Origin of the sequence: Nostoc sp. (assembly GCF_036919675.1) — a bacterium.
GTDB lineage: Bacteria > Cyanobacteriota > Cyanobacteriia > Cyanobacteriales > Nostocaceae > Nostoc.
The window spans coordinates 1-43,772 of the sequence record NZ_JBALCP010000019.1 but is presented as its reverse complement, the minus strand read 5'-3'; the positions used below and the strand labels follow the sequence as shown (position 1 = coordinate 43,772).

Sequence of the window (43,772 nt, the reverse complement as noted above, 5' to 3'; positions counted from 1 at the left end):
CTTGCTAATATTCTGGGATTAAAAATTCCTAGTAATGGCGATTTGAAAGGTCGTGCCATAACAGAAGCACTGGTGGGAGGCCCGGATGCAGTTCCGCTTTGGTCGAGGTGACACCTTCAATAACATGGAGGCTATTGGCCCTGACTTTAAACAAGGCTATGTAGACTATGCACCCGTCAGTAATGCTGATGTAACGCCTACACTTGCTAATATTCTGGGATTAAAAATTCCTAGTAATGGCGATTTGAAAGGTCGTGCCATAACAGAAGCACTGGTGGGAGGCCCGGATGCAGTTCCCTCCACAAAAGAAGTCTTAACTTCGGAAAAAACTACTAATGGTCAAGCAACTATTCTGGATTCTCAAAGTGTAGGTAATACTCAGTACTTTACAGCAGCAGGGTTTGCTGGTCGCACTGTTGGACTAACAACACTAGATATTCAATTTGGTTCTACCACTAGTGAGGATGTTACCCTCAAGCCAAATCAAACTTTATTCACAGGTGACGGAGCAGACTTTGTAGAAGGTAATAAGGGTAACACAATCCAGACTGGAAGGGGTGAAGATACGGTGCTGGTTGGCAGTGACTCTTCAGTGTCCACAGGGGATGGTGATGATAATATCTTTGTTGGTCAAAATGGTGCTGTTAGCAACACGAGTGTCGATGGTGGCAATGGTGATGACCAAGTTACCGTAGTTGAAGCCAGTGGTAGTAATAATTTGTTCGGAGGCGCAGGTGCTGATACTCTCACAGTAGTTGAAGGTTCTCGTCAATCATTATTCGGTGGCTCAGGCAATGATACCCTCAAAAGTCAAGGTAGCAATAACCGTCTCTACGGTGGTGATGGTGATGACAAACTCTTCTCCGGTGTCAATGACTCCCTGTTTGGTGGTGATGGTGATGATGTGCTATTTGCTGGTCAAGGGGGTGGCGATCGCCTCAGTGGTGGTACTGGTGCTGACCAGTTTTGGATTGCTAACGCCAGTTTGCCAACTAGCAAGAACATTATTACTGACTTTACAGTCGGGATTGATAAAATCGGGCTTGGCGGTGTTGACGTCACTCAGTTTAGTGCTTTAACCTTATTGCAACAGGGTAGTACGACTCTAGTGAAAACCGGAAATACAGAGTTGGTTTCATTGCTGGGAATTACCTCAACTAGCCTGACTGCAAATGACTTCGTTTTCTCTGCTAGCATCGTACCTTAGTCTATTCGCCTAGTGCAGCGTAGCAGCTTAACTATCTAGTTGAAACAACGGTTTTCAATTGCGTGGACTACAGCAAATAGTTCGTGATTGTAGGGTGGACATTGCAATGCCCACCCTACAATCATTTCGCTGGTCATACAGTCCAACCTACCTCCGAAGAGATGCGATTACTTACTTATCGACCAATACGCTTGGATTAGCGCTAAAAAACTTCACTACTTACACAAAAATTCTCTAAAACTCTTAATACTCCCATTGCAAACCATCTCTAAAGTTTTAATTTTCAATGAAGATGTATTGAAAATAACTATGATTTTGAGGAAATAGGTCAGAATGAGAGAACTAAATCTTGGAGTCAGTACCCTTTCATGCAAACATTGTAAGATTGCAGCATAATTTGTTGTGAAATTAGTCTTTAAATATAATTTTAAAGCTAACAACGTCACTATAAACACTAAGTAAAGATACTAAGGATTAAACATACAAAAGCTTTAACATCCTTGCCTGGTGTTGCAGCTATATTAATTGTCATACATCATTATGTTGGTTACCTCATATTTAATTTAGGAAAATAACAATATCATCTTAAATACACTAAATTTTTCGTTACTCATTTATCCGGAACAAGCTCATACCCTATTTTACATGGTTCACTGGTTTATCCCAAAATCTATATCGTTAATATACAAAAGTATCTTTCATGTTAATTTTGGAACAAACTTTAATATTTATCAAGAATTACTCATTCTTCTTTTGGAGATTTTAGAATTTTAATTATATCCCTAACCCAAAAATTTATTGAGTTAAAAATGTAGGACTAATTAAAAAACACACGTTTTGCAAAAAGATATATTTTTTGCGTAAACTAACTATGAAATCAATAACTAATTCATTAGCTCAAAATGAAAATGAATTGTTGGGAAATGAGTATCAAGCCTCATTGCCAGGAAATAACTTAGAACGAGATAATTTAATATTACCTATCTTGAAATACTTTGACAAAGACCTGCTAATCGAGTCGAATCACGCTCAAACTGATTATCCTCAGCAAGCGTGTATTCATCAATTGTTTGAAGCACAAGTAGAGAAAACACCTAATGCTGTAGCACTAATCTTTAATAATCAGCATCTCACCTATAGAGATTTGAATAGTCGTGCTAATCAACTAGCACACTATCTCCAAACAGTAGGGGTAGGAACAGAAACTCTTGTAGGAATCTGCATAGAGCGCTCTTTAGAAATGGTTGTAGCACTTTTAGCTATCCTCAAAGCAGGTGGGGCTTATGTGCCGTTAGAACCAGGGTATCCCCAAGAACGTTTAGCTTTCATGCTGTCAGATACTCAGGTATCAGTACTATTAACTCAAAAAGAACTAGTTGCCAAATTACCTACTCATACAGCATTTGTAATTTGCCTAGATGCAGATTGGAATGCGTTGGCAAAGCCCACCCTACCCCTATGGGAAAGCAAGCTACGCGTAGCGGACGCACCAGAAGGTATCGCCCAAAATAAAAATGAGAACCTAAGCACTAGCATTACTGCTGACAACTTGGCTTATGTCATGTATACCTCAGGTTCTACAGGTACACCCAAAGGTGTTAGCATTATCCATCGTGGTGTAGTTAGGTTAGTTAAAGAAACTAATTATGTTCAACTAACGGCTGAAGAAATAATTCTCCAACTTGCTCCTATTTCCTTCGACGCTTCAACTTTTGAAATTTGGGGTTGCTTACTTAACGGTGGGCGACTAGTAATTTGCCCTCCTAATATACCATCTTTAGAAGAATTAGGGCAGATTATTCAACAATATCAAGTTACTACTCTTTGGCTGACAGCCGGCTTATTCCATCTCATAGTAGATGAAAAAATTGATGCTTTAAAATCCTTGCATCAACTTTTAGCGGGTGGTGATGTTTTATCTGTTCCCCATGTACAGAAGTTTCTCCAAACAGTAGAGAATTGTCAGCTAATTAATGGTTATGGGCCAACTGAGAATACAACTTTTACCTGCTGCCATACTATAACAGCACCACTGGATCCAGGTGTCTCTATTCCTATTGGTCGTCCAATTGCTAATACCCAAGTTTATATATTAGATCACAACCTCCAACCAGTATCAATTGGAGAAACTGGCGAATTGTACATTGGTGGTGATGGATTAGCCAGAGGCTATTTGAACCGTCCCGACTTGACTGCCGAAAAATTTATTTCTCACTTTTTTGATAGGAATTTAGCAACGCGCCTTTACAATACTGGAGATTTAGCTCGTTATCTTCCAGATGGCAAAATAGAGTTCTTAGGTCGAATTGACAATCAAGTAAAAATTCGCGGTTTCCGAATTGAACTAGGGGAAATTGAGCGGGAGATTGCACAACATCCTGACGTTCGGGAAATTATCGTTTTAGCCCGTCAGGATAAAACAGGTGAAAAGCAGTTGACAGCTTATATTGTTGCTCACTACAACAGTAGTTATACACATAATAAATTACGTAGTTTTTTACAACAGCGACTACCTAATTACATGGTGCCATCAGCGTTTGTGATCTTAGAATCATTGCCTTTAACTGCAAATGGCAAAGTAGATAGACATAAATTGCCAGCACCCAGTAGAGAACGTCCGCAACTGGAACAAGCCTACATTGCTCCCCAAACCGATTTAGAGCATTTGCTTGCAGGTATTTTGTCTGAACTGCTCAAAATCGATCGCGTTGGAATTGATGATAATTTCTTTGATTTAGGAGGAACTTCAATCTCAATTCTGCAAGTTACTGTACGCGTGCAACAGGAGCTTGGTATTGAGCTACCTACTGTGAAGCTATTTCAGTATTCAACGATTGGCTCTTTAGCAAACTATTTGCATTCAAACCAGAACAGCCAACCGTCTCATGACAAGCTGCAAAATCGTGCCCAACGCCAACAAGCAGCTCGGACTCGTCGCCGTAATCATCAACAAGGTGTTTAAGCAATGGTAAATATGCAAGCATCCGACAACCAAGATCCTATTGATGGTGTTGCCATTATTGGCATGGTAGGAAGATTTCCTGGCGCCAAGAATGTCGATGAGTTGTGGCACAATCTGTGTCAGGGATTAGAGTCAACGACTTTTTTTAAGGATGAGGAGCTAGATCCTAGTATTGACCCGAACCTTTGCAAAGATCCTAGTTACGTGAAAGCTAGAGGAATCATTCTTGGGGGAGAAACCTTTGATGCTGCCTTCTTTGGCATCAATCCACTGGAAGCTGTGGTTATGGACCCACAGGCTAGAGTTTTCCTAGAGTTGGTTCATGAAGCTCTAGAAAATGCTGGTTATGAATCAGAGTCTTTTGATGGTTTGATTGGTTTGTACGCTGGTTGTGGTCAAAATACTTATTTTGCTAACCATATTTCTGGTCGTATGGAAATTGTTGATCGCATTGGCGAGTTCCAGACGATGTTAGCAAATGAAAAAGACTTTTTGACCACTCGTGCTGCTTACAAGCTCAACCTCAAGGGCCCCGCTGTCAGCGTTAATACGGCTTGCTCTACTTCTTTAGTAGCAATTATTCAGGCTTGTCAAGCCTTAAACAGCTATCAGTGCGATATGGCTTTAGCTGGTGGTGTATCTATGACTACACCCCAAAACAGCGGTTATGTAGCTCAAGAAGGCAGTATGCTGTCTGAGGATGGACATTGTCGTCCCTTTGATGCCAGCGCTCAGGGCACAATGTTCAACAATGGCGCAGGATTGGTTGTCCTCAAGCGTTTAGAAGATGCCCTTAATGAAGGCGATCGCATCTATGCCGTAATTCGGGGTTCTGGTATCAATAATGACGGCGCTCATAAGGTGAGCTTTACGGCTCCCAGTGTAGACGGACAAGCAGAGGCGATTGCAATGGCGCAAGCTGATGCCAACTTTCACCCGGAAACCATCTCTTATATTGAAGCTCACGGTACAGCTACACCTTTAGGCGACCCTATTGAAATTGAAGCGCTGACGCAAGCATTTCGTCTGCATACAAACGCGAAACAATTTTGTGCGATTGGCTCTGTTAAAGGCAATGTCGGACATTTAGTTGCTGCGGCTGGGGTAGCAGGGTTAATTAAAACCGCTCTTGCCCTGCATTATAAAAAGATTCCACCTAGCTTAAATTTTGAGGCTCCAAACCCCAAGATTGACTTTGCCAACAGCCCTTTCTATGTCAATACCAAGCTAGCTGAATGGTCAGAGGGTGAAACTTTGCGACGAGCCGGTGTGAGTTCTTTTGGTGTCGGCGGGACTAATGCTCATATTGTGCTAGAAGAAGCGCCACAAATCCAAAATTCGGGATCTTCTCGCCCACAGCAGCTATTGTTGCTTTCGGCAAAAACTAGTAAAGCTTTGGAGGTTGCAACAGCAAATTTGCAGCAACATTTACAACACAATGCTGAAATTAACTTAGCCGATGTAGCTTATACCCTACAGCGAGGGCGCAAAGCCTTAAACTATCGACGCAGTGTAGTTTGTCACGATATAACAGATGCGATCGCAGCCCTACAATCTTTAGATCCAAATCAAGTAAATACCCGTCATCCAGAAATCCGCAATCCAGCCGTTGTCTTCATGTTCCCCGGACAAGGATCGCAATATGTGAACATGGGACTGAATCTCTACAACCGCGAACCTGTGTTTCAGGAGATAGTAGATGAATGTGCCCAAATCCTTAAACCCTTGTTGGGCAGGGATTTACGAGAAATCATCTATCCTGCACCGAGCGATTGCGAAACTGCGGCTATCTTCCTGCGGCAAACCTGTTTTACCCAACCAGCATTATTCATCATTGAATACGCTTTAGCGCAACTGTGGCAAAGTTGGGGAGTCAAGCCCCAAGCCATGATTGGTCACAGTATTGGCGAATTTGTCGCCGCCTGTATTGCGGGTGTATTTACCTTAGAAGATGCGCTGATGTTGGTTGCAAATCGCGGTCGTTTAATGTGGGAGTTACCAGAAGGGGCTATGCTCTCAGTGCGCCTACCAGCCAAAGAAGTAGAGCCACGATTGAGCACAGAACTAGCGATCGCAGCAATTAACGGCCCTTCCCTGTGTGTCGTTTCTGGGCCAACAGAGGCGATCGCGGCTCTGCAAAAACAACTTGAAAGCGAAGAAGTTGTCTGTCGCCATTTACACACTTCCCACGCTTTTCACTCTCCAATGATGGATAGCATCATTGCCCCCTTTGCTGAGGTAGTTGGGAAGGTTAAATTATCACCTCCCCAAATTCCCTTTGTTTCCACAGTCACCGCCGACTGGATTACAGCCCAGCAAGCAACTGATCCGATGTATTGGGCTACACATCTACGCCAGACTGTGCGATTTGCGGAGGGCGTACAAACCCTATGGCAGCAGCCAGAACGCATACTGTTAGAGGTGGGGCCGCGAATCACAACTACGACTCTAGCCCGCCAACAAGCAAAAAATATTAAACAACAGATAGCGATGCCTACGGCGGGCAAAGCCTACGCTTCTCTGGGTGATAACGCCCAGAACGAAGCCGAATGGACGGCATTACTTAAGGCAGTAGGACAACTGTGGTTAGCAGGAGTATCTATTGACTGGAGCAACTTCTATCAAAGGGAAACACGACAACGAATTTCTCTGCCTACCTATCCCTTTGAACGCCAACACTTCTGGATTGATCCTCCACCTCATCCCAATTGTGCATCAACTCCTAAACTTCCAAATCGCCTATTAGAAAAGACCCAAACTATGAAAACATACCCTCAGCAAAAGCTCATTCCTCTGCTAAAAGAAATTATCGAAGAAACCTCAGGATTGGAAATCGCTAGTGTTGACGACTCGACAACATTTTTAGAAATGGGATTAGATTCTTTATCCCTGACTCAAGTGGCGCTAGCGTTAAAGAAAAAATTTAAAGTCAAGGTAACACTTAGGCAGTTATTAGAAATTTATCCCAATTTAGGAACACTGGCTGACTTTATCAATCCAGCCTTGTCTGCCGAAACTCTATCCGCATTAGGATTAATAGAAACCGTTGCAGAACCCACTCCAGAAGTACAATTACCAGCACCTGCAAACACATCACCCACTTTGATAGTCCATGAAGTTCATCCAAATGGATCTGCACCTCAGATTTCTGCCCAACCTGCTGCATCCAGTTTCCTCGAAAATGTGATTAATCAGCAGCTGCAAATTATGACTCAGCAATTAGCGCTATTGGCTAACAACAGTCAACCTGTAACAATCCCAGTTGTATCCGGGGCGACACCTCAAAATAATGGTGTCAAGCTACAAAACGCTGTATCTATCCCAGCTACTCAAACGAGCAAAGAATCACTTCCATCGGTAGACACTGAGACGAATGGTGCTAAAAAGGCATTTGGTGCGGCAGCTCGAATTGAAAAGACCCAGACTAAAACTCTGACAGCGCACCAACGAACTCATCTAGACAAAATTATCCAAAGATATACACAACGGACTAAAAAATCCAAAGAATATACTCAATCCCATCGCCCTTATCTGGCAGACCCAAGAACTGTTTCTGGGTTTAACCCGACTATGAAAGAGATGGTTTACCCCATCGTAGCGTCTCGTTCATCGGGTTCTAAACTTTGGGACGTTGATGGTAATGAATATGTTGATTTAAGCAATGGCTTTGGCTTGAATTTGTTTGGTTGGTCGCCACCTTTCATTACCGAAGCAATTGAAGCACAACTGAAACTCGGTATGGAAATTGGCCCCCAGACTCCCTTAGTTGGAGAAGTGGCGCGGCTGATGTGTGAGTTGACCAACTTTGACCGAGCAGCCTTTTGTAACACAGGTTCGGAAGCGGTTCTGGGAGCGATGCGGATGGCACGCACAATCACAGGGCGTAACTTAATCGCCATCTTTTCTGGAGCTTATCACGGCATTTTGGATGAAGTAATTGTTCGGGGGACAAAGAAACTCCGGTCAATTCCTGCTGCTCCCGGTATCCCACCAGAAATGGTAGAGAACATCTTGGTACTAGACTATGATTCGCCTGAGTCTCTAGAAATCCTCAAAAATCGGGCTGATGAGTTAGCAGCAGTAATGGTTGAATCTGTGCAAAGCCGTCGCCCTGAATACCAGCCCAAGGAATTCCTCCAGCAACTGCGTGATTTCACTGAGCAAGCTGGTATTGCCCTGATTTTTGATGAAATTGTTACCGGATTTAGAATTCATCCAGGTGGCGCTCAGGCGCATTTTGGTATCAAAGCTGATATAGCAACCTACGGCAAGATTGTGGGCGGTGGACTACCAATTGGAGTCATTGCTGGCAAATCGCAATATATGGATGCTTTAGATGGTGGGTTTTGGCAGTTTGGGGATGACTCAGTTCCAGAGGTAGGCGTTACTTACTTTGCTGGTACCTTCGTCCGCCATCCTTTAGCACTAGCAGCAGCCAAAGCAGTGCTTCAGCATTTGCTCCATTGTGGCCCTAGCTTGCAGCAAAATCTTAATGCAAGAACCGATAAGTTTGTAGCGGAACTTATGGGCTATTTCCAGCAAGTTCAGGCTCCGTTTACAGCCTATAATTTCGGCTCCCTGTTCATGGTGAAGTCTGCACCAGAATTTCCCTACGGAGATTTGCTGTTTTACTTGCTGCGGGATAAGGGAGTACATACTTGGGATCATCGTCCTTGCTTCTTGACGACAGCCCATTCCGAAGCCGATCTGGCTTTCGTAATGGCAGCCTTTAAAGAAAGTATTACCGAAATGCAGTCTGCTGGCTTCTTGTCTGCACCGCCCATAGAAGTAACAAATTGCGATCGCCACAATGGAGTAGAACGCAATCGTCCTCCACAAACTGATGCCAGATTAGGACGAGATCCGCAAGGGAACCCCGCTTGGTATATCCCCGATACCGAGCGACCTGGGAAATATTTACAAGTCGCAAGTGTTTCCTGAAATAGGTTTTTGAGCTAAGTAGACAAGTAGAAATAATAGTAATTTGAAGGTATTTTATGAGTTCATATCCGATAATTTTGCAGCCCAGTTTGACGTTTCCTGAACGTATTATTGAGGTAGATACGCCAGGCTTTCAAGAGAAGTTTAACCATTCTCCATTTATGTTCTCCCATAATCTCGTAGGGCATCCTTTATTTGAGATTCCTCGTCTAGTTGATCTGGCAAATAATCTCTTTCCTAAAGGACAAATTTTTTGTTGTAAAAACGGTAATTTTCCTGGAATGAAATGGGAGCAATTACCAAGGAAAAAACAAATTGTAGAAGCAATCTTAAATATTCAAGAATCAAATTCTTTTATAATGTTTAAGAGTGCCCATATTGACCCAGACTATAAAGCTTTACTAGATAAAATCTTGATTGAACTTGAAGACCTTACAACTGTTCCTTTACATCGAGAGATTACCTGGTCAATAGCTACCATTATTGTTTCTTCTCCTCACTCAATCACCCCCTACCATATTGACCATGATTGTAATTTCTTATTTCAAATACATGGTGACAAGGATGTCCATCTGTTCGATCAAAATGATCGCTCTGTCTTGACAGAGGAAGAGATTGAGAATTTCTATTTAGGACATATCTCATCAGCGAATTACCGAGAGGAGAACCAGAACAAGGCAAGTGTGAACCACTTAGTTCCAGGAAAAGGAGTTCACCATCCAGTACTAGCCCCACACTGGGTTAAAAATAGAGATAATTACTCTGTTTCGCTGAGTATTAACTTTTGTTTGAAGACGTGCGATTTACACGCCAGAATTTATCAGGTTAATTACTATCTCCGAAAACTAGGTATGCTGCCAACTCCTCCAGGCCAGTCTGCATTACGAGATAGAACCAAAATTCTTGCTGTCGAAATGTTCTCTAAACGAAAGCCAGAAAATCATGATGAAGTGCTTCACTCCGGTATAAAAAGAATTACTGCCCCAGCAAAACTTTTCCAAGAGGCCGTGAGGTCACTAAAACGATAATCATCTGTCGTAATTGTTGAAAACAAAGCATATACCAGATTAAAATTAGGTTTTTCAATATGTCACTAACTAAACCATCTACAAATAACCAGAATTCGATCAAGTCATTAGCCGATAAACATATGAAAATGGTTGATAAGTTTGTATCAGAGCTTCAACAGTTAGATGTAAAGTTATGGATTGAAGGCGATCACTTACGCTATAAAGCTCCTAAAGAAACACTGACTCCTGATTTACTCGCTAAAATGAGAGATCATAAAGAAGAGATTCTAAATTTCTTAAGCCAATCCAATCCTGCTAACGCAAATTCTAATGGAAGCTTAATAGCTCAACCAGAAAAGATGATCGTTGAACAAGTGGCTAACTTATCCTATAAAGAGTTTGTCAGTAGCTATCTAAACCCATTGCATCCTGTTGTCATCACTGATGCAATCCAAGATTGGAAAGCATTGTCAACATGGACTCCTGAATACTTTAAAAAAAACTATGGCTCAAAAGAAGTAACTGTTGATGCTCAACGCTATCAACTGCGAAATTTTATTGATTTAGTTCTTGCTTCAACTGAAGAGAAACCTTGTTCATATCTCAAAGATACTGATATTTCCGGACTATTCCCTGAACTACTTGCAGATATTGAACCTACATTACTTTACTCTCAGTATAATCGGCTCTTGAGTCCGATGCTTTACATGCCAGCAGCCGATCCAGTAAAACAGCGAAATGCTTTCTTGGAGCTTCTAATTGCAGGTCAAGGGACAAAGTTCCCAATCTTACACTTTGATTATTGGCACTTACATGCTTTTATCATGCAGGTGTATGGGGAAAAAGAGTTTACCCTTTACTCGCCCGTTCAAACTGAATATCTCTATCCAGTTGATATGTCATCAAATAGATCCTTGATTCCAGATATCCATCAGTCAGACTTGGAGCAGTTTCCACTGTTTGCAAAGGCAACTCCTCTTAAAGTAATTGTCAAGCCAGGGGAAACTATTTTTGTGCCAAGTGGATGGTGGCATACAACACGGATGCTGACCCCCTCAATTGCAGTCACGATGAATTGCCTAACTAACTCGAACTGGGATAAATTTAGTCAAGATTTGACTCGCGATCTGGTTAATTCGTTAAGTTCTTCCAAAAATCGCCAGAGTAGACTCACTATTCTTGAATCTAATATTTCTTGCTATCTAGATAATCTCGGAAGACTCTTAGCATCCCTAGATCCTAATTGAGTAAGATGGCATTGTGCCGAGATCCTTGTAATTTCTGGCAAGATGGTCTGAAAAGCCTTGTTATGTATAGATTTGATAATTTACTACATCATTGGTAGAAAAGACCCCATCAACAACGAAAAATCAAGCCTTTCCAAGGGAACTTGCAGTTTTTACAGCCATCTCAGTGCAATGCTTACTTGACCCACCAACAGAGATTGGGAAGCAATGCGATTTTATAATATGAGTGCGATTTCTTGGCTATAAATTAAACCCAGCATGATTATGAAGGATTAGTTACCGGGTTGTGAACCCTGAAAATTAATGACAATGTAGGTGCAAAACTTACCATCTAGGTGCAGGATTGAAAGTACTTTTCCATGACTTTCATCAGTGTCATATTTACTTTCCTAAAACACCGATTAATAGGTGATATTTCTATCTTAGAAAACTCCCAAAATCATCCTAAAAATATATATTTCTTGCACTTTTAACATTATTAAACGCAAAAGTATCAATGTATAAACACATCAATTCACTCACTTCTCTGCGCGGTATTGCAGCCTTTATTGTTGTTGTACACCATTTTTCTTACTACGCCTTACCTAAAACTGGCTCAACTTTATCCGCATATAGCGATTTTTTTCGGAATGGATATTTGTGGGTTGATTTTTTCTTTATTTTAAGTGGTTTTATCATGACCCACGTTTATATTGGAAATTTTTTCTTAAGAGTGACTTTATCTAACTATCGCTCATATTTATTCTCGCGTTTTGCCAGAATTTATCCTCTACATATATTTATTTTATCTCTATTTGTTGGATTAGAAATCATCAAAACATTATTAACCAATAATTCTACATTTACTGGTAAATTTAACTTAACTGCCCTTTTTGCGAATATTTTTCTTCTCCAAGCATTCGACCTAAATTGCCCAAATTTATTTTGGTGTAATACTTATTGGAATGAACCAGCTTGGTCAATTAGCGTAGAGTTTGTTATTTACTGTATATTCCCATTTTTATTATTTTTATTATTAAAGAATAGCGAAAAAAATGATTTAATTATTTATATTTATAGTCTCTTTAGTATATTACTATTAATCATCTTTACCCGTGGTAATTTAGATAGTATTATTGGTATACCTTCGATAGCGAGATGCGGTCTAGAGTGCGTACTTGGTATTATAACTTACAAAATCTATCGGAGAGATAATTATAAAAAGTATTTTAATCTTAATTTACTGGCAATTATAGCTATCACTTGGATAATTATAATTATGAATTACTACTGGCATCATTTGCGTAGCCTTCATGATTGGCTAATTTTACCAGCTTTTTCTCTACTGATTTTAGCTGTATCTGTCAACAACAATGGTGTGATATCAAAAATTTTAAATTCTCGGTTAATGCTATATCTCGGTACTATATCTTATTCGATTTATATGGTTCATTGGTTTGTTCAAGAACTGTTAAAAACATTCTGGATTTATAAATTTCACCATGTTTTTGGCAAAAACTTCACAGAATATGAAGCCTTGACATCTTTAGGAGTATTTCTTATGATGATCCTATTGGCTGCATCATTGACATATAAATTTGTAGAAGTTCCTATGCGTAATTATTTAAAATCTACAATCTTCGCTAAACAATGAATTGAACGCCAGTAGTTTGTCAAAAAAAATTTAAATTTAACCAAATTGAATAAACTGAGAAAATAATAGAGTTTTATGAGCTTATTACCTGTAGATTACCAATCCAGATTAACTGCGGTTGATTTTGATCCATTTGCAAATGGAGAATTACTTTTAACCGCCCCTGCTACAGAATCACAAAAAGAAATTTGGGCTTCTGTGAAAATGGGGGATGCTGCCAATTGTGCTTATAACGAGTCCCAATCTCTGCGACTAAGAGGCGAACTTGATGTCAAGGTTTTCCAGTCTGGGGTGGAAGAGTTAGTACAACGTCATGAAGCACTACGGACAACTTTTAGCACAAATGGCAATATACTCTGCATTGTTGCTTCTCGGCAAATTGAAATCCCTATTATTGATCTTTCTAGCCTGGAACTACAGGAGCAACAGGAAAAATTAGCTAGTATCTTGCGACAAGAGGTAGAGCAACCTTTTGATTTGGAACATGGCCCTTTATTTCGGGCAAAAATTGTCAAATTGCAGCTGCAAGAACATCTAGCTATTTTGACAGCCCATCATATTATTTGTGATGGTTGGTCTTGGGCAGTGCTGATGCCAGATTTGGGTAAACTCTATTCTGGCTTGCAACAGGGTATTGTTCCTGAATTAGAAGAACCAGACCACTTAAGTGAATATGCGACTTTGCAGGAAGAAGAGGCGGATAGTCCAGAAGCGATCGCTACAGAAAAATACTGGTTGAAACAATTCGCTGACTCTGTACCTGTAGTGGATTTCCCTAGCGATCGCCCCCGTCCACCACTCAGAACCTTTAACGCCGCCCGCGAAGATTGGCATTTAAACTCCGAACTAGTTGCCAACCTTAAACAACTAGGGACAAAACTCGGTTGTAGCTTTATGACTACTATCCTGGGAGGATTTGAGGTCTGGCTACACCGGATGACAGGACAAAACGACTTGGTTGTAGGTATTCCAGCCGCCGGACAAGCTGCTTTGGGGCAATATAATCTCGTAGGCCACTGTGTAAACTTACTACCATTACGTAGCCAGATTAATGGCGAAAAATCTTTCAGCGACTACTTGCAAACACGGCGATCGGCTGTGTTAGATGCCTATGACCATCAACAATTTACCTTTGGCAGCCTGGTCAAAAAATTAGTATTACCACGGGATTCTAGCCGCATTCCCTTAGTACCAATTATATTTAATGTCGATCAAGCGCTAGACAGCGATCAACTTCCCTTTATGGACTTGGAGGTAGAATTTTTCTCCAATCCCCGCACATTCGAGAATTTTGAACTGTTTATCAATGCTACAGAATTGCATGGTGAACTGATCCTGGAATGTCAGTACAACACTAATTTATTTGACGCTGACACTATCCGCCGCCGGATGGCAGAGTTTGAAACTTTGTTATTGGGCATAGTTGCTAACCCTAATCAAAGTATTGCTAAATTGCCAATTTTGCCAGCAGTTGAGCAACAGTTATTAGCAACATGGAATAATACTCAAATAGCTTATCCCCAAGATATCTGCATTCACCAGCTGTTTGAAACTCAAGTGGAGAAAACTCCAGACGCGATCGCTGTAGTTTTTGAAGAGGAACTTATTAGCTACCGCGAACTGAATCTGCGAGCCAATCAGCTAGCCCATTATCTCCAAAGCTTAGGAGTCGGTTCAGAAGTTCTGGTTGGTCTGTGTGTCGAGCGCAGCTTGGAAATGGTTGTAGGAGTTTTAGGCATTCTCAAAGCCGGAGGAGCCTATGTCCCGTTAGATTATGCTTATCCTCAAGAACGTTTAGCTTTCATGTTGCAAGATGCTCAGGTGTCAGTGCTACTAACGCAGGAGAAGCTAAAGGCGGGGCTACCTAACCATCAAGCAGAGATTATTTGCCTTGATACCAATTGGCAGTCTATAGATTATGGGTTGGATAACCCAACACATAACATCACTTCCAATAACTTAGCCTACGTCATCTATACATCTGGCTCGACAGGTCAACCGAAAGGCGTTCAAATTCAACATCGGGGTGCTGTTAATCTCCTGAATGCCGTCGCTAAAGAACCCGGTTTAACTGCTGAGGATACTCTCCTCTCTGTTACTAGCCTATCCTTTGATATTGCCGTTTCAGAAATTTTTTTACCACTGTCTGTAGGTGCGAAGTTGGTGTTGGTAAGCCGTGAAGTTGCGGCTGATGGCACCCAACTGCTAAAAGCGCTAACCACCTCCGGGGCAACCTTTATGCAACCGACACCAGTTACTTGGCGGCTATTACTGGCAGCCGGATGGCAAGGTAGTCCTCAACTCAAGATGATTTCCACAGGCGAAGCCTTACCTAGAGAGCTTGCAAATCAATTATTACCTAAGGGAGCTTGTCTGTGGAACCTTTACGGGCCTACAGAAACAACGATTTGGTCAACAGGCTACAAGGTGACAACGGGAAATAAAGCAATGAGCATTGGTTGCCCTCTTGCTAATACGCAGCTCTACATTTTAGACTCCCATTTACAACCCGTTCCCATTGGTATATCAGGTGAGTTGTATATTGGTGGCGAAGGACTAGCAAGGGGATATCTTAATCGTCCCGATCTGACTGCTGAGAAATTTATTTCTAATCCCTTCAGCCCAAACCCTAAATCACGCTTATACAAAACTGGAGACCTGGCTCGTTATTTACCAGATGGACATATTGAATACTTGGGTCGGATCGACTATCAAATAAAATTGCGTGGTTTCCGCATAGAATTGGGTGAAATTGAAACTGCACTCCTGCAACATCCAGAAGTAAAAGAAGGCGTTGTAATTGTTCGAGAAGACACTTCTAATGAGAATCATTTAGTAGGTTATATTGTTGCGGAAACTGGTCAAGATAGCTTGCAAGTGATTTCGCAGTTGCGTCGATTCTTGAAACAACAGCTTCCTGATTTTATGGTGCCAACGATCTTTATGGCACTAGAAGCTATGCCGTTAACCCCCAATGGCAAAGTTGATCGCAAAGCATTGCCAGAGGCAGATGCTTCCCGCCCGGAACTGGAGGCAAATTATGTAGCGCCTCGCACTCCCATTGAGCAGCAGATTGCAGATATCTGGATGCAGGTTCTTAATGTCAAGCGGGTTGGGATTTACGACAACTTTTTTGAATTGGGTGGATATTCTCTAGTAGGAATTCAAGTGGTTTCTCGAGTCCGCCAAGCCTTGCAAGTAGAAATCCTGATGTCCAATTTATTTGAATTACCAACGGTAGCAGATTTGGCTGAACGAGTGGAGACTCTGCGTTGGGCAACCCAAGGTATTCAGGCGGCTGAGAGTGAAACAGCTGATGATTACGAGGAAGGTGAGCTATGAAAACATTAGATGAACTACTATCTGAGCTACGTCAGCGCGATGTCAAACTTTGGCTAGAGGGCGAAAGCCTACGCTATCGGGCGGCAAAAGACAGTCTCACGCCGGAATTGCTGACCGAGTTAAAAACTCAAAAAGCCGAAATCATCAACTTTCTGCGACAAATTACTACAGCCGCCAGTTCACAGATTCCCCCAATTGTCGCTTGTGAACGGAATGGCAACTTGCCGCTTTCCTTTGGTCAGCAACGGTTATGGTTCCTCCATCAGTTTGAACCTGATAGTTCCTCAAATAATATGCCCGTCGTGGTGCGTTTTACGGGGAATCTCAATGTTGCTGTCTTAGAAGAAAGTTTGAAAGAAGTCGTCCGCCGCCATGAAATCCTGCGGACAACTTTTCCAGCAGTGAATGGAAAGTCCACTCAAGTCATCGCCACCGATGTTTCCTTGACGCTGCCAATAATTGACTTGCAGCAAGTACCAGATGAACAACGGGAGGCGGAAGCTCACTTACTGGCAACTAAAGAAGCTCATCAACCCTTTGATCTAGGCAAGGGGCCGATTTTGCGGGTGTTACTGCTGGAGTTAAGCGAGCAAGAGCATCTGCTGATCTGGAATATGCACTGCATAATTTGTGATGGAGCTTCGTCCGATCTGTTCTATCAAGACCTCACTACCATCTATAAAGCATTGTCGGCGGGGAAGGCTTCTCCTTTACCTCCCTTAGCTGTGCAGTATGCTGATTTTACCAATTGGCAATATCAATGGCTCCAAGGAGAGGTTTTAGAGTCACAGGTAAACTACTGGAAACAAAAGCTAGAAGGTAATTTACCTATTATTGAGTTACCTTACGATCATCCCCGTCCTTATGGTGTGCAAACCTATCGAGGCGATCGCGCTGCCCTGCTGCTATCAAAGGCGCTGAATCATGCCCTGACAGAGCTGAGTCAAAAGTGGGGAGTTACCCTGTTCATGACTCTACTGACAGTGTTTGAGCTATTGCTCTACCGTTATTCTGGACAAGAAGACCTACTCATTAGCTTTGCAAGTGCAAGTCGGGGACAAGTAGAAACCGAGGGGTTGATTGGATTTTTTTCTAATACTCTTGTACTGCGGAGTAAGTTTGTAGGGAACCCAACTTTCCGAGAATTGTTAGACCGAGTGCGTAAGGATTGCTTACAAGCTTATACCCATCAAGACCTACCCTTTGAGAGACTAATTGAAGAACTTAGACCAGAACAACAAAGTCGGAACAGTTCGCCTTTATTTCAGGTAAAGTTCTCCCTCAATCCTCCTTGGTCGAATGGTCGTGGTATGGCATCAGTAGAACTACCTGATTTGACTATCACTTCTCTATTTGGCTACATCTATCATGGTAAAACCAAATACGATCTGACATTAGTCTTGCGGGAACAGGATAATGGTCTGGGTATGGTATTTGATTACAATGCCGAGATGTTTGATGCCAGTACCATAGAGCGGATGTTGGGACACTTCAAAACATTACTCGAAGGTATTGTCGCTAATCCCGATCAGCCAATTGCTGAATTACCCTTGTTGACAGCAGGTGAACAACATCAATTGTTAGTTAAGTGGAACGGCAATCAGGCTAATTATCCCCAGAATACTTGTATCCATCAGTGGTTTGAAAATCAAGTCAAGCAAACTCCAAATAATATTGCAGTAAGTTTTGAAAATCAGCAATTAACCTATCAGGAACTCAACCAGCGGGCAAATCAACTAGCCCACTATTTGCAAACTCTAGGGGTAGGATCAGGGGTACTCGTCGGTCTTTATGCAGAGCCTTCCCTAGAGATGATTGTGGGGCTATTGGGTATTTTGAAAGTTGGGGGAACTTACGTATCCATAGCTCCGACATCTGGGCAAGATGGTCTGGCTTTCATTTTAGAAGATGCCCAAATATCCTTAGTGTTAACCCAAAGCTCATTAGTTGAGAAGCTCTCTGAGCATCAGGCACAAGTTATCTGTTTGGATAGTGATTGGGAAGTTATCGCCCTACACCCTACTGAAAATACGGAGTATTATACCACAGAGCAGACTCTCGCCTGTGTGATGTATGTGTCCGGTTACAATGGAAAACCCAACGGTATAGGCATTACCCACAGTAATCTTGTCACCCACAGCTTGGCAATTTGCGAAACTTGGGAGTTGACCCAGAGCGATCGCCTACTACTCATATCTAGGATCACAACTGATACTTTCATTGAATCACTGTTCCCTAGTTGGATTACTGGTGCTACCACAATTCTCCAGTCTCAAGAGCTACAAAACTCGGCGGCGCAGTTTTTCCCATTCATTGCTCAACAAAAGATTAGCGTTGTTAATATACCTACTTGCTTTTGGTATGAGTTAGTTAAAGAGCCATCTGTGTCTTTACAAACCTTGCCAGCCATCTTGCGCTTAGTCATGGTTGGTGGTGAAAAAGTTTCACGTAATGGTTATTTAACTTGGATAGAAAAAGTTGGCAAGCAAGTACGCTGGCTTAATGCCTATGGATCACTAGAAACAACTTTAACCGCCACAGTTTACGATCCGGAAACTGCCACTGAAGCCAGTAACACTCGCTCAGAAATTCCTATAGGAAAAGCGATCGCCAATACCCAAATTTACATTCTCGATCGGCGATCGCAACCCTTGCCAATTGGCGTTACTGGCGAAATCTACATCAGCGGTATCGGTGTTACACAAGGCTACTTTAACCGTCCAGACTTAACATCTGAGAAATTTATCCCTAACCCCTTTAGCAGCGAATCTGGGGCATACCTTTACAGAAGTGGCGACTTAGGACGCTACTTAAGTGACGGCAATATTGAGTTTCTGGGCCGCCTAGACAATCAGGTAAAAATTCGTGGTTTTCGGATTGAGTTGGCTGAAATTGAAACAATTTTGGGTCAATATCCAGGCGTGCAAAAAACTGTGGTGATTACCAAAGAAGATGTTCCTGGAGATAAGCAACTAAATGCTTATCTTGTTCCCAAACAAGGAGAGACTTTAGGGAGTGAGCAACTGCTGAGTTTTCTCCAGCCAAAGCTGCCTGAGCATTTGTTGCCTTCTGCCTTTGTCATAGTAGATTCTCTGCCATTGAATGCTAATGGCCAAGTTGATCGCAAAGCCTTATCTGCGCTTAATCCAACTAATTCTAAAATAGAAAAAACATTTGCCACAGCAGAAAATCCATTACAACTTCAATTAACAGAAATCTGGGAAAATATTTTAGGAATTCATCCGATTGGAATAACAGATAATTTTTTTGATTTGGGTGGACACTCACTGCTGGCAGTCCGTCTGTTTTTTTATATTGAAAAGATAGCGGGTAAAAATCTACCTCTATCTATCCTCTTACAAGCCCCAACTATTGAGCAATTAGCTAATATTGTTGAGCAAGAAAGATGCTCAAAACCTGTGGTTGCAGCGACGCCAACAGCTGATGTAAAGTCTGAAACATCAATTCCTTGGTCATCTTTGGTAGCTATTCAACCCAACGGTTCTAAGCCTCCTTTTTTCTGTGTACATGGTTTGGGTGGAGAAGTTCTACGTTTCCGTGAATTGGCATTGCATTTAGGATCAGATCAACCATTTTATGGATTACAGCCACAAGGGTTAGATGGAAAACAGCTTCCTTATACCCGGATTGAAGACATGGCAGCGCACTACATTCAACAAATCCAGACCATTCAGCCCCATGAGCCTTATTTTATCGGTGGATACTCCTCTGGGGGTATAATTGCTTATGAGATAGCTCGGCAATTGGTTATGCAAGGTAAAAAAGTAGCTTTGCTAGTTTTATTTGATACCTACGGTTCTAGAAAAAGCGAATCTGTGCCATTGCAAAAGCCAGCTTCTCGCCATTGGAAGAGTCTTTTAGCAATTGCATCTAACTATGTTATTAAGCAGGTAGAAAGAAATAAAGAGCGGCTTAAGTATCAGATCAAAGAGATGATCTGGCGGTTTGTCTTTCAGTTTCACCTGACCTTTGGACGCCCCTTAGCTTACTCCTACCGGAAATTTATGGTACAAGAGGCCACCATACAAGCGCTAAGAAAATATGTTCTACAAGTTTACTCAGGTCGAGCAACCATATTCCGAACAGAAGATGGTCTTGTAGTTGCCCAACAGGAGACTGATCCCAAAATGGGTTGGAGTGAATTGGCATTAGGGGGAGTAGATATCTATGATATTTCTGGGATTCATAATTCCATTTTTAAAGAACCCCATATACAATCTGTGTCCGAAAAAATCAAAGCTTGCATAGATCAAACTATTGCAAAAACCTAAATCTTTCTAGACTTATAGGAAATGTAATTCAGCACAAAGATTATAACGTTTTGCTTCTCACTTCTGAATCCTGAATTATGCTGTAGTTAAAGCTTTGCAATCTCATCTCGTTTGCGGGATGGGGTTGTTTTATTCGCGAGTAATATAGTGGTTCTCGTTTGCATCAAGTACTACATTTTTAAACCTCATCCCCAACCCTCTCCGTGAGTTAGGAGAGGGGAGTGTTTGCATGCCTCAAATCCAGGGTGAGGTTCAGAATGTATTGCACCGAAATGAGAACCGCTATAATTTCCACTGATACCTTGATACATATGTAAATGCGATCGCTAATCAAGCCTTTGCATAAATCCTAAACTGGATCTTACCTAGTGTATTTACTGAAGTTTTGCTATAACTCAGAGGAAATAATAATATATATGGTAAACCCGATGCACTTCTTGATAGTAATGCCAATAATCATCCGAAGGTTTACTTTGCATTTTTGGGTGCTAACTCAGATCAGGTAGAGCACATTCGACTGTTGGAAAATAATCCCTTTGGTTTTGAGGATTTACCAAATGGTGGTGATAAAGATTACAACAATGTGATTGTGCAGGTAAATTTGAGTGTCAATGTTGTGTAATATTAAAATTGGGTAATTACTTAGCAAGTTTGAACATCCTCATCCCCCTTGCGGGGTGGGGCTATGTTTATGCATAACAATGAAATAGATTTGATATTCATTAAACTAGTAAATTTACTGAAGGCAGTTATTAGCTTTCCTTCATAAATTTAATAGTTAATTCCTCTACGGTGACAAAAATCTTTGCCTTTACTTCTGGAGTTAATTTTTATTAAATTAAGCTAGCAAAAAAGTGATGAAGGATTCTTTTATAATTGGGCATGGCGCTGTTTACCAAGGAAAGCTCACTGTCCTTCGCCATCAGTGATACTGTGAATCTCTATATTTAAGAATTTGTAAAAATAATTCAGAAATTTAAAGTTTTTTTCTTACATAATCTTTAATTAGGGTATTTACTTAGGAAAGCATCTGTGATAATTTCATGTTGATTATCATAAATTAAAATATGCAACACTAGTGTTTAACAACCGTGTTTCTGTGTTTTGGTTTGATGATCAGTATCCATGTTGCATACTTGCAATGCTAAATCTTAATTTTAAGATAGTATAAATTATGTACTGTGAAGGAAGTGAGAAGTTTTCCTCGATCTATTTAAACTTTTGTTTTGAATAACGGATAACAGTTGTAATGTGATCTGAATGCAGGTCTGCAATTAGACGAACCTGCCTTCTGTGCTTCTACATATTTAAGCACACTGAATGCCACAGAAGTATTGCTGCTGCTGGCATAAAACCAAACACTGCCACTGTTAGTAAAAGAAATAGTCCCTAATATTTTCGACTTTATTCCTCACTTTTACCTTCGACTTGTCTTATATGACTTATATTAAGAACGCTTTTCCCGAATTTATCACCACCCTAGAAGGGTTTGACCAATTACCAGATGAGGCGATCGCTAATCTATCAGAACAGCTGCAAGCCTGGCGCTATCGGATAGGTCAGAAAATCATCGGAAAAGAAAGTCTCCCAGAACGCATCACCATAATTTATGAAGGACAAGTGCGCCTGTTGGGATATGACCCCCAGACGCAAATGCCAATCACGCTAAAATTACTCCAACCTGGGGAAATTATCGGCGAAATTGGTTTGTTGCGCGATATCGCCTGTGAGACAGCGATCGCCTCCACCGAAGTAGTATGTTTAACCTTGAATGCATCGGCATATTTTAGTTTTATCGCTTTATACCCAGCTTTTGCCGAAGCCCGCAAGAACCGCAGTTATTTGATGGAAGTTTTCGATATTCTCAGTTCCTATTGGCAAAAGCAAGCGATCGCGACTTTAAATCTCAAAGAACTGGCAGAAAACGCCTTACCACATGCGAAAATTCATTACCTCCCTTCAGGGAAAACTTCATTCAACCAACTGGATAACGAAAGCGTCTGGTTTGTGAGTGGTGGTGGTACAGTAACGAATTTCTCACCTGGCGATCGCCTAGAATCATCCGATGACAGAGACAAGATCCAGGTCATAGGTCAAAACCCCGCCCGGTTGCTTGGTATACATCCGTCAGATTTGATGTTGGAAGATAGTCATCAGATAGTACTTGCGGTAAGTGACACCAAATCAGATAGCCAAGACGAACTGGATATTCCCTACGCATCGGACGAAATAGTTCCACAGACAGCCCCCGATACCTCAAATAGTAATAGTTCGTCAAAACTTAAATACCCGTTTTTTAGTGGTAAGGGAGAATTAAATACAGCCTTCGCCTGCTTCCAAATGATCGCGAAGCATTTAGAAATGCCGTTTCGTCGAGAAGTGGTTCGCCGCATCTTAACTGAGCAAGTCAAACGTCAGGGTATTATATCGTTTCAAGTTACTGCTTACCTAGCAGAGTTAATCGGACTGAAGGCGCAGTTAATAGAGCTACCAATCGCTTCAGTGACGCGCATCCCTACACCGGCATTGATTCGCTATGATGATAGTTTTGCCGTTTTATATGCAGCGGATGCAAATACTATGGTTGTGGGTGTCCCATCCCAAGGAATTGTCCGCTGCAAACCCGCTCAATTGGTTGAACAATTAGATGTTGATCCAACCAACTTTCCGCCCCAAGTCAGGGTATTACTGCTCAGTGCTACCAAAGAAACACCCCAAGAGCGCTTTAGTTTACGGTGGTTTCTGCCCTATTTGTCACGCTACCGTCGAGTCCTTATAGAGGTCTTTGTCGCTTCCTTTTTCGTGCAGTTGGCAGCCTTGGCAAATCCGCTGGTTGTCCAGTTAATTATCGACAAAGTTATCACTCAAAATAGTATTGGGACTCTACATATCTTAGGTGTTTTGCTATTAGTAGTCGGGCTATTTGAAGCAGTGTTGACTACCTTACGAACCTACTTATTTGTCGATACCACTAATCGGATCGATATGGGTTTAGGGTCGGAAATCATCGACCACTTACTACGTCTACCGCTGCGCTACTTTGAACGCCGACCGGTGGGTGAACTTTCCACTCGGATCAACGAATTAGAAAATATCCGTCAATTCTTGACTGGTACTGCTTTAACAGTGGGGTTAGATGCTCTGTTTTCGGTGGTCTATATCGGTGTGATGCTGATTTACAGTTGGCAACTTACCTTGGTAGGCTTAAGCACGATTCCAGTGTTTATCATTGTGATCTTAATCGCTTCTCCCAGCATTAGCAGACAGTTACGTGCCAAAGCCGAACGCAACGCCGAAACTCAATCTTATTTAGTAGAGGTGATGTCAGGCATTCAAACAGTAAAAGCACAAAATATCGAATTGCGATCGCGCTTTTCCTGGCAAGAGCGTTACGCTCGGTTTGTCGCCGCTGGTTTTAAAACCGTTGTGACTTCCACCCTTGCTAACTCCACCAGCAACTTTCTCAACAAACTCAGCAGCTTACTAGTTTTGTGGGTAGGAGCTTATCTAGTACTGCAACAACAATTAACTTTAGGCGAATTAATTGCCTTTAGGATTATATCGGGTTACGTCACCAGCCCAATATTACGCTTGGCTCAACTCTGGCAAAGCTTCCAAGAAACTGCATTATCTTTAGAACGTTTAAGCGATATTGTCGATACACCACAAGAAGGAGAAACAGACCGCTACAATATACCCTTGCCTACGATTAAGGGGGCAGTGAAATACGAAAATGTTTCCTTCCGCTTTGGCACAAGTGGCCCTTTACAACTTTCTAATGTCAACCTCGAATTTGCGCCAGGGAAATTTGTCGGCATTGTCGGACAAAGTGGCTCTGGTAAAAGTACGATGATGAAGTTACTGCTCAGACTTTACGAAACCGAGTCCGGCAGAATTTTGATTGATGGTTATGATATTGCCAAAGTGGAACTTTATTCACTGCGACGGCAAATTGGCGTAGTTCCCCAAGAAACATTATTGTTTGACGGCAGCGTTCAGGAAAATATTGCTCTGACGAATCCCGATGCGACAACCGAAGAAATTATCGAAGCGGCTCAAGTTGCGTGCGCCCACGAATTTGTGATGAACTTGCCCAACGGTTACAACACGCGGGTGGGAGAACGGGGTTCTGCACTTTCAGGTGGACAACGACAAAGAATTGCGATCGCCCGCTCTGTTTTACAACGACCAAAATTATTAGTTTTAGATGAAGCAACTAGCGCATTAGATTATCCCACAGAACGGCAAATATGTCTCAATTTAGCCAAAGCATTCAAGGGTGATACAGTATTTTTTATTACCCACCGACTGAATACTGTGAGTAATGCAGATATGATCGTCGTGATGGATAATAGCAGGGTTATAGAACAAGGCAGCCATCACGAATTAATGGCAACTAAAGGTCATTATTATTACCTATATCAGCAACAAGATGTGAATTTGTAATTAGTCATGGCTGGGGGCATGGCATCAAAGGATTTTCAGTTTGACCAACATTCCATAGATGTAGCAATCAGCGTAGATTAGGCACTGTCACAAATATCAAAATTCTGGTTTTCGGTATCGATAAATAGTGCCCACCCTACAAAAAATCCAAAATCGTTCGACTGAACGCTCACGACAAGTCCAAAATCCAAAATCGTTATGACTCAATTAAATGGGAATCACCTCAACGGCAATCATAAAAACGGTAATCATAAAAACGGAGCAAAGCAAGATTCACGGGTACTTACAAAACAACAGAAAGCTGCTCAAGAGCCATTAATTAACTCAAATAGTCGGGAATTTGAGCAATCAGTTGTCTTGCGCCAATCTCCAATTTGGTCGCGGACAATCATGGTCACCCTAATGGGACTAGCCTGTTTTGCAATTGCTTGGGCTTATTTTGCAAAAATTGAGCAAGTAGTACCAGCAACAGGGCAATTAAAACCGCAAGGAACAGTCAAAGATGTTCAGGCTCCTGTTAGTGGAGTGGTGAAAACGGTTTATGTAAAAGATGGACAAGAGGTAAAGCCAGGAGATCCACTGCTGACTTTTGATTCCATCGCTTCTGTTGCTGAATTAAATTCTTTTTATAAAATTCGCCTTGCATTAATTAAAGAAAACCAGATTTATCGCCGATTGTTGGGTGCAAGTACCGCCACGGGGTCTGAACTGTTATATTTGCGCGGTAATTTGCCACAAGAAACTGCTTTTTTGCTGAAAAGTCGGGCAGCTTTAGTAGGAGAAAATGAATTATTACGGACTCAATTAAAAAATTCTGGTCAAGATTCTGCGCTGGGTATTGATGAACAGCAACGTCTACGAGTTGCCAAAAGAGAATTAGATTCTCGGTCTGCGGCGGCGGAATTAGAAGTAGAAAAAACCAAAAAACAACTTAGTCAAAATCAATTTAAGCTGGAAGATAGTAAAGCAAGTTTAGCTATTCAACAGCACGTTTTAGATAAGCTGAAGATATTAGCAGAAGAAGGTGGCATTTCTCAACTTCAGTATCTCAACCAGCAACAAGAAGTACAAAACCGCACGGCAGAAGTAGCACAACTAGGTGAGGAACACAAACGCCTCCAGTTTGATATAGAAAAAGGACGACAAGAGTTAAGCAATACAGTGGCTCTTTCTGATAAAAGCATTTTGGATAAGATAGCTGAGAACAAACAGCACATTGCCGAAATCGATAGCCAATTCATGAAAGTTGTACTGGATAATGAGCAGCATTTGGCAGATGTCAATAGTAAAATCTCTCAAGCACAGTTAAATGTTAAATATGAAGAACTCCGTGCGCCTGTAGCCGGAACAGTTTTCGATTTACAAGCAAAAAACCCTGGATTTGTAGCGACTCCGACTACAAAACTGCTGCAAATTGTCCCAAATGAAAACTATATAGCTGAAGTTTTCATCACTAACAAAGATATTGGTTTTGTGCGAAAAGGCATGAAGGTAGATGTCAGAATTGACTCCTTTCCTTACAGCGAGTTTGGTGATATCAAAGGGGAAGTGATTGGGATAGGGTCAGACGCATTACCGCCAGACCAAACACATCAGTTTTATAGATTTCCGGCAAAGCTCTCATTGGATAAACAATCCTTAGTAATTAAGGGTAAAAACGTCACCTTGCAATCAGGTATGTCCATCAGTGCCAATATAAAAGTCCGTGAAAACCGGACTGTGCTGAGTTTATTCACTGAGTTGTTTACCAAGCAAATTGATACTCTTAAAGAGGTACGTTAATTGTGCAAGGTTTGTGTATAACCACTTTCTAGCGTTAAAACAAGAGTTATACCAATTACATCAAAATTTTACGATGGTTAATTCTCAACGCATCGAACCCGCTCCCGGACAAGAATCAGTTTGGGATTACCCTCGTCCTCCTCGTCTGGAGGACACAAGTAAACATATCCAAATAATCTTTAACGGAGTAATAATTGCAGATACCCACAACGCCAAACGTGTTTTAGAAACTAGTCATCCTCCTTCTTACTACATTCCCCCTGCGGATATCAAAATGGAATATTTGCAGCTGGCACCGCAGTCTAGCTTTTGCGAGTGGAAGGGAAGTGCTGGTTACTACACAATTCGGGTTGGTGAAAAAGAAGTCCATAATGCTGCCTGGTTCTACCCTAACCCTACACCAGCGTTTGAAACTATGAAGCACTATGTAGCTTTTTACGCTCATATAATGGATAAATGCTACGTGAATGCCGAAGAGGTGCAACCACAACCAGGTAACTTCTACGGCGGTTGGGTTACCAGTGATATTGTTGGGCCATTCAAAGGCGCTTCTGGTACTTGGGGATGGTGAGCCAATTTGAGATTTTGCGTAAAGTCAGAGCGGCGGCTCTCCAAGACAGATTTTGGATTAACCAGATGCGATATTAACCCAAGTTGCTAGTTATTCATTCGAGCGATCGCCGTCTGGAGAAGAATCTTCATCTATCTTTCAGACAACGATCGCTCTGTGGCCCAACATACTCGCCCGATATTTGCTCTACGCTAATGCTGTTATTTTCTCCAGCAAGCCCTGAAACAACCTCAACCCATCGCTACCCCCTAGCATCGCGTCTGATGCCCTTTCAGGGTGCGGCATTATTCCCAACACATTGCCCTGACGATCGCAAATCCCGGCAATGTTGTTCAGTGAACCGTTAGGATTCTCCCCTTCATAGCGAAACACAACTTGCCCGTGATCTTCAATTTCTGCGAGAGTGGCTTTATCAGCGTAGAATCGCCCCTCTCCGTGGGCAATGGGCAAAGTGATAACTTCACTATTGGTATAAGCCTGCGTCCATGAGAGATTAGTCCGCTCAACTTTCAAGGGAACGCGATCGCAGATAAAATGCAAATCCCGATTTCTAGTCAACACCCCTGGCAAAAGTCCAGCTTCAGTTAATACCTGAAAACCATTGCAAATACCGAGGACAAACTTACCTTTTCGGGCGTGTTCCACAACCTGCTGCATCACAGGTGAAAACCGGGCGATCGCACCGCAGCGCAAATAATCTCCATAACTAAAGCCACCAGGGATGATCACGACATCTAAATCAGCAATGTCCGTTTCTTGATGCCAAACCATGCGAGTCGGTTGTAAGAGCAAATCTCTGGTTACATAAGCAACATCGCGATCGCAATTAGAACCTGGAAAAACAACAACACCAAATTTCATGATTAGTCAAGAGAGTGGGGAGTAGGGGCAGCAAGGGAGGCAGGGGAGGCAGGGGAGGCAGGGGAAGAAGAACTATTGATTCTTGACCAATGCCTCATGCCCAATGACGCCACTTGCTCCACTTGGGGAGACCCCAAGAGCGCAGTGGCTCCCCCATGCCCAATCCCTAAAATACCCCAGTCTGTGTTTCGACCTCAATCAAATCAAAGCGGTAATTTTCAATTACGGGATTTGATAGCATTTGGTCACAAATGCGATCAAGGTCTTGACGGGCTTTCTTCTCATCAGTCGAGGTGATGGTGAGTTCAATGTACTTGCCAATCCGCACCTGGTCAACGTTCTCGTATCCCAGTTGCTTAAGACCGGATTGTACAGCCACACCAGCGGGGTCTAATACTGAAGGACGAAGCGTCACAAAAATTTTGGCTAGATACTTGGTTTGCACGGGCTTTTGCTGAATGCTGCGATCGCTATACTATAACTTTCTGTTCCAACTGAGTGAAAATAAGATTACGAAGCGGTTAAAGTTAATTGATCAATTAGCCCATCTAACAGCTTCAACTACAGTGGCATATTTAAATAATTGTCTATGAGAGCCATACGCACCCGCAGTCAAGAGCGTATTTTCAACCTACTGAAAACCATCAAAAAAGGCATTTCTGCCCAGGATATTTACGTAGAACTACGTAACACAAATCAGAGTATGGGTTTAGCAACAGTTTACCGCTCCCTAGAAGCCTTAAAACTTGAAGGCATGGTACAAGTGCGGAATTTAGCTAACGGTGAAGCCCTCTACAGCCTAGCGCAGCAGGACAAACACCACCTTACTTGCTTGCAATGCGGTGTCTCAATTCCGATTAATCAATGCCCCGTTCATGACCTAGAAGACCAGTTAGAATCCAGCCATAAGTTTAAAGTTTTTTACCACACCCTAGAGTTTTTTGGGTTGTGCAGTCAATGCCAGGTAAATCAATCTACTGCAATTGGTCAATAGTTATACCAATTCTATGTGATGTTGCACTTGATTTTCCCACAGACTAAAATCCGGGGCTACCAGAACAAAGCCTGCTTAAGCAGGCTAATTATGTGCATTTTCATAAATAGGTATCAGTTAGTTGAACTTTTTTTAAACAAAACTCAACCAACTAAATACATCTGCAACTGTTAATTGCCAATTTTCCAAAACACTCAAAACGGGTAAAATATCTTGCTTTTCTTTTAATTCTGGTAATTTATTGGGTTCAAAAATCATGATTGACTCATCATCAGAATCGAGTAACCAACCTAGCTTTGCTCCATTTTGAATAGAAAATGTAATTTTGCGGATAACTCGGTTTGGTGATTGTTCTGGTGAGAGAATTTCAATTATCCAATCTGGGGGAATCTCAAATTTATTCGCAATACTACCTTTTGCATCAAGGGGAATTCTTTGCCATTCAAACACAGCAATATCTGGTACTATCGAAAGTCCGTTAAACGTGCAGCGTAGTTCAGTAAAGGCATAAGCTAATTTTTGTGGTTTTGCAACTTGATTTATGGCAGAAGCTAATTCAATTTGTAAAGTGCTATGTTTTCCCTGTGGCATAGGTTTTTGGGATATTTGCCCGTTTAAATACTCGCTTGCTGGTTTGGTCTTTGGTAGTTTTAAGAACTCTTCTATACTTAATTGTGTAGTTGGCTGAATAGATAATGTCATAATTTACAACTTATTAAAACTTGATTATTCCATCACTAGAAGAATGCGACAATTAGTGCGTAGGCGTAGCCCGTCGTAGACATCGCATTCCCCTGACTAGCCATTATAATTTTATCAAATAGGTCAGATTAAATATAAGGCGATCGCACAACGATAAGATATTTTAAGAAGCATCTAAAATTGCATCAGCTTGTTCTTGTTCGTGAATAACAGCATCAATTTCGTGAGGGAATGCTTCAGCATAAAGCCATGCTGTTACCAACTCAGCTGCGCTAAGTTGAGGCTTGCTCGGCAATAAGCACCAAGAGGATAGCACTATGACAAAACCTTTACGTATCGGAATCATCGGTGCTAGCGCTAATCGCGGCTGGGCGAAGGAGTCGCACGTCCCCGCAGTTCAAAAGCTTGCAGGATTGCATCTCGCGGCTGTCGCCACCCACAGCCAGGAGACAGCCGACGCGGCCGCCAAAGCCTTCGGTGCCAAATCAGCCTATGGCAACGCAGCAGACCTGATCCGAGATCCTGACGTTGACCTCGTGGCGGTTTGCGTCAACGTGCCCAACCATCGCGATCTGGTGTTAGGCGCTCTGGCGGCGGGCAAGCACATCTACTGCGAGTGGCCGCTAGGCCGCAACATCACCGAGACCGAGGAAATTGCGGCAGCCGCCCACACCGCAGGAGTCCACACGGCGATCGGTCTTCAGACGCGGATGAACCCCGCCGCGCATCGCGCACGCGATCTGGTCGCGTCCGGTGCGATCGGGCGTTTACTCAGCGCGCGGGTCTACTCTGGCACCGTAGCTTTCGGGCCGAGAGTGGCGACGGCGGATTCCTATCTGGAGAACGCTGAGAACGGCGCCACCCTCGTGACTATCCACGGCGGTCATGCACTTGATCTCGCCATCACGGTGCTGGGCCCACTAGACGACGTGGCTGCGTTGACCACAATTCAGTACCCCGAAATCCAGACTGGCGACGAGGCGGCGCGGCAGGCACGATCAAGCCCCGACCACCTTCTGGTGCAGGCGCGCCTCGCCGATGGTGGGGCGCTGTCGATCGAAGTGGCTGGGGGTCGCCCCCCTGAGGCGCCGTTTCGCCTGGAAGTAGTTGGGGAAGAGGGCGTCCTCGCGCTGGACGGCGGTGCGCCAAGGGGTTTCCAGTCGGGACGGCTGCGCCTTTGGCTTAACGGCGAGCCTCAGCATGTGGACGACGGCGAGACCGGATTGATGCCGGACACAGCCGCCAACGTCGCGGGATTATACGCAGTCCTTCGCGATGACATCGCTCTGGGAACCTCGACCGCTCCCGACTTTACTCATGCAGTTCGCATGGCGCGGCTGGTTGACGACGTGTTGTTGTCGGCACGGACAGCAACTCGGAGGTCGGCAGCGGACTGGCCATTGCAGTAGTGAGGACTCCACAATTACCAGAAGTGCGTTAGCGCGAGCTTACCGTAAGGTATCGCCTAAAATTTATCCCGATCTTTTTAAGATACAAGGTTGGGTTGAGGAACGAAACCCAACCTTGTATCTTAGAAATAGTAGTAGACCGTCCCAACCTTGGTCATAATAGACCGCTTTGTAGCACGAGTCACTACATTGTCGATTTGGTTGCCAGCCAAATTTATTCCACAATCGCATAGACTCCACTATTTTTTATTTGGTAAGAGTAATAGAAGAGGGTTAACTAGGGCGGTTGTTCACTCCTGGGATTTGCTGAGTAAACAATGGGTTAGAGTTAACCTGACCATCTGAGATAACGGAACGCATACCCTCAAAAGCAGCAGGGATTGTGCGCGGATCTATAAACAAAACCTTGCTGCTATCACTTCTACCAATTGTCGCGCCCATATCCAGATAGCCCAAGGCAAACAGAACTTCCACCGCTTTATTCGCATTGGGGTTAGTGTGGATTTTTTGGGCAATAATTTCTGCCGACTCTGCGATCGCCTGCGCTTTTAGAACCTGCTGCTGACGTTCAGCTTGAGCTTTCAGAACGATCGCCTTTTGTTCAGCTTCTGCTTGCAGAATTGTCGATTTTTGACGAGCTTCGGCATCCAATATTTGCGCCTCAGCTTTACCTCTGGCACTATTAACGGCAGATTCGCGTTCCCCCTCAGAAGTTAAAATTGCTGCCCGTTTGCGTCGTTCTGCCGACATTTGCAATTCCATCGATTCTCGTACTGCTTGAGACGGAATAATATCTCGCAGTTCTACCCGTGTCACTTTCACACCCCAAGGATCGGTAGCAACGTCCAAATCCCGTAACAAAAGTTCACTGATGTGGGAACGAGCAGTAAAGGTTTGATCCAACTCCAATTGCCCCATTTCGGCGCGAATTTGAGTTAGCACCATGTTTACCATTGCCGACTGGAGATTTTCTACCTTATACCAGGCTTTTTCCATATCCACGATGCGCCAGTAAAACACTGCATCCACCTCAATACCAACGTTGTCACGGGTGATGCACTGTTGGGGAGGAATATCTAAGACCTTTTCGCGGATAGTTCCTTGGTAAACAATTCTATCTACAAAAGGAATGACAAAGTTTAGTCCTGGTTCCAGTTTTTTGTTATAACTACCCAATCTTTCCACCAAAGCTTCATTGCCCTGATTGACAACTTTCACAGACCCTGCTACGGCAGAACCACCAAGGGCTAAAAAGACTAGCAAAAAAAACTGTTCCATTGTGAATCTCCTGATTTTTAAGTATTAAATGTCAAAGAAAAGGGGAGTGGGAGATGGGGAGATAAGGGGAATAACCTAATACAACTCTTGGAGAGGCTGCGCCAACGGCAACTCTTAGAGACGCTCTTGCGTTCGCTCAGTACAAGTGCCCAATGCCTAAGAATTCAACAAATTTTCTGGTATCACAATCAAGGTAGTACCTTCTCTCCTGACCACATAAACTCTTTGATGGGGTGGTACGGTGAATTTGTCATCGTCACATCGTGCTTGCCAAGAATTTCCCTCATACAGCACCCGCCCTGTTTTCCCAGGCGGAATTTCTGTTAAGGTTTCAGCTATAACTGCATCCCGAATTTTAGATTTGCGTTGTCGCGGTTGCAAAAACCGCCGGGAAAGCAAAACCAGTGTGGTGGAAAGCAACAGCCAAACTATAACTTGCAACCATACACTTCCCAAACCCACTCCAGACAGCAGCGCCACCACAAAAGCGCTAATTCCCATCATGAAGGCGACAAACGCCGATGGTAAGAACAATTCCATTAAACACAGAACTGCTCCTGCCAGAAGCCAGATTAAGGTAAAACTTGGCATAGCGCCATCCTAAACTCTACATTGACGTAAATGCATTTATACGATTAGATACACCCAGACGTAAGTTATTTACAGAAAGCAAAACTTGGTCTTTTTACCAATAATTTTGATTAATTTCAGTAACAAGGTGTAGCTAGCAGTACACGAATCCAGTCTATTCTAGCCTTCAAGTCATTGCCAGCTAAATGTAATCGAAATTCATGAGTTGATTGGTTTTTTAAATTTATACCTTTATGATTTCTACTCAACTGATAATTTATTGTATAAACCCAGCCTGTAATAGCCCGATTAATCCTATGGGAGATAGTGTTTGTGCCAGTTGCCAAACTCCCTTGGTTCACCGCTATCTTTGGGCTACTGGCTCATTGTCTGCTCAAATTCCACCAGGCACAAAGGTAGCAGATAGGTATGAGGTAATTAGTCCTCAGATTTGGCTGGATACTCAACCGGGACTTTCGCCAGATGCACCTGAAGAATTGCCAAAGGAAGTAATTCCTTATCTACGATTATATCAAGAGCGGTTACACCTGCCTCAGGCTTATGGGTTTGCTAGTTACCTTGAGGAAGATACAAGTGATATCCTCTTATTGGAAAATGTGCCGATAAATGAGATAGGAAATATCTATCCAACTATTCTTGAGGCATGGGAGCAAGCAACGGCAGTACGACAAGTTTATTGGCTGTGGCAAATTCTCCAACTTTGGACACCTTTATCAGAATTGGGACTTAGCGGCAGTTTACTGGTAGTAGACAACTTGAGAGTCCAAGGTTGGTGTGTGCGGCTGTTGGAACTCTACCAAACACCAGCAGATCAGAAGCTGAGTTTACAGAATCTGGGGCAGTGTTGGCAGTTTTGGGTAGCGTCTGCAAAGGCATCAGTAGCCAAAGGTTTACAGAACATAGTCCAGCAGATGTGTGAAACTGAGGTTGAGTTAGAGGCTATTAATATTCAACTCAATAATTTACTACTAGCATCGGCGGCAGAATTGCCATTAGTCTTGAAGGTGGCAGGCTCTACAGATATTGGCCCATTGATGGCGCAAAATGAAGACGCTTGCTACCCCAATACTTTGAGTGACTTAGATCAACCGTTATTGCCCCATTTGTCGATTGTTTGCGATGGCATTGGCGGACACGAAGGCGGCGAGGTTGCCAGTAAGTTGGCAGTGCAGTCTGTAAAGTTGCAAATTCGCGCTTTACTAACGGAGGTAACAGAACAAACCGTACTTGTACCACCAGAGTTGTTGCAGGAACAATTAGAAGCAAGCTTACGGGTGATAAATAATGTGATTTGTGCCCGCAATAACGAACAAAAACGCCAAGGCAGAGAACGCATGGCTACAACCATAGTAATGGCGTTGCAAGTTCCACAACGAGTGCAGACGAGTACCGGGTGGCAATCAAATAATACCCATGAACTTTACTTAGCTAATGTTGGCGATAGCCGTGCCTATTGGATTACTCGCAATTATTGTCAGCTACTCACAGTAGATGATGATGTCACAACGCGGGAAGTCCGCTTTGCTAAAAGCTTGTATCGAAAGGCACTTCTTAGACCAGATGCTAGTGCCCTAACTCAAGCATTGGGGGCAAGAGATGCAGAATCTTTACGTCTCAAGGTTCAGCGATTCATTGTGGAAGAAGATGGCATCTTGCTACTGTGTTCTGATGGTTTAAGTGATAATAACTGCGTGGAACAATCTTGGCAGGATTATGCAAAACCCGTGTTAACTGGTCAACTGACAGTTGAAGATGCTGTTCGCAACTGGATTAACTTGGCAAATGAAAAAAATGGGCGTGATAATACGTCGGTTGTTCTCACTTATTGCCGTGTCTCTCCAGAATACTTAGTACCTGTGACTCCGGCGTTGCCAGAAGAGATTATAGAAGCAGAAATACAAGAAGAACTACAAGAACCAATTTCCTTTACAGAAAGTTCGCGATCGCTGCTAGATTTGGATCTAGATTTGGATCTAGATTTGGATCTAGATTTGGATCTAGATTTGGATCTAGATTTGGATCTAGATTTGGATCTTCCAGAAGAACCACTTATAACCCCAGAAATTCCACCAACGTTAATTACAAAACCTAATCGGGGTAAACGCTTGGTAATGCTGGGGGGGGTGTTGGCTTTGCTTGTGGGGGGTACAAGTCTGGGATTATTTGCCTGGTGGCAATTTAATCCTCAAGGATTCCAGCAAATGTGTCGGCAACTTCCCCAAAGAGGGCAGCAACTTTGTCCGCCTGAAAAGTAGCGAATAGGACTCCAACTCAACACTCCACTTCACTACTCACCGTTGAAGATTACTGATGTGAAAAGACAAATAGTCTGGAGCCAAGAATATATATTGCCAACGTGAACATGAAAAACTTGCAAGTTATGGATAAAGGGTTTTCATCCGTCCCGATTATTGATATCAGCGCCTTGATTTCTGGAAAAGGCGATCTCTGGCGAGAAGCCGCTTTGCGTCTACGCTATTCCGTCGCATCTCAAATCAAACAAGCGTGTCAAGAATCGGGATTTTTCTATATTATCGGGCATGGCGTGGACGAAAGTTTGCAGCAGCGACTCGAAGAACTCAGCCGCCAGTTTTTCGCCCAGGATTTGGAAACTAAACTTAAAATCCGCATGGCTTTGGCAGGTATTGCATGGCGAGGTTATTTCCCCGTTGGTGGCGAACTGACATCCGGTAAACCCGACTTGAAAGAAGGTATTTACTTTGGCGCTGAACTAGGAGAGGAACACCCACTAGTGCAAGCTGGTACTCCTATGCATGGTTCCAACCTTTTCCCCGCCAACATCCCCCAATTTGGCAAAACAGTGCTTGAATATATGGAGGCGATGACAAACTTGGGACACATTCTGATGATTGGCATAGCCCTGAGTTTGGGATTGGAAGAATCCTACTTTGCTGACCGTTACACTTGTGATCCCCTAGTGCTGTTTCGGATCTTCAACTATCCTCCTCATTTATCACCGTCAGATGGTGAACCGATATGGGGCGTTGGCGAACATACTGATTATGGCGTTCTGACCATTCTCAAGCAGGACGACTCAGGCGGATTAGAGGTTAAATCCAAGTCAAGTTGGGTTGCTGCGCCTCCCGTTCCTGGTTCCTTTGTCTGCAACATCGGCGATATGCTAGACAAAATGACAGGAGGTTTGTATCGTTCTACACCTCATCGTGTACAGAACCAGTCCCAAAATCATCGTCTTTCGTTCCCCTTCTTTTTCGATCCCAATTTCGATGTGGAAGTGAAGCCGATTCAATTAGATAAAATAGTAGCGAATAATGATCCAGGCGATCGCTGGGATAAAGCTAACGTTCATGATTTTCGCGGAACTTATGGTGATTATGTGTTGAGTAAGGTGTCTAGGGTTTTTCCAGAGTTGCGGCGATCGGTATTATAGGGTTTCAACCTTTTCTTCTTTAACTCTTGAATTCGGACAGTCGTTGATTGAATTCGGACAGTCGTTTACTGAATTCGCACAGTCGTTGATTGAATTCGCACAGTCGTTGATTGAATTCGCACAGTCGTTGATTGAATTCGGACAACCACCAAGAATTTACCGGAAGACGGCGAGAAAGCCCATTCCTTCTAGGTATGGGATGAATCGCCGAAAGCCCTTCTTGGTCATTCTTACAAAGTTCTGATCGCCAAAGAGCGGCCCTCAGACTTTGTGCTCAGTACAAGTGACTGTCAAGGTAAGATTGAACCATCTTGGCGGCGCGATCAAGATGTGGTTGCAACTGAACGGATTATATGGCGGTGCCATTTGCCCGCAGCACCTGGGCATTGACCCAACCCCCATCAGGACTAGCCAGGAATGACACCACACTGGCGATATCTTCCACCTGACCGATGCGTTCCAGGGGGGCAAGTTTGGTTATGTAGTCGATTTGCGCTTCGGTCTTCCCTTTGAAGAATAAATCCAGAGACGTTCGACATCCCCCACATCCGCCACATTTGCCTGCACTGCGATCGCATGTCCATCGGTAGACTCAATTTCGGTGACAGTATCTTTTGCTTTCTTGGCATTGCCAGAATAGTGTACAACAACTTCAAATCAATCGTGTGCAAGCCGGGTGGCAACAGCGCGTCCAATACCTCCGGATGCTCCCGTGATGATGGCGACTTTCTTCTCCATTGCAATTGCTCCCGATTTTAATAATTCTCAAACGTGTGAACAAAATAAAACACATGCCAGCATTTACTTGACTACTGCTGACGTTTCGAGAGCTACTTTGAAAAAAACGTAGCCAGCTCCTGCGCTACTGCGACTGGTTGCTCCTCCGGTAGAAAGTGTCCGCAATGAGCGACCATACCACCGTGTACATCATCGGCAAAGTTTTTTAGCAAAGAGGACATATCAGGGATCGATCCTTGATCAGCACTCAGAGCCAATATTGGCATTTTAAGCTTCCCTTTGGCGATAAGGACTTGGTTTTGTTTCGCAGACAATGCGGCTGCTCGATAGTAGGCCAGACCAGCACGCAAACCGCCTGGTGCTACTAAAGCGCGTAGATACTCTTCCATATCTGCATCTGAAAAGATCGATGGATCGGCAACTTTTCGGCGCAGGAACCAATTCAGATATTCGCGCTCCCGTCCGGCAATCAGTACTTCCGGCAGATCCGGGATCGCGTGAAATGCGAAATGCCAAGTACGCCACGCTCGATCCGGCGCAGTCGGCAAAGCGTCCGGCAGCGTCACACCGGGAATACCAGCATCGAGGAGAGCCAACCGCCGCACCTCTTTGCCGTAAAGAGCGGCATAGGGGAAGGCGACCCATGCGCCGACATCGTGAGCAGCAAGGAAATAACGCTCAACTCCAATCTGCTGAAGCAAACTATGAAGCTTGGCAGCGAGTGCCTCAGTATCATATCCGTTTTCAGGACGGTCAGAGTCGCCTTGCCCAGGAAGGTCTACAGCGACGACCTCGTATTCTGTGGCGAGGAGCGGCATGACTTTCCGCCAAGCGTACCAGCTCTCCGGGAAGCCAGCCACAAGGATCACTACATCTTTGCCCGTTTTTCCTCCGATGAGGTAGTGCAGCCTGTCGCCATCAACCGTTGCAAAGCGATGCTCAAAACCGGGCAGTGCTGGTTCCGACCGAGAGCCGGGACAAGTCTCAATTACTCTCACTGGAGTTTGTAACGTTAATTCTTTCACTTGGTCTGCCATAGGGGATGTCCTTACGCTGGTGCTTGTCTTTGTGATAGTCGATTACCAAGATTGTGTGGTTGTGGGCCCTGGCTGCATAAGAAGACATTCTTGATTGGCTGGGTCTGTAAGCTAATTCGCTTTTAAGCTGCATAATCCTTAGCCTTAGAAAGACGCTCTGACGCAAAGAAGGGGAGACACGGATATGCAATTTGAATGATTATTAGCTTAACAAGTCGTGCGAGAGACCGTGTTCAATCAGATCAAAAAGCAACAAGCGCTCCGTCACAAACGTCTCAAAAATCTGACAACTTTACATCTGTCTTTAGAGGCTCCTCAGCCCCAATCTTTGCCAAAAGTCATTGTGCCCAGACAAAGTTCAGAAGCACGAGTTCAAAAACGCCGCCCCAAAGCTTACCCTTTCATGACTAAACCCCGGCAATAATTACGCAAACAATTACAGACCGCCTTAAACCACAAGCGTTTCGGCTTTTCTTAGTGCCATTCAGGCTTAAGCCCCAAGTCTTGTTAATTGAGATAGTAGCTGGATTTACGCCGTGTGCTGTACTAGATATAAAGCAGTTTGCAACAAGCGTGAGGTACAGAACCTAGACTTCAAAGCCAGATATGAAGACTGTTTTATTCCAGACTCCTGCTGTAGCTCTCAGCAGATAGCTTGCTTGTTAGGCTTATCCGTGGTTTGATTTAAACACGGTATCTATATCAATCTATTGTATTTTGTTGACGACTCAATTACCTGAATTAACTTGTCAGCCACAAATTAAATATAAAACTTTCCATGCCTATCCAAACTATTGGTATTTTAAGTCCGGGTGATATGGGACAGGCGATCGCAGCTGTTCTCAATCAACATGGATTGAAAACTATTGCTGCTCTAGACAATCGCAGTGAACGAACTCGGCAATTAGCAGCCGCAGCCAACATCCAAGATGTGGGTTCCCTGACGCAACTGGTAATTGAATCTGATCTAATTTTGTCAGTTCTAGTCCCAGCAGCGGCGATTGAAGCAGCAAAGCAAGTAGCTGAGGTGATCAGCAATGTTGGTAAACAGATCCTCTACGTTGACTGTAATGCGATCGCACCCCAAGCCCTGTTGATGATCCGCACAAGCGTAGCCAGGGAAAGCGACAGATAATCTTGCTTTGCTCTGGAATTTATCTCGTGATTGATCAATATACCCTGCAAGAAAACTTAGTTGTAGAAACTGCTCCTGGAAAACCTGGATTTGATTTGGAGTTCAGTTTTATGATTTTGGGTGATAATCACACTGAGCAGACACTTGCAGGACAAAATTTTCTGTGTCTTGGATTTGAACCCGGAATCAGTGGGTTAGTTGACTGGCAAGCAGGACAACGAATTCTGAAATTTGATATTCATATTACAGTTGAGGCATTTGTGAATGCGATCGCCCATTGTTTAGAACTGGTCGATCCGAAGCTGAGGCAGTTTCTTGAACATTCAGATAATATAGATTGTTTCCAAATGGGTGTTAACACACCTGCAATGTGTACAATCATTTACCAAATCCTGAATTAGTCCCTATGAAGGGTTAACACGGCAGTTGTATCTAGAAGGTAAGGTGCTGGAACTGATGGCGCTACGTTTGGATCAGTACATCCAGAGCGAACCACAGCCAAGACAAAGATCATCATCAAAATCACAAGAGCGTGATCGCCTGCACTACGCCAAGGAAATCCTCATCCACAACTTAGAACATCCGCCATCTCTGTTAGAACTTTCTCAAGAAGTGGGACTCAACACTCGCAAACTCAAAGAGGGCTTTCGACGAGAGTTTGATACAACGGTGTTCGGCTATTTGCATAGTCATCGGATGGAACAAGCCAGGAAATTTATGGAAGAAGGGCAAATGACTGTAGCAGAAGTTGCCTACGCGGTGGGCTATGCGAATCGCAGCCATTTTGCAGCAGCGTTTCGCAAACGGTTTGGCATAAATCCGAGTGAGTTTTTCAAGGAAACACAAAAACAGGAGATTTGAATCGTCCCGCTTAGAGTCATGGCGGTTCCGCTAAGAGCCACTTCAATTGTCTAAATCTTCTATTCTCAGTAATGAGGATTTTTCTTGATAATTGTTTGTGGGAATTGTGAAACCATGTGTGAGGTGAAAACTTGAATACGAAGCAACTGTGGCAACTGCTAGCGATCGCAATAGCAGGATGGATTGGATTGGCAATTCCAGCATATGGGAAAGAATTACCCCAACCAGTAAAACGACTGCAAGAAAGCGATCACCAACTCACCAGGGCTATTATGCTAGTGCAATCGCCAGCACCCCAAACAGCGCCCTCAACAGAAGTTGTGCAAGTTACGGGAGTCAAAGCCAATCCCACCGAAAAGGGTATAGAGGTGTTTTTACAAACATCCAAAGCTCAACAGTTGCAAATCATAAATCGTAGTGTTGATAATAGCTTTATTACTGACATTCCTAACGCCCAACTGCGTTTACCTAACGGTAAGGCGTTCACATTCCGCTCTGAAAAATCGCTTGCAGGAATTGCTGAGATAACAGTTACTAACTTGGATACAAATACTATCCGGGTGACAGTGACGGGTGAGGCTCTTGTACCAACAGTCGAGTTGTTTGACAGTCCAGACGAGGGTTTGATTTTTAGTGTAGCGCCTGTTGCGACTTCTGTGCAGTCACAAACGCAACCAACACCGCAACAACCACCTCAAACTAACACCAAACCAAGTCAACCATCAGCTGAAGGCGATCAACCAATTGAACTGGTGGTGACAGGTGAGCAAGACACAGGATATAGCGTACCGGATGCATCAACAGCAACTAAAACTGATACCCCATTACGTGACATTCCCCAATCGATTCAGGTGATTCCCCGCCGAGTGATTGAGGATCAAAAAATCACTCGCCTTTCTGACGCTCTCCGCAACGTACCGGGTGTAGTGACTAGTGGTAATCGTCGGAGTTTGGCACCTGATTACGTCATTCGGGGATTTACTACAGAAAACACTCTGAGAAATGGGTTTACTTTTCCTGGTTCATCCACAACTCCAGCAAACGCATCAGCGGTGTCCAATAATATTGAGCGAGTTGAGGTGAGGTCTTGAAAGGCCCTGCTTCAGTGCTATATGGCAACCTTGAACCGGGAGGAGTGGTGAACTATGTGACAAAACAACCGCTAGAAACACCTTACTACGCAGGCGAATTTATTGTTGGCAGCGACAGCTTCTACAACCCCACACTCGATTTTTCTGGGCCGCTGACAACAGATAAACGATTGTTGTATCGCCTCAATATTGGCTATGAAAATTCTGGTAGCTTTGTTGATTTTGTGAATCGGGAAAACTTTTCAATCGCGCCAACCCTAAGCTACAAAATTGGGGACTCTAGCACATTGAATTTTGGCTATGAGTATATCAGGCAGGATGGAACGCCTTATAATGGTTTTCCACCAAACCCGCTAGTTTTTCAATTACCACGTAACCGTTTTTTGGGAGAACCAGGCGATCGCGAACAGAGTGACACTCATAATATTAATTTTACAATTTCCCATCGCTTTAATGACAATTTAGAAATTCGCAGCGGCTTTTTTACTCAGTTCACCAACTCCAAACGCTCGTCATTTCGGCTAGATTTTGGAGATTTAGACGGTTCATTAGCACCAAGATTCTACGAAACAGGCACAGATGACAATCAACTATACTCCCTGCAAAATGATTTGATCTGGAAGTTTAATACAGGCACTGTGAAGCATCAACTACTGTTTGGACTTGAATGGACTAAATCTAGTGGTAACTTTAATTATGATGATAACTATGCTGATTATTCTATTGATATCTTTGAGCCAGTTTATGGCGCGACTATTCCTAGAGAGTTGAACTATTTATCATCACAAAAGAGAGAACGGAATACCATTGCCCTCTATCTCCAAGATCAAGTCACGTTACTCCCTAATTTAAAGTTGCTAGTTGGGGGTAGATATGATTTCGATAAACAAAGAGACATTTTTCAAGAGTTTAATAATATCAATATTGAGGAGCCGAGTGTCATCAATGCTACTAATTAAGTTGATAGTAATGCCTTCTCCCCACGCATTGGCATTGTCTACCAACCTATTGAACCTGTATCACTCTACGCTAGTTATAGCAGGTCTTTTGTTCCTAATGACTCTCGTACCAGAACTGGAGAAATTATTGAACCCACTCGTGGCACTCAATATGAAGCTGGTATCAAAACCGAACTTTTGGACAACAAATTATCAGCTACTTTAGCTGCCTATGAAATTACAAAGACAAACATTCCGACAACAGATCCACAAGATAGTAACTATTCAATTGGTATCGGTGAAGTTAAGAGTCGAGGGGTTGAATTCAGTTTAGCCGGAGAACCGTTACAAAACTTGAATATTATTGCTTCTTTGTTTTTTAACGATACATTTGTCAGCGAAGACAATGACTTACCAGTTGGTGACAAATTAATAAATGCGCCTAGTCAAGGGGCGAGTTTATGGATGAGTTACGAAATTCCAAAGGGAAACTTAAAAGGGTTAGGCTTTGGTGCAGGAGTGTTTTATGTCGGAGATAGAGAAGTTACTTTACCTAATACACTGACAGTTGCCTCTTACGTTCATGCTGATGCGGCAATTTTCTACAAACAAGATAACTGGCAGTTTGGACTGAACTTTAAGAACCTGTTTAACAAGCGGTATTTCGAGACAGATGGTTTTATCCAATCTGGTGACCCATTCACTGTGCTGGGATCAATTTCGGTGCGGTTTTAACTAGTCAGGACGCTATTACTTGCTGTTTTTGAATGTCTTTAACCCGTTCCTCACTTAAGTTAATAAGTATATTTTGACAGCCAATTTAAAGTCCTTCAGTAATCTGTTATGACATCTACCAAACTTTCCCAAAACCAGACTATCACTCCTAAAAGGCTCCGCAACTTTGTATTTTATCTCCACCGTTATCTTGGTCTAGTTTTGGGACTAATTATTGTGGTAATTGGTGTGACTGGCACATTGTGGATGTTTGATGCAGAAGTTTATCATCTTGTCCTCGGTCAAAGGTTGACGCAAGTTACGCCACAAGGTAAACCGCTATCGTTAGATGTGCTGGTAGAAAAAGTCCAAGCTGCATATAGCAGTCGCCCATACTTGAAAGTCGCCGCGATTAGCCCTGACTATTTACAGACAGGCAATTCACCTACATCTGTAAGCATAAGTGACAACAACGACATCTCGTTAGGGACTTCCAAGCAAAAAAATCACCAAATATAAGAATGATAATCATTGTGAGGTGGGGGAAGGAGAAACAGCCGACGGCTGCTTCTCCTTCC

29 protein-coding genes and 3 pseudogenes are annotated in these 43,772 nt (G+C 43.1%); 23 read left to right on the top strand and 9 right to left on the bottom strand.

The window, feature by feature from the left end; genetic code table 11:
- Window positions 1–433 precede the first annotated feature (433 nt).
- The 12 genes and pseudogenes from V7K49_RS01545 to V7K49_RS01490 form a co-directional block, all read left to right on the top strand.
- A pseudogene (locus V7K49_RS01545) lies at window positions 434–1,207 on the top strand (calcium-binding protein); the annotation flags it as partial.
- 871 nt (window positions 1,208–2,078) lie between these two features.
- On the top strand, window positions 2,079–4,169 hold the full coding sequence (locus V7K49_RS01540; protein ID WP_335204252.1) for a non-ribosomal peptide synthetase: 2,091 nt from the start codon (window positions 2,079–2,081) through the stop codon (window positions 4,167–4,169).
- A 3-nt stretch (window positions 4,170–4,172) separates the two neighbouring features.
- Window positions 4,173–9,110 carry an aminotransferase class III-fold pyridoxal phosphate-dependent enzyme gene (locus V7K49_RS01535; protein WP_335204251.1) on the top strand — a complete coding sequence of 1,646 codons (4,938 nt, stop codon included), beginning with the start codon at window positions 4,173–4,175 and terminating at the stop codon, window positions 9,108–9,110.
- A gap of 89 nt (window positions 9,111–9,199) precedes the next feature.
- Window positions 9,200–10,138 carry a cupin-like domain-containing protein gene (locus V7K49_RS01530; RefSeq protein ID WP_335204250.1) on the top strand — a complete coding sequence of 313 codons (939 nt, stop codon included), beginning with the start codon at window positions 9,200–9,202 and terminating at the stop codon, window positions 10,136–10,138.
- A gap of 59 nt (window positions 10,139–10,197) precedes the next feature.
- Window positions 10,198–11,367, top strand: a complete 1,170-nt coding sequence (locus tag V7K49_RS01525; RefSeq protein WP_335204248.1) for a cupin-like domain-containing protein — start codon at window positions 10,198–10,200, stop codon at window positions 11,365–11,367.
- A 496-nt stretch (window positions 11,368–11,863) separates the two neighbouring features.
- Window positions 11,864–13,000, top strand: a complete 1,137-nt coding sequence (locus V7K49_RS01520; RefSeq protein WP_335204247.1) for an acyltransferase family protein — start codon at window positions 11,864–11,866, stop codon at window positions 12,998–13,000.
- A gap of 75 nt (window positions 13,001–13,075) precedes the next feature.
- Window positions 13,076–16,342 (top strand): non-ribosomal peptide synthetase, encoded by a 3,267-nt coding sequence (locus V7K49_RS01515; RefSeq protein ID WP_335204246.1) that lies wholly within the window; start codon window positions 13,076–13,078, stop codon window positions 16,340–16,342.
- Entirely contained in the window at window positions 16,339–20,634 is a 4,296-nt protein-coding gene (locus tag V7K49_RS01510; RefSeq protein WP_335204245.1) for a non-ribosomal peptide synthetase, read from the top strand. Before V7K49_RS01515 ends, V7K49_RS01510 begins: the two co-directional genes overlap by 4 nt.
- Before the next feature lie 418 nt (window positions 20,635–21,052).
- Window positions 21,053–21,256 (top strand): annotated as a pseudogene (locus tag V7K49_RS01505) (DUF4114 domain-containing protein); the annotation flags it as partial.
- Between the two features lie 815 nt (window positions 21,257–22,071).
- A complete protein-coding gene (locus V7K49_RS01500) occupies window positions 22,072–25,080 on the top strand; it encodes a peptidase domain-containing ABC transporter (RefSeq protein ID WP_335204244.1) in 3,009 nt (1,002 codons plus the stop codon).
- A gap of 198 nt (window positions 25,081–25,278) precedes the next feature.
- A complete protein-coding gene (locus V7K49_RS01495) occupies window positions 25,279–26,862 on the top strand; it encodes an HlyD family efflux transporter periplasmic adaptor subunit (RefSeq protein WP_334865731.1) in 1,584 nt (527 codons plus the stop codon).
- Between the two features lie 73 nt (window positions 26,863–26,935).
- Window positions 26,936–27,433: a DUF427 domain-containing protein gene (locus V7K49_RS01490; protein WP_335204243.1), complete on the top strand. Its 498-nt coding sequence runs from the start codon at window positions 26,936–26,938 to the stop codon at window positions 27,431–27,433.
- Between the two features lie 186 nt (window positions 27,434–27,619).
- On the opposite strand, the gene purQ is transcribed toward V7K49_RS01490, so the two are convergent.
- Entirely contained in the window at window positions 27,620–28,294 is a 675-nt protein-coding gene (gene purQ, locus V7K49_RS01485) for a phosphoribosylformylglycinamidine synthase subunit PurQ (RefSeq protein WP_335204242.1), read from the bottom strand.
- 166 nt (window positions 28,295–28,460) lie between these two features.
- Window positions 28,461–28,739, bottom strand: coding sequence for a phosphoribosylformylglycinamidine synthase subunit PurS (purS, locus tag V7K49_RS01480; protein ID WP_322721273.1), 279 nt, complete (start codon window positions 28,737–28,739; stop codon window positions 28,461–28,463).
- Between the two features lie 144 nt (window positions 28,740–28,883).
- Between purS and V7K49_RS01475 the strand changes: the two genes are divergently transcribed.
- Window positions 28,884–29,288, top strand: a complete 405-nt coding sequence (locus V7K49_RS01475; RefSeq protein WP_335067832.1) for a Fur family transcriptional regulator — start codon at window positions 28,884–28,886, stop codon at window positions 29,286–29,288.
- Window positions 29,289–29,420: 132 nt separating this feature from the next.
- Here the strand turns inward: V7K49_RS01475 and V7K49_RS01470 are convergent, their stop codons facing one another.
- A complete protein-coding gene (locus V7K49_RS01470) occupies window positions 29,421–29,990 on the bottom strand; it encodes a Uma2 family endonuclease (protein WP_335204241.1) in 570 nt (189 codons plus the stop codon).
- 163 nt (window positions 29,991–30,153) lie between these two features.
- The gene (locus V7K49_RS01465) at window positions 30,154–30,285 is read right to left on the bottom strand and encodes a hypothetical protein (protein WP_335204240.1); all 132 of its coding nucleotides are present in this window, start codon (window positions 30,283–30,285) and stop codon (window positions 30,154–30,156) included.
- A gap of 22 nt (window positions 30,286–30,307) precedes the next feature.
- Here V7K49_RS01465 and V7K49_RS01460 point away from each other — a divergent pair, with 22 nt between their 5' ends.
- Window positions 30,308–31,399: a Gfo/Idh/MocA family protein gene (locus V7K49_RS01460; protein ID WP_335204239.1), complete on the top strand. Its 1,092-nt coding sequence runs from the start codon at window positions 30,308–30,310 to the stop codon at window positions 31,397–31,399.
- A gap of 273 nt (window positions 31,400–31,672) precedes the next feature.
- Here the strand turns inward: V7K49_RS01460 and V7K49_RS01455 are convergent, their stop codons facing one another.
- Together V7K49_RS01455 and V7K49_RS01450 are read right to left on the bottom strand one after the other, a co-directional pair.
- Entirely contained in the window at window positions 31,673–32,677 is a 1,005-nt protein-coding gene (locus V7K49_RS01455) for an SPFH domain-containing protein (protein ID WP_335204238.1), read from the bottom strand.
- Between the two features lie 156 nt (window positions 32,678–32,833).
- Window positions 32,834–33,268 carry an NfeD family protein gene (locus tag V7K49_RS01450; RefSeq protein ID WP_334722522.1) on the bottom strand — a complete coding sequence of 145 codons (435 nt, stop codon included), beginning with the start codon at window positions 33,266–33,268 and terminating at the stop codon, window positions 32,834–32,836.
- Between the two features lie 233 nt (window positions 33,269–33,501).
- Here V7K49_RS01450 and V7K49_RS01445 point away from each other — a divergent pair, with 233 nt between their 5' ends.
- Both V7K49_RS01445 and V7K49_RS01440 read left to right on the top strand, forming a co-directional pair.
- The gene (locus V7K49_RS01445) at window positions 33,502–35,523 is read left to right on the top strand and encodes a protein phosphatase 2C domain-containing protein (RefSeq protein ID WP_335204237.1); all 2,022 of its coding nucleotides are present in this window, start codon (window positions 33,502–33,504) and stop codon (window positions 35,521–35,523) included.
- A gap of 107 nt (window positions 35,524–35,630) precedes the next feature.
- Window positions 35,631–36,680: an isopenicillin N synthase family dioxygenase gene (locus V7K49_RS01440; RefSeq protein WP_335204236.1), complete on the top strand. Its 1,050-nt coding sequence runs from the start codon at window positions 35,631–35,633 to the stop codon at window positions 36,678–36,680.
- 349 nt (window positions 36,681–37,029) lie between these two features.
- Here V7K49_RS01440 and V7K49_RS34470 read toward each other — a convergent pair whose 3' ends face one another.
- The 3 genes from V7K49_RS34470 to V7K49_RS01430 all read right to left on the bottom strand — a co-directional run bounded on the left by V7K49_RS34470 (window position 37,030) and on the right by V7K49_RS01430 (window position 38,455).
- Window positions 37,030–37,125, bottom strand: a complete 96-nt coding sequence (locus V7K49_RS34470; protein ID WP_442948625.1) for a hypothetical protein — start codon at window positions 37,123–37,125, stop codon at window positions 37,030–37,032.
- Window positions 37,088–37,309 (bottom strand): hypothetical protein, encoded by a 222-nt coding sequence (locus V7K49_RS01435; protein WP_335204235.1) that lies wholly within the window; start codon window positions 37,307–37,309, stop codon window positions 37,088–37,090. Before V7K49_RS01435 ends, V7K49_RS34470 begins: the two co-directional genes overlap by 38 nt.
- Window positions 37,310–37,510: 201 nt before the next feature.
- Window positions 37,511–38,455, bottom strand: coding sequence for an alpha/beta fold hydrolase (locus V7K49_RS01430; RefSeq protein WP_335204233.1), 945 nt, complete (start codon window positions 38,453–38,455; stop codon window positions 37,511–37,513).
- A gap of 229 nt (window positions 38,456–38,684) precedes the next feature.
- Between V7K49_RS01430 and V7K49_RS01425 the strand changes: the two genes are divergently transcribed.
- The 7 genes and pseudogenes from V7K49_RS01425 to V7K49_RS01395 all read left to right on the top strand — a co-directional run bounded on the left by V7K49_RS01425 (window position 38,685) and on the right by V7K49_RS01395 (window position 43,713).
- A complete protein-coding gene (locus V7K49_RS01425; protein ID WP_335204231.1) occupies window positions 38,685–38,879 on the top strand; it encodes a hypothetical protein in 195 nt (64 codons plus the stop codon).
- A gap of 354 nt (window positions 38,880–39,233) precedes the next feature.
- The gene (locus tag V7K49_RS01420) at window positions 39,234–39,590 is read left to right on the top strand and encodes an NAD(P)-binding domain-containing protein (protein ID WP_335204230.1); all 357 of its coding nucleotides are present in this window, start codon (window positions 39,234–39,236) and stop codon (window positions 39,588–39,590) included.
- A 26-nt stretch (window positions 39,591–39,616) separates the two neighbouring features.
- On the top strand, window positions 39,617–39,991 hold the full coding sequence (locus V7K49_RS01415) for a hypothetical protein (protein WP_335204229.1): 375 nt from the start codon (window positions 39,617–39,619) through the stop codon (window positions 39,989–39,991).
- Window positions 39,992–40,016: 25 nt separating this feature from the next.
- Entirely contained in the window at window positions 40,017–40,451 is a 435-nt protein-coding gene (locus tag V7K49_RS01410) for a helix-turn-helix transcriptional regulator (RefSeq protein WP_335204228.1), read from the top strand.
- Window positions 40,452–40,582: 131 nt separating this feature from the next.
- Window positions 40,583–41,542 (top strand): AMIN domain-containing protein, encoded by a 960-nt coding sequence (locus V7K49_RS01405; RefSeq protein ID WP_335204227.1) that lies wholly within the window; start codon window positions 40,583–40,585, stop codon window positions 41,540–41,542.
- A 14-nt stretch (window positions 41,543–41,556) separates the two neighbouring features.
- A pseudogene (locus V7K49_RS01400) lies at window positions 41,557–43,215 on the top strand (TonB-dependent siderophore receptor).
- 108 nt (window positions 43,216–43,323) lie between these two features.
- The gene (locus tag V7K49_RS01395) at window positions 43,324–43,713 is read left to right on the top strand and encodes a PepSY-associated TM helix domain-containing protein (protein ID WP_335204226.1); all 390 of its coding nucleotides are present in this window, start codon (window positions 43,324–43,326) and stop codon (window positions 43,711–43,713) included.
- Window positions 43,714–43,772 lie beyond the last annotated feature (59 nt).

Coding starts and splice junctions, on each gene's coding strand:
- V7K49_RS01525 (WP_335204248.1), top strand. CDS start 10,198: ATGTCACTAACTAAACCATCTACAAATAACCAGAATTCGATCAAGTCA.
- V7K49_RS01490 (WP_335204243.1), top strand. CDS start 26,936: ATGGTTAATTCTCAACGCATCGAACCCGCTCCCGGACAAGAATCAGTT.
- V7K49_RS01520 (WP_335204247.1), top strand. CDS start 11,864: ATGTATAAACACATCAATTCACTCACTTCTCTGCGCGGTATTGCAGCC.
- V7K49_RS01440 (WP_335204236.1), top strand. CDS start 35,631: ATGAAAAACTTGCAAGTTATGGATAAAGGGTTTTCATCCGTCCCGATT.
- V7K49_RS01475 (WP_335067832.1), top strand. CDS start 28,884: ATGAGAGCCATACGCACCCGCAGTCAAGAGCGTATTTTCAACCTACTG.
- purQ (WP_335204242.1), bottom strand. CDS start 28,294: ATGAAATTTGGTGTTGTTGTTTTTCCAGGTTCTAATTGCGATCGCGAT.
- V7K49_RS01535 (WP_335204251.1), top strand. CDS start 4,173: ATGGTAAATATGCAAGCATCCGACAACCAAGATCCTATTGATGGTGTT.
- V7K49_RS01430 (WP_335204233.1), bottom strand. CDS start 38,455: ATGGCAGACCAAGTGAAAGAATTAACGTTACAAACTCCAGTGAGAGTA.
- V7K49_RS01420 (WP_335204230.1), top strand. CDS start 39,234: ATGCCTATCCAAACTATTGGTATTTTAAGTCCGGGTGATATGGGACAG.
- V7K49_RS01435 (WP_335204235.1), bottom strand. CDS start 37,309: ATGCCAAGAAAGCAAAAGATACTGTCACCGAAATTGAGTCTACCGATG.
- V7K49_RS01540 (WP_335204252.1), top strand. CDS start 2,079: ATGAAATCAATAACTAATTCATTAGCTCAAAATGAAAATGAATTGTTG.
- V7K49_RS01450 (WP_334722522.1), bottom strand. CDS start 33,268: ATGCCAAGTTTTACCTTAATCTGGCTTCTGGCAGGAGCAGTTCTGTGT.
- V7K49_RS01470 (WP_335204241.1), bottom strand. CDS start 29,990: ATGACATTATCTATTCAGCCAACTACACAATTAAGTATAGAAGAGTTC.
- V7K49_RS01455 (WP_335204238.1), bottom strand. CDS start 32,677: ATGGAACAGTTTTTTTTGCTAGTCTTTTTAGCCCTTGGTGGTTCTGCC.
- V7K49_RS01500 (WP_335204244.1), top strand. CDS start 22,072: ATGACTTATATTAAGAACGCTTTTCCCGAATTTATCACCACCCTAGAA.
- V7K49_RS01445 (WP_335204237.1), top strand. CDS start 33,502: ATGATTTCTACTCAACTGATAATTTATTGTATAAACCCAGCCTGTAAT.
- V7K49_RS01460 (WP_335204239.1), top strand. CDS start 30,308: ATGACAAAACCTTTACGTATCGGAATCATCGGTGCTAGCGCTAATCGC.
- V7K49_RS01395 (WP_335204226.1), top strand. CDS start 43,324: ATGACATCTACCAAACTTTCCCAAAACCAGACTATCACTCCTAAAAGG.
- V7K49_RS01510 (WP_335204245.1), top strand. CDS start 16,339: ATGAAAACATTAGATGAACTACTATCTGAGCTACGTCAGCGCGATGTC.
- V7K49_RS01515 (WP_335204246.1), top strand. CDS start 13,076: ATGAGCTTATTACCTGTAGATTACCAATCCAGATTAACTGCGGTTGAT.
- V7K49_RS01495 (WP_334865731.1), top strand. CDS start 25,279: ATGACTCAATTAAATGGGAATCACCTCAACGGCAATCATAAAAACGGT.